Below are 57,671 nucleotides of genomic sequence, written 5' to 3' on the forward strand. Positions count from 1 at the left end.
ATCGTGAAAAAGAAGCCCTTCCAGTCAAAACCACATCAAACACTTTATAGGGAAAAGTCATCTGATGAAATTGATTGAGAAAACCCAAGCGCAACTGATTACTACTACCGATCTTAATCTTTCTACGTTCTACATCGCCGATAGTCACTTGACCATCGTAGCGTTTTTCTAAGCCTGCGATCACATTAAACAACGTTGATTTCCCACTGCCATTGCGCCCTAGGATGATCGACAATTTTCCCTTTGGAAAAGAGACGTTCACATCACGCAATACGATATCATTTCCATAAGAGAAAGATAATTGCTTTGTTGAAATAGTAGCTATCATGAGTTCCAATTCATCGCGTTTCGACGCATCAAGTAAATAAATAAGGGCGCTCCCACAATCATAGTAAACACACCGATCGGAATTTCGAAAGGCATGACAGCACGAGAAAAATCATCGATTAAAAGTAGGAAACTACCGCCGATGCTGATATTAGCCCACACCGAAATATTATTATTAGGTCCAAATATCATTCGGCTAATATGTGGAATAATCAATCCAAACAGACTGATCACCCCTACCGCAGCTACTGCAGATGCTGTAATCATCGTCGCAACTCCAATTAGAATCAATTTAATGATTCTGGGATTGACACCGATGGCTAAAGCTTCCTGATCACCGAGAGACAATAGATTCAGCTTCCATCGATAGAGCACGATCACAAATAAACCAACTGAAATTGGTCCCATAGCGCTATATACCTTAGACCAAGAAGCAGTATGTAAGTTGCCCATTGTCCATTGAACAATAGCTTGAAGTTTATAAGGATCACTTAAATACTGCAATAAAGTTAAAAGAGCAGTAAAAACCCCAGAAATCACCATCCCAGCCAATACCATCCCTACAATAGAAGTCCTTGCTCCAGAGTAAGAAACCAAATAAGTCAGCCCCACTGCACAAACTCCAAAAATAAAAGCAGAGAGATTAACAGACATAATCGGAAACAACATTGCGAGTGCTGCTCCAAAAGCAGATCCCGAAGAGATACCTAATGTAAACGGATCTACAATTGGATTACGGAAAATAGCTTGTAGAACTCCTCCTGACGAAGCCAAAGCTGCACCGACCATAAAAGTCAATAACACCCGTGGCAATCTCACCTGCCATAAAATGGTATTTAAACTTGCATCCGAAAGCAGATGTTGATCTTGTATCAACCCTAATTGCAAACACATCCGCTGAAACAATTCGACCAGACCGACATGTTGTGTAGAACCAATAGTAAGCGACAACACAAAAAGCGACAGTGGAAATAAGATCAACAGGACGATGATTTTTATATTTTTCATGATTATAGTAAACCCTTTTTACCGTACATGACTTCAAAAGCTCCCTGCATTTCTTTTTTCAATTGCTCTTCCGAATAGCTTGGAAAGCTCCAATGACGAACTTGTTTAGCAAACAATAAAAACTTAACGGTATGTGGATCAAAAGGGAATGATGGTGACATGACAAAAACCTGTTTATTTTTCACAGCAGGAAGATCTGCTAACTCTTTCAGATCATAAACATCCGACAATTTAGAGTTCCACAAGATTATTAAATCGGGATTCCACTTATACATCGTTTCTGCACTGATATTTGGAGCTTCCATAGGTAGAGGACATGCATTTTCAGCTCCAGAAAGACGAATCGCCATATCAATAAGACTTCCTTTTCCAGAAGTAGACATGACACGGCCTTTTGACCAAGCATAATAAACAGACTTCGCATTTTCAATCGATGGAACTTGCATACGATCGAGCTCCCCATCAACATAATCAACAATTTCCTGTGCTCTTTCTTGTTTTCCAACAAGCGTTCCCATCCCCAGCAATTCCGCCATTATACTTTTGTCATCTGCCGAGGAACAGGTAAAAACAGGGATATCAAGACCTTCTAATTGTTCTATATTATCTTGATCGGTATTGAAGGTAATCACCAAATCAGGTTGTAACGCAATAATACTCTCGACATTACTGGACTGTCCACCATAAGTTGGTGTTGGCAATGTTTTGGCAGCAATCCTCGAATCAAGTTTCGATAAAAAAGCATAAGTATCTTCCATTTGATATACCTGTTGTGGAATACCAACAACCTGATCACCGGCTTGAAGCATATACACCTCATCAAGCAACGAAGGAAATAAAACGACAACCCGTTTGGCAACATCGTTCAACTTGATCACTTTTCCACGGCTATCGGTTGCGCTAATAGATTTCGATAGATCATTCTTAGCAACATGATTACACCCACTAAAAGTGGCTATAGATAAAAAAGCTACTAAGCAAAATAATTTATAACTCATTTTCATTTCTTGATTTTTTCATCAACCGCTTTACTAGTTTTTCTGACAGTAATATCCCATCTTCCAACTGTACCTGAGATTGAAATTTTGCAAGCAGCTGCTCATATAAACGACCATCATAAGGAACACGATACATCGCGCGATCGGCCTCCATAAACAATGGTAAATGCCTATTCCCCAAATAATAAGAAAAGTCAGCCGCCTGCACTGTATTAACGGGATTAAAACAAATGGTCAATGTCGGTTTAATCGCAATAGTAGCAATCAATTTTCCTTCATGGAACAGACCGTCTCCAGAGCACCATTCACGACCTTTTTCCAGCTCCATCAATAAAGTTTGCCCAGTAGTAGTAGTAGCTCTTGTCAATCTTTTTTTATTCACTTCAAACCATTCCAGCTGAAGTAGCGATACAGTATCCTGAGCAAACGCTCCCTGCGGCAGCACAGCATCAATATATACCAACTCTGCTTGCATAGCTCCTATTTTACTTCAGCTTGAAGTCTTGATTCTTTTTTTTGCTTAACCTTTTCTTTCAACCAGGTGCACCACTCATCAATACCCTCATTCTTCAATGTACTGATAGTAATCACTTCAATATTCGGATTTACTTCACGGGCATCTTTAGTTACAGCATCTACTGAAAATGGCACATACGGCAATAAATCAGATTTTGAAACTAACATCAGCTCACTCGTTAAGAACATTCGCGGATACTTTTTAGGTTTATCATCACCCTCAGTGGTTGCTAATAATGTAACACGATAATCTTCACCTAAATCAAAAGCAGAAGGACATAGTAAATTTCCCACATTCTCAATAAATAAAAGATCTGTACCTGTAATATCAATATGATCAAGTGCTTGCAAAATCATCTGCGCTTCTATATGACACATACCACCAGTTACAATCTGCAACGCGTTGATACCTACATCACGCATTCTAATCGCGTCGCGCTCCGTTTCAGGATCACCCACTAATACAGAAATATTAAGATCATTTGCAAGTAGCTTACCTGTTTCTTGCATTAAAGTTGTTTTACCTGAACCAGGAGATGAACAAACATTGATCACACAAACGTCTTTTAAACGTTCACGGATAGCATTTGCAACATAATCATTGGCTTTTAATAAATGTAATGTGGTGTTATCACACTGTACAGAACCGACGCGGTTTCCAGCACTTTTTGGACTAGATGTGTTAGTTGACATAGTTTCTTATTTTTCTTGTTTAAAAATTACTTTTGATATATATAATTCATTTCCCTGAACGATTGTGGACGAAGGTTGACCACAGGTGCATACAAAACGATGATAAAGCACCGGAAATTTTTTTTGACAATGTTCACAGTAAGCCATGATCTCGTTGACGACAACCTCAAGTTCCATATCCATATAGCCATTATTATCTAAAATAAAAGCATCAAAGGCATTTTGAATTAAGACAGGCTGCACATTTGAAAGCAGACCCGCAGTTACTTGAATCTTTTGAATATCTTCAACCTTGGCACCATAATGGCCCTCCAGAGTATCGAAGATATCTTTTACAATACTAAGCTCGTGCATAATAGTGTTTAATCTTAGATAATATAGAATTGTTTCATGTGAGTAGCAGACAGGATATACCTGACTCTACCACTTACAAAGTAAGTGAGTGGAAGGGAGATTAAAGAGGTATCTTTATCTGCTCGAAAAGGAGAAATTTACGAGATTGAACCGGTAGATCAGCATAGGATGTATAGGAATCCAGATATGCTGTTTGATTAGGATATAACAAATGAACCGTTAGATCGTAAATTGCGAATAATGTGTCCAATTTGAAATCTTTATCAAGATCTAAATCGATATCCCAAAAATACATCTGTTGAAAAAGTGAATTTCTTTTATCCGACAAATGGGAATCGCCGTTTTCGACAAGCTGATCAGCAGGATCAAATCTTCTTTGAAATGTAGATGAATTAGCACGATTCCGTACTGTAGCAAGTGAGGTTGATCCTAATGATTGAAAAGGAAAAAACCAGATTGACAGTACAAAAATAACTAGTCTCAACATCATAAATAGCGAATTTAAAAACTTATTGTTTTTAACCCAACAAATTTACTGTAAAAAAGCACTAGTAAAATAGCACAAATCTTGAATTTTATTTCACGAAATAGGGTAATTTCTTATTTCTCCATTATGCAATTACAGATCCCTAGCTATTTTATGTAGTTATTAACAACCCATAGTTACAGCTATTCGTAAAGACAACGGAAGTAACTAGATCAATATTTAATAATAAAATCCAACACACCCTCCTTATAGTAAGGGAGGATGCGTTGGATGAAGAAAATTCGAATAATTATTTTTTACTAAACGTAGACTCAACCTGAAAGTTTTGAAATTTACCCCTCAGTATCATCTTTTTTGAGGTAAGATCATAAATATCAAATACCAATGTCTGCCCTCCATTCTGTCTTATTGTTATTTTCTGACCATTATCAGAAAGCACATATGTACCAGAAATCGCAATCTTTTTAGTAACAACATCACTACCATCAAAATCAATATCGACACTAATACCTGTAAACGTTTCGTCTGCTTTAAATGTATATTCAATACCATCTGTATAAGGAACTTCCTTCATCGTATTTAATTCGATCATCTCTTGGAGAACCCAGCGCCCAGTTACACTATTAGACTCTCCCATATTGTTATCTTCCTTTGAACAGGACACAACAAACACAGTAACAAAAAGGAAAATAATGGCTACTATTTTTTTCATCTATAATTTATATTTAAAATTTAACAAAAAACTAACTGAAGATCCAATAATACAAATTTCCGTCATCAAGAAACAATAAAGTTTATCTTGTACAAAGGTATCATGTAAAGCGATAAAGTCACAAAATTAAATAAAGCATGTTCCTGCACAAATTAAACCCTGGAAATTGTGGCTTATAAGCCACCTAATGATAATTTTATGATCATGCTATCAATTAACTTATAACTATTCGTTCGCTTTCAGAAAATTATTAACCTAAAGTATTTCCAGTATCCATCTACAGTCCTATCCCATAGTGCACGATGATCAGAATCTTTCTCTACAGATAATAATATCAATAAAAAAAGCTTGTTGATATGAAAGAAAATTAGGTAATTTAAGCTCATTTTAAGCATTCAGAATAATAGAACCAATAGAGTAGAACAATGATTTTAAAAGATAAAACAGTTTTAGTAACAGGAGCCGATGGAGGTCTCGGAACAGCGCTAGTACAAGAACTCATCAGTAGAAACGTTAAGAAAGTATATGCAACAGGCTTAAAATTACAAAATTTAAAAAATCAGTTTCAGAATTATGACAACAGAGTTGAACTTTTAGAACTTGACGTAACAAGTACGGACAGTATACAAGCGGCAGCCCTAAATTGCAACGATACAGAAATACTGATTAATAATGCCGGGATAGAACTTAAAATTCCTTTTCTAAAAGAAGAAGCTGCAAAAACTGCTTTATTTGAGATGAAAGTGAACTATATAGGTGTAATCGAAATGATTAACAACTTTATCCCACATCTTCAAAAAAATAAAGACACTTGCATCGTCAATATTCTTTCAATAGGAAGTTTAGCTGTTATAAAAAGATTAGGTACCTATTGTGCCTCCAAAACTGCAGCTCATATTTTGACAGAAACAATCCGTGAAGAACTTGAAGCTTTAGGAATCAAAGTTATCGGTGCTTACATGGGGTATGTCAATACGCAAATGACAAAAGAAGAAACGAAATCACATAAGTCAGAACCTGAAGAAATAGCTTATGAGATTTGCAATGGCATTGAAAATGAAGAAGAACGTATATTTCCCGATGCTACAACGTTAAACTTTGTTAAGAAAAATCCAATCAAAACGGTCTTTTTTGATTAAATTAGGCACAATTAATAATAAATATTCTTTTACAGCTCGGTACTGTCGAAGCTAAAAGTCACCTAGCTATCCCCGGTGACCGATAAAAACTGATACAGGATCATCTACAACTTGAGTTACCATCTGTTTCTTTTATAAAGGAGAATATAATCTAACAAAAAATAATCACTAAAAATAAATATGGATAGAAAAGTAATCTTATATATTGCAACAAGCTTGGATGGTTATATTGCCAAACCAAATGATAACCTTGATTTTTTATCAATAGTAGAAAAAGAAGGAGAAGACTATGGTTATGCTTCATTTATAAAATCAGTAGATACAGTAGTTCTTGGCAGAAAAACATATGACTGGATCATTGCCCATGTTCCAGAATTTCATCATGCTGATAAAAAGACATATATTATAACCAGAACTGCTAGACCAGATGCAGGTAATATCACGTTCTACACCGAAGATTTAAAAGACCTTATTTTAAAATTGAAAAGTGAAACCGGCAAAAATATTTTCATTGATGGTGGTGCAGAAATTGTTAATGAACTTTTAAAAGAAAATTTAATTGACGAATTTGTGATTTCAATTATACCAATACTAGTAGGTGACGGAGTAAGACTTTTTAAAGATGGAAGACCGGAGCAAAAATTAACACTTATTTCAACAAAACAGTTTGAAACTGGACTGACACAACTTCATTACAAGCGAATTGATAACTGATTGACATTTCAATTCTTCTCATGCCGTATTTAACTAAAAAATAGAGTCTGATCTCTGTCCCCAAATTAAAGTAGCACGATAGCGATGGACCATTGGTAAATTCTATTTTTTAGTTAAAGCGCCATCAAATATAATTCTAAATTGCAGTACAACCCAATATCTTTTTTAGGTTAGTCAATAACATCCTATTTTTTATTTTCTGAAATATTAACCCCTTTTCCAAGGAGATAAACCACAAAAATAGAATAATTAGTTTATCGGAAATTGTTCAAGAATAGTAAAATAATCTATTACTAGTATAAGAGCATTTATCCCCGAAGCGACACAGATACTGTTCAAAATCAACACCAAACTTCTTTTTAATGGATTGAAAATATAGTTTTGAAAAGTGTAACATGAATAATATATTTGCACTGTTTATAATTAATCTAAATAAAATAAATAAACACTATGAATAAATTTATCATCTACCTTATGTTGTTGCTTCCATGCTCTCTCCAAGCTCAAGCACAACAAAAAACGGAAATATATGGGAAAATATTCTCCGCCGATGGAAAGCCTGTAGAAGGTATCACGGTCAAACTGCTTCCTCAGGACATCAGTGTTTCAACGAAAGCCAATGGTTCTTATCTCCTCAAATCCTTGAAACCAGGTCCTGCACAAATCCACATCTCAGCTATAGGAATCCAATCTCAAATCCGCGACATCCAGCTAGAAGAAAAAAGAAATATCATTTCCAATATCTATCTCACCGAAGACCAGTCCACTTTAGACGAAATTGTAATAAACGGAGCAAGCAAGAATAAGTATACTCGAAAACAAAGTTTATACGTTTCCAAAATGCCACTTCGTAATATGGAAAACTCTCAATCTTATGCTGTCGTTACCAAAGAGTTACTTAAAAGCCAGGTAAATACAAATTATGATGACGCATTGGCAAACGTTTCTGGTATAGACAAATTATGGTCATCCACTGGACGTCCTGGAGATGGAGTCTCTTATTACACATTACGAGGATTCACCACACAAGCCGCGATGGTCAATGGCGTCGTGAGTATTGCTAGCACAAGTCCAGATCCGGCCAACTTAGAAACCATCGAGGTTATCAAAGGACCTTCTGGCTCCTTATATGGTGGCGCTGCTGTTGGTTTTGGTGGATTGATAAATAATGTCACTAAAAAACCGCTTGATACCATAGGTGGACGGATCAATTATATCTTTGGCAGTTATGCACAGCACCGTGTAACAGCTGATGTCTACGGACCGCTAACAGCTAATAAAAAACTTTTAGGCCGTATCAACACAGCATATTCACATACAGGAACATTTCAGGATGCAGGATTTAACAAATCAATTTTTGTTGCTCCTTCATTACTATACAGACCGAATGACAAATTAGACATTCAATTGGATGCTGAAATTTATCAGAGCAAAGCGACCAATCCAATGATGGTATTTCTCAATCGTTCCCGTCAATTGTTTGCAAGAACGCCCGATGAATTGCAATTTGACTTTAACAAGTCGTATACCAACAATGATGTTACTTTTAAAAACCCAAGTACCAACTTACGTGGAAATGTAAATTACCGCATCAACGAGCAATGGACATCCAATACAACTGTTAGTTATAATAGACGTAAATCTGATGGTTACTTCCAATATATCATGTACTTGCAAAATGCAAATGACACATTGATCAACCGATATGCAGCACTGCAAAATTATGTAGCCAATAGCATCAATGCACAACAGAATTTTATTGGAGATTTCCACATCGGTGGTATGCGCAATAGACTACTTATAGGACTGGATCTCCTTTCCCAAAAATCGGAAACGCACAACTCTCCTTATGTACAGACAGATCAAATCAATACGTCATACGATGATCCAGATTACTATAAATTTAACGCAGCTTTCATCGATGCGGCAATTGCTGCTTCCAACGGTGCACAGACCAACAACCGTAGCCGTACACAGGTATTTGGAGCATATGTTTCCAATGTCTTAGATGTAACTTCACAATTACATTTAAACCTTGCCCTGCGCATGGATTACTTTAATAATAAAGGAACGTACAACATTGATAAAGATACCACTACTGGAAAATTCAACCAAACAGCCTTCTCACCGCGCGTAGGTCTCGTGTATGAAGCCATAAAAGATCAAGTTTCATTCTTTGCTAACTATCAGAATGGCTTTAAAAATGTTTCACCAGTAGTACAGCCTCACCCCAGTGTATCCGGCGATTTCAAACCGCAACAAGCATCACAGTGGGAAGCAGGAGTAAAATTCAATCTACTTGAAGATAAAATTGGTCTTACTGCCAGCTACTACGATATCAGTGTAGACAATATGATCCGTCCTGAAACAATAGAAATTGATGGTAAAAGCTACAATATCAGTGTACAGGATGGTACACGCCTAAGCCGTGGTCTCGATTTCGACTTAACAGCAGCCCCTATTCAAGGATTAAATATGATCTTAAGCTATAGCTTCAACGATAGTAAAACAACAAAAGCGGCCGCTAATGTGAACAACCTTCGCCCAACCGAAGCTGGACCAAAACACCTAGCCAATATCTGGGCAAATTACACTTTGCAACAAGGAACGTTAAAAGGTGTAGGTATTGGTCTTGGAATCAATCATGCTAGTGAAAATATCATTACAAATAGTATCCCGACAGGAACTTTTGTACTTCCTTCGTATACTTTACTTAATGGTAGTCTTTCTTACAGTTACAAACATATGGAGTTTGCTGTTAAGGCAAATAATCTGACTAACCAGACTTACTTTAAAGGTTGGACAACAGTTAATTCGCAAATGCCGAGAAATATCTTAGGTAGTATTGCTTACCACTTTTAAATTAAAAAAGGAAGAATCTATAAATAGATTCTTCCTTTTTTAATTGGTCACAACAGATGCTGTAACTGCATCCAGAAAATTAAACAAAACCAATTATTTCAACCATGAAGCCACTAAAGATCTATTATCTGCTACCCATTGTTTCGCTGTAGCTTCTTTATCCTTACTTTCCTGCATTTTCATCAGCAAGTTAGACATGGTGGCTACATCAAAATGAATCTGAGAAAAGAAGCGGGTCAATTCGGGTTGGTCAGCAGGAAATTCCTTTCGAGTAAAAATCTTGATCTGCTCTGCAGTTCCTAAAGATTCTCGAGGATCTTCCAGAAATTTTAATTTCATCTTACCAAACATCCAGTGTGGTTGCCAAGCTGCGACAACGATCCAGCGTTTTTCCTTAATCGCATTTTGCAATTCAGTAATCATCGCCACTGTAGATGAATTTACCTGACGATAATTTAAATCATAATCTTTTATCGCTTGATCTACAGCAGCTGTTATACCAGCTCCTTTTTCAATCCCCATAATTTGATGCTTAAATTGATCTTCGTGCACTTTTAGCTCTTCAATAGAATTAATTGGAACATAATCGGGTACAACTAAACCATTTTTGGCGTGCGCATAACTCGTACCAATATCAACAAGATTAGGAAATTTTGCAATTTTAGAACCATGAGTTAAAGGAAGCCAAACATCCATATAGAGGTCTGTATCACCATTATTCATAGAAGCTAAGATCATATCTGGTGTAGCACGTTGGATGACCAGATGATAATCCAACTCCTCCAAAACTGCTTTAGCAACATAGGTCATAGCGACCCCTTCGGCCCAACCATCGACCATACCTACATTGATATATTTTTTATTACCATCTGGTTGACAAGCGCTAAGAAATATGATAACGCAACAGATTAAAGCTATTTTAATGTTCTTCATATTATTTTTTATTCTGTACAAAACCCTGCGTTATTCTATCCAAGATAATAGCTAAGATCACAACAGATAAGCCACTTTCAAATCCAAGTCCTATATCTAGGTTATTAATTCCTTCAAGTACTTTCTCTCCTAAACCACCCGCAGCAATCATTCCGGCAATCACGACCATAGAAAGTGACAATAATATGGTCTGATTTATACCCGCCAGAATAGTTTTCATAGCTAGCGGTAGCTCAACCTTAAACAGAATCTGTCGATTAGTCGCTCCAAAGGCACGTGCAGCCTCTACAATATCTTTTGGAACTGCATCGATACCCAGAGTCGTCAAACGGACAGCTGGCGGCATCGCAAAAATAATAGTCGCAAATGCGCCAGGAACCTTACCGATACTAAAAAACAACACTGCCGGTATCAGATAAACAAAAGCAGGCATCGTCTGCATCAAGTCTAACATAGGGCGAATAATCTTCGCAGCTAGTTTATTTTTCGCCGCCCAAATACCCAAGGGAACAGAAAGTATCAAAGCTGTCGCCGTTGCAACTAAAACCAATGCTAAAGTCTCCATCGTCTCCTGCCAAAAACCCATCATGTAAATAAGGGACAGGCCTAACAAAGTTATTAGCGCAACGCCTTTACCTGACTTCCACCATGCCAGACCTGTAAAAAGTCCGATCACCACAAAAAAAGGGACTGCTAAAAATATCCACTCTAATCCAATAATGGATGAATTACCCGTATGTTTTATAAAATCAAATAAAGGCTTAAAATTTTCTGTAAGCCAATTAATTGCAACTTCAATGTATTGACCTATATCTATTATTTTACTCATTGTTACTGATTATTTGCTTTTTCTTTTAATTCGTTAATTTCCTCTTCGTTAAACTTTGTTGCTTCGATAATAAGTGAAGTTTGCGTCACAATACCTAACAATCTATTTTGATCATTGACCACAGCAATTGGCGATCGTGTTTCCGAAATCAACGGTAACATTTCTTCAACAGTAACATCCTTAGATACCGAAGGAACATTCATATGAATAATAGATTCTACAGTAGGATCTTTCCGCTTAGCAGCTTGAATAACTTCATTGATATTGACAAACCCCAAGAAGGTATCATGAATATCCACTACAGGGAGTATTTCAAGTCCCGTTGTTCTCATTTTCCGAAGCGCCCCTTCAGGACCATCTTTTTTGAACCTAACCAATGTCGGTTTCTCGGTCATCAATGATCCTGCTGTGATAATCGATTTTCTATCCACCTTGTCCACAAAAGCTTTAACATAATCACTCGCTGGATTCGTTAGAATATCTTCGGCTGTACCAATTTGCTCAATAATTCCATCTTTCATAATCACGATACGATCGCCAAGCTTAATAGCTTCATCCAAATCATGAGTAATGAAGACAATCGTTTTTTGTAAGGTATCCTGAAGCTCCAATAGCTGATCCTGCATCTCGGTTTTGATCAAGGGATCTAATGCTGAAAAAGCCTCATCCATCAACATGACTTCCGGATCATTAGCCAAAGCACGCGCCAACCCTACTCGTTGCTGCATACCCCCTGACAGCTGAATTGGAAACTGCTGTTCAAAACCATTAAGACCAACTATGTCAAGCGCTTTTTGAGCTTTCGCCTCGCGAGATGCTTTGTCCTCCCCTCTAATTTCTAAACCAAAAGCGGCATTAGTCAAAACAGTATGATGTGGTAATAATCCAAATTTCTGAAACACCATACTCATTTCAGTTCTACGCACTTCCAGAAGCTCTTTATTGTTTTTACTTGTGATATCATCATTATTGATAAAGACTTTACCCATTGTAGGTTCATTCAATCGGTTCAGGCAACGTAGTAAAGTAGATTTACCACTTCCAGAAAGTCCCATAATGACAAAAAACTCTCCTTCGTAAATTTCAAAATTAGCTTTATTGATACCGATTGTACAGCCGGTTTTTTCTAGTATTTCTTTCTTTGGGTAACCTTCATTCAGTAATTTAAGCGCCAATTTCTTTTGTTTACCGAAAACAATCGTTAAGTCCTCGACTTTTATTTTAACTTTTCTGTTTTTATCCATTTTTAATTTTTTGGTATGAAACGAATTGTCATGGCACAGATGGTATATTCAATAGAAAACACCTTCATGTTATTTTAATAACATAAAAAACAATTTCTAAAGTTGAGTTAGTTCGACCGAAGAACTCCTTCTTGTTCAATCAACTTGATATTTAACACACTTTACTCTTAGTTCGATGAAGAGCAATCATGAAAAAGAAATGAATCTTTTAAAAGACGAGATATTAATAAACACCTCTAAAATACTATAACAAGTATATCGCGAACAACTCAGAAATAGCTCAAAAAAGAGCTATAAAATAACGGAACAAACCGATGCATCCGTGTCATATGACGGTACAAAGGTACGAAAAATAAAATAAACAATATTTATTAGCGTTAACACACTGTACGACAGAGCCATCAAAACAAACCTAATAACCAATCACTTAAAAATAAAAACAGGCCATCGACTCGGTTTTTATGCCACTAAGTTTGCCTCCTCTATTAACAATAAACGTTAATGTATGATAACCGTTATGAAAAGTATTGATCACGGTCAACACTTATTTCTCCAACAAAAAAATAGGATGTGATTAATAATTTAACATCATGCAAACATGCCTAAAAAATCAAGAATCTAACCATTCTTTTAATAAAACCGATTTTTCTCTACTGACAATAATATCAAATTCAGAATTAAACAGAACAACTTTCAATTTACGATTGAAATAATGAACCAATTGACTTACAGCATCAATCTGAATAATGAACTGACGATTTGCCCTAAAAAAAATTCTTGGATCTAATTGTTTTTCTAGATCATCCATACTTTGATTAAGAACAACATCTTTTCCACTCTTGAGGCGTGCTTTTGTCAATTTTAAATCGACATAAATACAATTCACTTCATTAACTAATATGGTTTGATAACCATCACGAAAGGGGACTAAGAAGCGGGACCGATAATCTTTAGGTTTTACATAATGAAGTAATTTATCAATGGATATTTGGTTATTCATGATTGAACCGAAGCCCTCAACCTTTCGCAATGCAGTTGATAATTCCTCTTTTTCAACAGGTTTCAAAATATAGTCGACACTATTATATTTAAATGCCTGTACAGCATATTCATCATACGCCGTAGTGAAAATAATAGGACAATCGATCGTCACTTTTTCAAAAATATCAAAACTGATTCCATCAGAAAGTCGGATATCCATTAAAACTACATCTGGAATTTCTTGATTTCGAAACCAGTCTACCGTATCAGTAACACTATCCAAAACAGCTACGATCTGAGCATTTGGATAAATATCCCCAATTAAACGTTTAAGACGATCGGCATTCAATTTTTCATCTTCAACTATTACTATTTTCTCTATCATATGCTACTAATTGAATACATACCCTAAAAATATGCTGATCCTTTATAACTTCTGGCACCTTCTCTCCTAAGAGCTGAAAACGACTGATTATATTATTAAGCCCAATACCCGTCGATACAATCTCAGGATTGTCCATGGGTGATAACGTATTTTCAATCACAACTCGACCTACTTCATCATTGGAAATAGTAATCATTAAAGGTCGCTTCTTTCTTGTGGTATTATGTTTAATTGCATTTTCAATAAGCAACTGCAAAGTTAGTGATGGGATATACATACCACGACTATGGTCATTAATGTTAATTGTAAAATTAACACCGCTACCAACACGGTGCTCAATTAAAAATATATAAGCATTTAAAAATTTAATCTCCTCATCAAGCGTGATCATATTTTTTTTACTATTGACCAATAAAAAACGATAGACCTTGGCAAAATTTTCAGAATACTCAAAACCAAGCTGCTGATCTTCAAGAATTAACTCAGAAAGCACACTCAAATTATTAAAAATAAAATGAGGATCCAATTGCATCTTCAATGCATTTAACTCTGCTTCTACTGATGCTTGCCTCAATTCTGCTGCCTTTATCTTATGTTCGGACATTTCCGTAGCTGTTTCAATCCAATTATTAATCAGATAACTCATGGTATTGATAGAAATAATCATAAAAGAAATGACCAAACTAACCACAATCCACTGTAACATACCTTTTATTTCTTCAATAGATGGAACGGATTCTACCTTCGCAGATTGAGGATCTAAAATCGCGAAACAGACCATATTCATCAAAATAAGAATCATAACCGCCGAAAAATTGAGCGTAATCTCAAGAAAAAGTCTTTTAGACTTATTTTGTGGCCAAGGAACCCGCAGATTTAACCTCCTATGTATAAGTATACTTGATTCAGAAATTAAAAAGCAAAATAAAAATGATATTCCCCATTCCGTTAAAAGTTCAGAAAAGCTCCTTCCAAAATAATCTTGCCAAAATTCAGAATAAGGATCTAAGATATATGAAACCAAATAATGCAAAACAAATGCAAAAATCACCAAGAACATACGTTTAAAACGAGTCGGTAATAATCGCTTTGTTTTATCAGAAATATATTTGATTTTTTCCATCTTTAAATAAAATCTAATTCAATATTTGCCATCACGATTCTGGCCATCTTCATATAGTTCAACAGGCTTTTTTCTATCAGATATAAATTTGCAATATGACAAATAGTAATCAAATAGAATTTTTTTATCCATCTGATTATCAAACTCATTGACAGTTTGTTCAAGAATAAAAAAATAAAACACACATAATTTAAAAAACTCTTCGTCCTTACAAAGATGCCCATTTCTTTCTTCTTTTAACAAAGATCGTTTTTATGAAATACTATAAACAAGATATTCAGTCCCAACCATCATATTTTGTAACTGAATATGACGAAATGCATACTGAACCGAATAAAATAATAATCTCTTTAATCAAAGTACAAAAAAGCGTGAAGACCGAGATAATAATAGCAAAATAACCAATAAAAGAAGTTGAAGACAAGTATCCTAATAAACTGGATTTTACAAATTATATATTTATAAAAACTAGTGCAAAAAGTACCATAAAACAAGTAAGGTGCGGCAAAAGCCACACCTTATCAAGGGTTAATATTGGTAGTATGAATATCAATTCTACAATTCCTCGTCGTGTTGAGTAATATCTAAACCAAGCTCTTCCTCGACCTCATGAACACGAAGTGGTGTAATTAAATCCGTTAATTTGATCAAAAGGAAAGATCCAAAGAATGCAAAAACAGAAACTGCAATCAACGCAACAATATGTGCTACAAATAGACCTGTCTCACCAAAATATAAACCATTCGTCGTAACAACACTGTTGACACTACTATTTGCAAAAACCCCAGTAAGCACCATACCGACCATACCGCCTACACCGTGACAAGGAAATACATCTAAAGTATCGTCAATACTGGTTTTACTACGTAAGAATACAACTAAATTACTAACTAAAGCCGCTACAAGCCCTACAACGATCGAATGTGAGATCGTCACAAATCCTGCTGCCGGTGTTATAGCAACTAATCCAACAACAGCTCCGATACAAGCTCCCATAGCAGATGGTTTTTTACCTCGGATCAGGTCAACAAATATCCAGGCAATTGAAGCTACAGCTGACGCAGTAGTTGTGGTTGCAAAAGCATAAGCGGCAAGACTATTAGCCCCACCTGCAGAACCTGCATTAAATCCAAACCATCCGAACCATAAAAGAGCAGTTCCTAAAATCACGTAACTAATCCGAGCTGGCGAATGCGTAGGCTTTTTACGGCCTTTTAAATAGATAGCTGATGCCAAAGCAGCCCATCCTGCCGACATATGAACAACTGTACCACCTGCAAAATCTAAAACACCGAATTTGGCCAAGATACCTTCAGGATGCCAAGTGGCATGAGCCAGTGGCATATAGATAAAAATACTGAACAAGATAATAAATACCATAAATGAATTAAAGCGAACACGCTCTGCAAAAGCTCCTGTTATAAGAGCAGGAGTAATAATTGCAAATTTAAGCTGAAACATAGCAAATAATACCAGTGGAATTGTAGGTAGAGCTGACCAACTCACATTCCCCAACATCCCCTTCATCATATAGAACGTACGAGGATCTCCAATAATACCCCCAATATCATCGCCAAAAGCTAAGCTAAAACCGAAAATAACCCAAAGGACAGAAATAATACACATACAGATGAAACTTTGCATCATCGTGGAGATAACATTCTTCTTGCTCACCATTCCACCATAAAAGAATGCCAAACCTGGAGTCATAATCAAAACCAAAGCCGAGGAAGCGAGTAACCAAGCCGTATCTCCGGTGTCGATCTCCACACCTGCAACATTACTGACTTCTAATGAGGGTGTAACTAAGCCAATAATCGCTAAACAAACCAAAATAATAAGCGGAATGAATTTTTTCATAATATTTCAAGATTTAAGTTTAATAATTTCATAACAAAATGTGTTTATCAGTAAAAAACAATCAAAAATAACTATTATAAATTTGATTTCGATCAAATATAAGTTCAATTAATTAAAAAATCAATAAAATATTAAATAAAATCATATATTTACATCAGAATTCTAAATAAATCAACCTAAAAACACAAAAACAACTAGATTAAATGCTAATAAAACAACAAAACAAGAGGAAAAACAATAATATTTACATAAAATATTAAAAAAAACTAGATGTTTAAGTGCTTTTGAATGCTAAAAAATAAAAACAAACATTTAAAAACATGAAAAAATGAAAAAAATCATCTTAACAACACTAATTTTAATAATAGTAAGCAGCAAAATATATGCACAAACAAAAAAATATGATTTATTAGATCTAGAAATATCTGGATCAGTGGATACATATTGGAAATATGATTTCCAAAAACAACCGAATATAAACACCTATTTTACTGAAGACAATAATTCAGTATCCATAGGAATGGTTGATCTTGCTCTGAAGAAAAAAACTGGAAAAGCATCTTTTGTAGGTGAATTATCATTTGGGCCGAGAGGACAGTACCGCTCCATAATTAATGGAGACGGTCAAAATGGGGACGACAAAAACAGCTTCCACATTCAAAACCTCTACATTTCCTATGCACTGACAGAAAAATTAAGTTTAACAGCCGGTTTTATGGGGACTTTTGTAGGCTATGAAGTCATCTGTCCATCATTCAATTTCCATTACTCAACCTCATATCTTTTTGGTGCAGGACCTTTCCAGGATGCAGGACTAAAAGCACAATATGCTTTTTCTGAAAAAGTAGGGCTTATGGTCGGAATCTTTAATGATTGGAATGTCTACCAAGATTTAAACGGTGTATCACACTTTGGATCACAATTATCAGTTGCACCAAATGACAAATCAAGCTTTTTCCTTAATTTTCTGACAGGATCTTCACAAGGCGGCGCCAGCAATTATAGCTCAGGAACTTTGATCGATTTTGTAGGAAATTATTCATTCTCTCCATTATTTTCATTAGGTGCAAATGCGACCGACTACAGCAGAAAAGGAGAAGGCGGCTATTCGGGAGTAGCATTATACCCAAAAGTGAATATAAATGAAAATATTGGTATAGGAATCCGTGGTGAATATTATAAAACTAAAAACATGCCCGTAGCTGAAGTTACCAGTAATGAAATCTTTTCCACTACGTTAACAGCAAACTTCAAACATCATGGCTTTACTTTTATCCCTGAAGTTAGATTTGATAACAGTGAAACACAGATGTTTGTAAAACAAGACCTATCTCCAACAAAAAATGCCGGACAATTTTCACTCGCCTTAGTATATGCCTTTTAAAAAACAACAACTAAATTAAAATCCAGCAAAATCGATTATAAATAACAGATATTGTTCTTTATAAAAGTAATTGGATCACAGTATAAGGAAACTATTTGCAATATTAACAAAAGGGATTATTCATTTTATTGAATAATCCCTTTTGTTAATATTGAAGTATCACCATCTCAACGAAACTAATATATATTATTTACAATTAGTATATAAAAAACAGTCATAAATAATAAAACAAGCAAAGACATTAATTCTTCTTATGAAATCCCATCCGAGCCCAGTATCACACAATGATAAACCTAGGCAAAGCCTGCAAACACACAACACTGACTATACAATCACCCTACAAGCACACAAGAAATAACCTAGCCTCACACAAGAACGAGACTAGAAACACACAATCCGAATTATAGGCCAACCCTTAGCACACACAATAAACAACCTTTCTATGCACCATCTATACACAGGACAGACACAATAAAACCCATACCACCTCTATAGGTATCCTATAGGTAAGAACATCATTCTTGCAATTATTAGAAACACACTTCATATAGAACAAAATCCTGAAGCGACATATTTAATTAAACATCATAGAATTTCATATTGCTTTTTAATAAAATCATCATTACATTCATCTACATCAAATCATTCATCAGCGTACTGAAGCGATTATTAAGAATACAGATTTATGAAAGAAATAACAAAAACTAATGCTGCCCGCATCCTGGACAACTTAAGGTTTACTTATAATTTAAGAACTTACGAAGTAGTGGGTGAACACCAAAGCGCTACCGATGTTGCTGAGGCATTGGGAATTCGCGAAGAAATAATCTACAAAACCCTCGTGCTCACCGGACAAAAAGATCCTTACATTGTTGCTGTCATACCAGGAAATGCACAGGTAGATTTGAAAAAGCTAGCAATTATATCAGGTAATAAAAAATGTGAAATGCTTCCTATGAAAGATTTGCAGCACATAACCGGATATATTCGAGGGGGATGCTCTCCTATAGGAATGAAAAAAATATTTCCAACATACATAGAAGAACTCGCTTCCTTGGAAAACAAAATTGTCATTAGCGCTGGTAAAAAAGGACTTCAGATTGAAATAAATCCTCAGGATCTTATCAAAGCTACAAACGCAATCTTTGCCGATATTATCATTGGCGCATAAAGAAGCATAAGCATCTTTAAACCTCAACATTAAAAAGCATCACAACAAATAGAATAGACAAAAAAAGAACTCGATATCTGGCTATAATTAGATATTTTTTAATGAAAAGCAATTGATATACACAAAAAAAAACGATCTTGTATAAAGATAAATAGTTTGGATAACTTTCAGTAAATCATGGACAAGAATAAACCCTTAGACCAGTTTTACCATGGCACTAAAACTGATCTTAAACTAGGAGACCTGATTGAGCCAGGCCATCCTTCTAATTATGGCAAACGAAAACATGCTAAATATGTATATTTAACTGCAACTTTAGATGCCGCAATATGGGGAGCTGAATTAGCACAGGGAGATACCCCTGAAAGGATTTATTTAGTAGATCCGTCTGGCCCTATCGAAGATGATCCTAATCTCACAAATAAAAAATTCCCCGGCAATCCGACAAAATCCTACCGAACAGCATATTTTTTACGTGTTGTCGGAGAAATAAAAGATTGGCAAGGTCACTCCTTAGAGCAACTAGTAGCAATGAAATCACATCTCAAAAAACTCGAACAAGAGGGCATTGAAGCAATTGAAGACTAATCAAAGAATGAAAAATCCAACCTCATTAAAAACATCAAGTAGCACAACATCACAGTCCCTTATTTTGATCACAGCTTTGTTTTCAAAAAAATCACACTATGACACACAATGTTGATTTCCATTAAAAACCTAAATTCACATTACCGAAATATTACATTATAAAAAACAGTCCCTGAACAATAAAATATGATAAGCAATCCATTTTAATTTAACAACAAACAACACCACTAAAAAGACATTAACAAGCTACACCACAAAACAATACCCCAAACAAATCAACTGGAGACCGTACCATACAAATACCTAAACACGAGGACGCTTCAAAATAAATCAGTTATTAATTCCTATTTTCGTAATATATTTTTTTATCGGGTCGACATTTTTAGAACAGACTAAAGGAGCAACAACGTATCAAAATCAACTTTACTGATGACATTTTTTTTTCTCAACAGATTAAACTCCATACAGATGTCAAGAATATGAATCATTCCAGATAATTAAATATATACTTTTCTTCAATGCAAAGAACAAAATGGATCATCTATTGACTTCTTTTTTAAAGAATGGAGATGATAAATTATTTTATAAATGAAATAAACGTATTATCCTAAGGATAACACATCATATACTAAAACAAATCCAATGAAAAAAATTACTGAGAATCTTCTCTTTAAAGTAATCGTCGCTATCATATCAGGTATTCTACTCGGCCTATATCTCCCTGAGTCATTAGGAAGAATCTTAACCACATATAATTTTCTTTTTGATCAATTCTTAAAATTTTTGATTCCCCTAATTATCGTTGGATTAATCATTCCATCAATTGCTCAACTAGGAAAGACTGCAGGAAAATTATTATTGACAACTGTATTGATCGCCTACGCTTCAACCTTATTTGCTGGACTTTTTTCGTACACGATCAGCATGAGTATATTCCCGGCTTTACTTCAAAACCAGATCAATACAGATCTAATTACCGAAACCACCAAAACACTGAGTCCCTATTTCAAAATTGAGTTCCCACCCCTATTCGACGTCATGTCCGCCTTAGTGCTTGCATTCTGTATCGGTATTGGCTTGTCAAAATTAGAAAATTCGACATTAGAAAAGGTATTTATCGATTTTGAAAAAGTAATCAGTTTTATCATCGAAAAAATGATTATCCCCTTATTACCGTTTTTCATCCTAGGAATCTTCTACGATATGACATACACAGGTAAGGTTTTCACAATACTCCATGTCTTCATAAAAATTATCGGGATTATCTTTGTCATCCATATCCTTTTGCTTGTAATTCAATTTATCATCGCAGGGATAGCCTCTAAAAAAAATCCATTCAAATTATTAATGGGTATGTTACCTGCTTATTTTACAGCCTTAGGAACACAGTCCTCTGCAGCAACGATCCCCGTAACACTAAAGCAAGCTAAAAAACTCGGTGTTGATGAAGACATCGCTAATTTCAGCATCCCATTATGTGCAACAATACATCTTGCAGGAAGTACTCTGAAAATCGTTGCATGTGTACTTGCACTTATGATGATGCAAGGTATACCAATAGACTTTGTACAAATGATGGGATTTATCTGCATGTTAGGGGTAACAATGATCGCAGCACCAGGAGTACCTGGCGGAGCAATTATGGCAGCAATAGGTATAATCGGTAGTATGCTCGGTTTCAACGTCGAGAATCAAGCTTTAATGATTGCTTTATACATCGCAATGGATAGCTTCGGAACAGCATGTAATGTAACAGGTGATGGTGCTATAGCAATTCTATTAAATGCTATTTTTAAAAAACAAGAAAAGAATAAAGAAGAAAAAGCTAATGCTTAAGGAGAATTAATCGTGATAAACAATTTAGAATGAGAATTTCCACCCATTCTTTACCCCTTAATAGAAAGTTGTACAAGTGGGCTGGTTAAATTTTCCAGCCCATCTTGTAAATAATAAAGCATAAAACCAAGTTATCGCACAGAGCTGACTACTTCCAACTCAATTCTTAAATACAGATCAGCACTAAAGATAACAGACGGCTATTCAAACACAAACAGATAAACTAAAAATTATTAGCATATACTAACAAAAATGTTAGAAATATATTTGTTAGTTCAATCTAACTTATTACTTTTGTTGCATACCATCTAAGATTAGACTTGCTTAACTTCTAACGAATCATATTTTAAAACACACAGCCACATTAATGGTAGATGATCCATCCAATCCTGAAATATTAAGTGTGGATATCGCAAAAATATGAGCACATTTCAAAGATGAATAAATAATGAAATAATATCAAAACTATGATTGAATCAGTTATTACATACCTAGAAAGCATCGACCCTATTTTAGCCGCTCTGTATGCAACATTATTTACATGGCTAGTCACTGCTTTGGGCGCTTCATTTGTATTCCTATTTAAAAAAATGAATAAAAATGTCATGGACGGCATGTTGGGATTCACGGGCGGGGTAATGGTAGCCGCAAGTGTCTGGAGTCTCCTCATACCCGCCATCGACATGAGCGAAGGCACTGGTTTTGCACAAGTCGTCCCAGCTGTGGTCGGATTTTTAATTGGCGCGGCATTCCTATTTAGTATAGACAAAGTTTTACCTCATCTACATATCAATTTTAAAAAAGTGGAAGGAGTAAAGACCCCATGGCAAAAAACAACTTTAATGATTTTAGCCATTACACTTCATAATATCCCTGAAGGACTTGCGGTAGGTGTTCTTTTCGGGAGTGTTGCTGCAGGGATTCCAGAGGCGACAATTGCCGGGGCTGTTATCTTGGCGATTGGAATAGGTTTACAAAATTTTCCTGAAGGTATTGCAGTCGCAATGCCACTAAGAAGAATGGGCATGAGCAGACGAAAAAGTTTTTTCTACGGACAAGCATCCGCAATTGTAGAACCAATTGCCGGTGTTTTGGGAGCAATGGCAGTAGTTACTTTTACACCCATACTTCCTTATGCACTAGCATTTGCGGCCGGAGCCATGATCTTTGTAGTCGTAGAAGAAGTTATACCTGAAGCGCAACAAAATAAAAATTCAGACATCGCAACAATCGGATTTATAGGAGGTTTCATTTTAATGATGACTTTAGATGTGGCCCTAGGATAAAATTCAGTTAAGCATAAAAAAGGATCAAAATAATTAATTTTGATCCTTTTTTATTGTAGCACCGGAAATCTCAATGAAAATAGGATAAAATAACCCACAGCTAAGCTAAAGATCATAGGTTATAATTAAATAATCGAATTTTGAATAAAATCAACGGTAAAAGAATTCACAGTTAAACATGACTCTCAATTATTATACAAAAGCACTAAAACCTGTAATGCTACGTCCTACAATCAATGAATTAATTTCTTTAGTCCCCTCATATGAGTAGATAGCTTCCGCATCTGCTAAAAATCGAGCAACATTATATTCAAGTAAAATTCCATTCCCCCCCATCACCTCTCTAGCTTTAGATACAATATCACGTGTTCTTAATGAGCAAAAAACTTTTGCAAGTGATGCGTGCTCATCTTTTAAGTCGCCGTTATCCTGCATTTCAGATAAACGATAAACCAACGTCTGCATAGCCGTTAAATTAGATAGCATTTCAACCAAATGATTTTGAATCAACTGAAAAGATGCAATAGGTTTTCCAAATTGCTCTCGCTTTCGGGTATAATCAAGCGCATTTTCATAAGCTCCTCGTGCACAACCTACCGCCATCCAGGCAACTCCAGCACGTGTCATCTGCAACACTTTAGCAGTATCTTTGAAACTATTAGCATGCTGCAATCGGTCCGATTCAGGAACGACACAATCCGTCAATGTAATCAAACCATTCTGAACGATTCGCAAAGCCATCTTTCCTTTTATTTTTTCGACAGCAAAACCTGGATTTTCCCTTCGCACGATAAAGCCCTTCACTTGTCCATCATCCAGATCTCTAGCCCAAATTATCGTAATATCTGAAAAAGTACTATTTCCTATCCATTTCTTTTGACCATTCAAAACCCAGCCAGATTCAGTTTTTTTACAAGTACAAGTCAATCCCCCCGCAGCTCCGGATCCTACTTCAGGTTCGGTCAGTCCAAAAGCTCCGATCACCTTCATCTGCTGCATACGTGGCAACCACTCCTGCTTTTGCTCATCAGATCCACATATATATATTGACCCCATTGCCAATCCACTCTGTACCCCATAAAATGTCGCAATTGACGCATCGACCCGGGCAATCTCTGCTGCAATAACGCCCTCCATCAAAGAACTTCCTCCAGCACAGCCATATCCATCATAAGTATATCCGCATATATTTAAAGCTGCAAACTTTTCAATAATTTCAAAAGGAAACTCATCCCGTAACCAATAGTTATTAACAATAGGACTGATCTCCTTCTCCATAAAATCACGAACTTTCAATTGCGTAATCTTATCAGCGGTCGATAATTTTTCTTCAATATGATAAAAATCTCCATTGATCGGAGGCAACTCCTTTTTCTTGCTTGTTGCCGTCAGTAATTTCATAGCACCCTTCAATTGATTATCATCCATTTTCGAAACAGCATTCAATACCTGACCCAAGTCAATTTTTTGAGAAATCTTTTGCAATTGTTCTAAATCAACAGCTTTTAGCAGATCTAGTATATTTTTCATTTTATCAAACATAGCATCATTCTTTTAGTAACAGTTGTCTACAATTTGTCTTTTCAATATACACTATTTAAAACAGAATGTTCTATAACATCGAAAAAGACCAAATAATAATTAAAAATAAAAAACTGATTTACAAGTCATTACATAATTTTAAAAAAATAATATTTTTTTCAGGTTACCTTTTAACTTTCTAAGTATTAATGTTTAAATAACAATTTTGTTTCCATTAATTTAGAAAAATCAAAATGAAAAATTCATTCAAATTCGCTTTCTTAGGATTAGCTTTAACTGTAGCTTTCGCTTCTTGTGGTGGTGCTGAAACTAAAACTAATGCTACTGCTGACTCAGCTGCTGCTTTAGTTGATTCTGCAGCTACTGTTTTAGATTCTGCAGCTAACAAAGTTGACTCTGCTGCTGCAAAAGTTGATTCTGCTGCTGCGAAAGTTGATTCTGCTGTTACTAAAAAATAATTTTAGTACTGTCCGAAGACATAAAAGCTTGCATTTTAACGATGTAAGCTTTCTTTTAAAAAAAAGATAAAATAAACGGGTTACCTTTTCAATTTTAAGGTATAAACCTTTAAATAAAGAAATTTTAATAAAATTTAATAAAATCAAAATGAAAAATTCATTCAAATTCGCTTTCTTAGGATTAGCTTTAACTGTAGCTTTCGCTTCTTGTAATGGTACTGCAAACAAATCAGAAACTGCTTCTGATTCAACTGCTATCGATTCAGCTAACACAGTTATCGATTCAGCTAACACAGCTATTGATTCAGCTAAAACTGTAGTTGATTCAGCTAAAGTTGCTATTGATTCAGCAAAAGCTGCTCACTAATTTCAGGGAACTGATTTTAAAAATATTAAAAGCCCCACATGTTGGGGCTTTTTTTGTTATATACCTCGCATTTAAATTGATAAGCTCCTCTCATTTTTTTACCTTTGCACAAACAAAAATGTATTATGGCCTTATCATCACTTACCGCCGTATCTCCAGTAGACGGTCGCTATCATAACGCAACGCAAGAATTAGGCGCTTATTTTTCAGAATTTGCCTTAATTAAATATCGGGTTTTAGTAGAAGTTGAATATTTCATCGCTCTTTCTCAATCAGGAATTGAACAATTAAGTCATTTTGACGGCTCGTTGAATGAAAAATTACGTGATCTATATAGAAACTTTACTGAAGAAGACGCTATTTGGATAAAGAATACTGAAAAAGTAACGAACCATGATGTCAAAGCAGTTGAATACTTTTTAAAGGATCAATTTGAAAAACTTGGCCTACATGACTCTTTAGAATTTATTCATTTTGGCTTAACCTCTCAAGATATAAACAACACGGCTATTCCATACTCATGGAAAGATGCGATCGCAGCTGTCTATACACCAGCGATAGAAGAGTTGATCCAAGAATTAACAACATTATCTAGTGATTGGTCCAATGTATCCATGTTAGCACGTACACACGGCCAACCCGCGTCCCCAACACGTTTAGGAAAAGAAATCAAAGTTTTCGTGGAACGTATCCAACGCCAATTTGATCAATTAAAAGCGGTGCCTTACTCCGCAAAATTTGGTGGAGCTACTGGTAATTTCAATGCACATCATGTTGCATACCCACAGACAGACTGGGTAGCCTTTGGAAATAAATTTGTTAATGAATCTCTGGGCCTAAGTCGTTCACAAACAACCACCCAAATTGAACATTACGACAATTTTGCAGCAAGCTGTGATGCTTTCAAACGCATTAACACGATATTAATTGATTTGTGCCGCGACATCTGGACTTATGTGTCAATGGAATATTTCAAACAAAAAATTACTGCTGGTCAAATAGGATCCTCAGCAATGCCACATAAAGTAAATCCGATTGATTTTGAAAATGCAGAAGGAAATTTAGGAATTGCAAATGCATTATTTGAACACTTAGCAGCAAAATTACCTATTTCTCGTTTACAGAGGGATTTAACAGATTCAACAGTATTGCGTAATATCGGCGTTCCTTTTGCGCATACACTAATTGCAATCAAATCTACTTTAAGAGGTTTACGAAAATTGATATTAAATGAGCAGGCATTGCAAGCAGATCTAAATAATAACTGGGCAGTTGTTGCAGAGGCAATTCAAACAGTATTAAGAAGAGAGGGCTACCCTAAACCATACGAAGCTCTAAAAGATTTAACACGTACAAACACGCATGTAACGGAAGAAACAATTGCTGAATTTGTGGACAATTTAAATGTTACAGATAAAGTTAAGGCTGAACTAAAATCAATAAGCCCTTCTAGTTACACAGGTGTAAGTCTATAAGCTTTTACGCTTTAATGACTAACATCACCTGATTTTTAACTTATATTTGTCATTCGAAATAGACAAAGATTAATATGGCAACAATTAACGTATATACTGAATCCACTCCGAATCCATCGACGATGAAATTTTTGGTCAATAAGTTATTGATCAACGGCAGCTTGGATTATGCGGATAAGGATAAAGCACAAGAATCAGCTTTTGCAAAAGAATTATTCAAATTTAATTTTGTAAACGGTGTATTTTTCGCAAGCAACTTTGTTACAGTAACCAAGAGTGAAGATGCTGAGTGGACTGATATTGAAGCATTATTAAAAGACTTTATAAAAGGTGCAGTAGAGTCTGAACTTGCAGTAAAACCTATTGAACATACCGAAGATGTAGCTTTTGAAGGTTCTGATATTGAAATTAAAATTCAACAGGTATTACATGACTATGTACGTCCTGCCGTTGAACAAGATGGTGGTGCTATCGCTTATAAATCATTTAGTGATGGCGTTGTAACTGTTGAGTTACGCGGATCTTGCAGTGGCTGTCCGTCATCAAGTATCACCTTAAAATCTGGTATCGAAGGCTTACTAAAACGTATGGTTCCTGAAGTCGAAGAAGTTGTAGCTGAATCTATGTAAAAGATACAGTTATATCAAGTAAAAAGCCGTTCATAATAGAACGGCTTTTTTTTTGAATTCTTAATTTATAAACGTGATATTCATATCCATAAAATATGCATGCGATATAATTCTTGCTTATAAAAAAATGAACCATAGCCACCATACAATCAAGCTGATAACTATTATAACACACATACATAATTGGATAAGTTCATTATTTATGACTCATGAGTTAAATAAAAAACACATCTTCTAAATAGAACAAACTAGAAGACAATTTTGAATCGTTATTTTGTCCCTAAAATTTACAATTTATAACCCCTACTCTATTAAAAATGACTAACTTTACGGCTAATTGTGAAATCAATATATTAAAATGAGTGCAGATATCAATAAACTAGAACAAATTGCATCACAAGTAAGACGTGACATCGTACGTATGGTACATGCTTGCCAATCTGGCCACCCAGGTGGATCATTAGGTTGTACGGACTACTTAGTTGCTCTTTATTTCAATGCAATGAAACGTAATCCATCTTTCGATATGGATGGCATCGGTGAAGATTTATTTTTCTTATCAAATGGCCACATTTCGCCAGTTTTCTACAGTACACTTGCACGAGCAGGATACTTTGAAGTAAGCGAATTAGCTACTTTCAGAAAAATCAATTCTCGTCTTCAAGGACACCCGACTACACACGAAGGTCTTCCTGGAATTCGTATTGCATCTGGTTCACTAGGCCAAGGACTTTCTGCTGCAATTGGTGCTGCTCAAGCTAAAAAATTAAACAAAGACACAAATTTAGTCTATGTTTTAATGGGTGATGGTGAATTGCAAGAAGGTCAAGTTTGGGAAGCAGCAATGTATGCTCCTCATAATAAAGTAGACAATCTGATTGCAGCGGTTGATTATAACCGTGCTCAAATTGATGGTTCTACAGATCAAGTTCTTTCATTAGGCGATCTTCGCGCTAAATGGGAAGCTTTTGGATGGGATGTTTTAGAAGTAGCAAAAGGTAATGATATGACCTCCGTAGTTGCTGGACTTGAAGAAGCAAAATCTCATACAGGTAAAGGTAAACCAGTAATTATATTATTACATACTGAAATGGGGAATGGTGTTGATTTCATGATGGGATCTCACAAATGGCACGGTGTTGCTCCAAATAATGATCAATTAGCTTCGGCTTTAGGTCAGTTAACAGAAACTTTGGGCGATTATTAATTATATTAGATATTAGTATTTAAGACATTAGTATTTAGAAATTGACCCACAAACGTCATTTGAAGAAATCTAAGTACGAGCTATTCTATACTAACTACTCCATACTAGTAAAAAATGAAAAAATATACTTTCACAGAATCAAAAGATACCCGTTCAGGATTTGGTGCTGGATTATTAGAAGCAGGTAAACAAGACGAAAATGTTGTTGCTTTATGTGCTGATTTAATCGGATCATTAAAAATGAATGATTTTATAAATGAATTTCCAGAACGTTTCTTCCAAATTGGTATTGCTGAAGCAAATATGATGGGAATCGCAGCTGGTTTGACAATTGGTGGTAAAATTCCTTTTACAGGAACATTTGCGAACTTCTCAACGGGTCGTGTTTACGATCAAATTCGCCAATCTATCGCCTATTCTGACAAAAATGTTAAAATTGCTGCTTCACACGCTGGATTAACATTAGGTGAAGATGGTGCTACACACCAAATCTTAGAAGATATTGGTTTGATGAAAATGTTACCTGGAATGACAGTTATCAATCCTTGTGATTTCAATCAAACTAAAGCTGCAACAATTGCTGCAGCAAAATTTGAAGGTCCTGTTTACTTACGTTTTGGACGTCCGGTAGTTCCTAACTTCACTCCTGCTGACCAAGAATTTGTAATTGGAAAAGCAGTAACACTAAACGAAGGAACTGATGTAACAATTATCGCAACAGGACATTTGGTATGGGAGGCTATCCAGGCTGGTGAGCAATTAGCAGCGTTGGGCATTGATGCTGAAATCATCAACATCCACACCATTAAACCTTTAGACGAAGAAGCTATTTTAAAATCAGTTGCTAAAACAAAATGTGTAGTAACTGCAGAAGAACACAATCGTTTAGGCGGTTTGGGAGATAGTGTTGCTCAAGTTTTAGCGAAAAACTTACCAACTCCTCAAGAATTTGTAGCAGTAGATGATAGCTTCGGGGAATCAGGTACTCCTGCTCAATTAATGGAAAAATATGGTTTGAATGCGGCGGCAATTGTTGCGGCAGCACAACGTGTTATTAATAGAAAATAAAAAAACAAACATCACAACGTCAATATATGGAAGATGCTTTAATTATTTCAAAATTTGCTAACGAAAGTACGCGCGAAGAAGCATTTAATCAGCTGCTGACCAAATATCAGCAAAAAATATATTGGCATGTGAGAAGAATGGTCATTGATCATGATGATGCAGATGATGTTGTCCAAGACATATTCATTAAAGTATGGCGAAATCTGGCGAACTTCCGTGAGGATTCCCAATTATATACTTGGCTGTACCGCATCGCGACCAATGAATGTATCACATTCTTGAATAAGAAAAAACTTAAGCAGAACGTATCGTTGGATGACGATAGTTCTGCTTATTTAGCAGACTCTTTATCAAGTGGTAGTTACTTTAGTGGTGATAAAGCACAAATGAAATTACAACAAGCTTTATTAACACTTCCAGAAAAACAAAAACTTGTTTTTAACATGAAATACTTCGATGATATGAAATATGATGAAATCTCAGAAGTACTAGGAACAAGTGTTGGTGCCTTAAAAGCATCATATCATTTAGCTGTAAAAAAAATAGAAGCTTTTTTTCATAACAACGATTAAACCTTTTTTGATTTAGGCACTCTAATGATTTATAATGAAGGAAAATAACACATATCATGAGGGAATGGAAGCTAATAATCTACCCGATTCACTGCGTGTAAATCCTTTTGACGTGCCCAAAGATTACTTCAAAGATTTAAATGAATCTTTGATTGCTCAAGTCAAATTGGAATCATCACCAAAAGAAATCCGAGATGTACCCGTTGGCTATTTTGAAAAACTTCAACAAAATATCTTAGGCAAAGTAGCTGAAGAAAAGCTAAAAGATCAGATTAAAACCGATGGCTTTAGTCATCCAGATGGTTACTTTTCGTCTTTACAAAATAATATATTACTAAAAGTAACGGAAGATAATTTAAAATCTAAAGTGACTCAAGATGGATTTGAAACCCCGTCTTTATATTTCAATGAATTTAATGAGCAGATAGCCGCAAAAATAATTACGGACAATTTAAAACAAGTAGTTACTACAGATGGTTTTGAAGCTCCTAATAAATATTTTGAATCATTAACGGCTAAAATTACTAAATCGATTCATGCAGGCTTGCCATCAGATCTTCCAGCTGAAGTTCCTATTCATTCTATTAAAAGGAAAATTCCTTGGAATAAATATGCAGTAGCAGCATCTCTAGTGGCCATTTTGGGTATTGGAAGTTATTTTGGGTTCCAAAATAGCACTCAAGAACAGAAGAATCTTACACATGTGTCAGACCAGGAAATCATTAATTACCTAGCACAAACAGGAAATAGTGATGATTTATTATATGTTGCAAAATATATCGATGATGAAGACATAGTAGGAACAAATGGTAAAATTAAGGACAAAGATATTGAGGATTATCTTAAATACACGTTATAATGATGTCAAAGATTAAGAATATAATTATCATATTTTGTTTCTGTATTGTAGGTTTATCAACCACTTATGCACAGGACAATGAACGTTTTCAAATCATTGAAAATGAAAAAATTGCTTTTATTACAAGAGAATTAAATCTATCACGAAAAGAAGCTCAAGATTTTTTTCCTATTTACAATGAATATTCAAAGGAAATGTGGAATGTTAAAAAAGCTAAAACAGGAAATAGTCCTTCGAGAAATAATCTCCGTGGAAATTCTCGCGATGTCATCGCTTATGATGCAAAAGAACTAGAGATCAAGAAAAATTATCGTGAGAAATTTTCCAAAGTTATTGGAACTTCACGCTCCTCTCAATTTTTTCAAGTCGAACAGGAGTTTCGAGAATACTTGATTAAATCGCTCAATAATCGAAAAAACAATAATTAATACGCATATAAGAAGAAGTCCAAAAGACTTCTTCTTTTTTTTAAACAACTAATAAGATGCTAAATAATCGGGAACTTTTTCTGCTAAATACAGCTCAAACATCAAATTCACCAAGGATGATTGAAATAGCAAAAGCAGAAGGAGTCTATTTATATGGACCAGATGGTGAAGAATATATGGATTTGGTTTCAGGATTCAATGTCAGTAATATTGGGCATAGAAATCCAAAAGTTATCCAGGCAATCAAAGATCAGCTTGAAAAATACTTACATGTTACTGTATATGGTGAATTTGTACAAGCTCCACAAGTTGAATTTGCAACTGACTTATTAGCTGTACTTCCAAAACAATTTGAATCAGTCTATTTTACCAATTCAGGCGCAGAGGCCGTCGAAGGAAGTATGAAGGTAGCAAAGCGATATACTGGAAGAAGACAGATTATAGCAGCGAAAAAAGCATATCACGGCAGTACACAGGGAGCATTAAGCCTGATCGGAAATGAAGAATATCATACTGCATACGCACCATTACTCCCCGAAATAGAATTCATAACATTCAATAATAGTGATGACTTATCACTGATCACAGAAAAGACTGCTGCTGTAATTATTGAAGCTATACAAGGAGAAGCTGGAGTACGTGTTCCTGATATTTCATATATGCAGGCCCTCCGTAAACGTTGTAATGAAACAGGAACATTGCTAGTCTTTGATGAGATTCAAACAGGTTTTGGTAGAACTGGAAAGTTATTTGCATTCGAACATTATGATATCGTACCTGATATTCTCATGCTTGCCAAAGGTATTGGTGGCGGTATGCCTTTAGGAGCATTCATTGCATCGAAGCAAGTGATGGATGTAATCAAAGACAATCCGATGCTCGGACATATCACGACTTTTGGCGGACATCCTGTTAGTTGTGCGGCTGCAAAAGCATCTTTAGAAGTCATCAGAGAAAATCAATTGGTAGAACAAGTTGCTGAAAAAGAACAACTATTCAGAACATTATTACAACATCCTAAAATTAAAGAAATTAGAGGAAAAGGATTGATGATGTGTCTACAGCTTGAAACTTTTGAACAGGTTTATAATGTGAGTAATTATTGCGCACAACACGGAATCATGATTGATTGGTATTTACATTGTGAAACAGCATTGCGTGTAGCTCCTCCTTTGACCATCACAAACGGTGAAATTGAAAAAGCTTGTAAAATTATCCTTGAAGGTATAGAAAAATATACTTAGTTTTTTTATATTTAGTCTATCAACGTATAACTAAATATGAAAACGAATCGCAGATCATTTATTACAAAAAGTATTATTGGCGCTAGTTTATTAACTAACGCCAATTTATTTTCTGCTCAGGCTGAAAGTCTGGACAACCTAAATAAATCAAAAAGAATAAGTATACGCAAAGACGATGTAATCTTATTTCAAGGAGACTCAATCACGGATAATGGTCGGGATAGAAAAAATAAAAATGCAAATGACAACTGGGCATTAGGTTCTGGTTATGCTAATCTAGCCGCCGCAGTACTGTTAGAAAAATATGCCGATAAAAATCTCAAGATATACAATCGCGGTATCAGTGGAAATCGAATACCAGATTTACAAAATAGATGGCAAGAAGATACCATCGATATTCAACCCACTATTCTAAGTATTCTGATCGGTGTAAACGATTTTTGGAGAACAAAAGATAGTGGTGCAACAAATACACCAGAACAGTTTAAGAAACAATACCAGACTCTATTACAGCAGACCCTATCGAAATTACCGAACGTAAAGCTGATTATAGGAGAGCCATTCGGCGTTAAAAATGTACAACATGTTACAGAGGACTGGTTTCCCGACTTCGCAGGTTACCAACAAGCTTGTGTTGATATCTCAAAAGAATTTAATGCTTCATTAATTCCATATCAATCAATATTTGATCATGCCGCGCAAAAGGCCTCAGGCTCTTATTGGACAACAGATGGAGTTCACACTTCGTTAGCAGGAGCCAGTTTAATGGCAAAAGGTTGGCTCGATATTATAAAATAAATAAAGCGCTCCATGGAGCGCTTTATTTATTTTATGTACTGCAAAGAAGATTTATATAACATCTTTATAAGGTGTTTTTTGTAGATTCGGCAAGAAATATGCAACGACGCCAATAAGCGGTAGATAAGAACATACATGATAAATAAACTCAATCGATGTATGGTCTGCCTGCCAGCCTAATAACGCTGATCCCAAACCGCCCATACCAAATGCGAAGCCATAGAATAATCCAGAAACCATACCTAATTTTTTAGGCAACAGCTCCTGTGCATAAACAATGATCGCTGGGAATGCCGATGATAAGATTAAACCTATAATAACCACTAATACACCAGTCATGGTATAATCTGCATAGGGCAATAATAAAGAAAAAGGCGCGACTCCCAAAACTGAAAACCAAATCACATACTTCCTTCCGAAACGGTCACCAAAAATTCCACCTAACAATGTGCCAGCCGCAACAGCAATTAAGAAGTAAAAGAGATACACTTGCGCCTGAATTTCCGTTAAACCAAACTTCTCCATGGTATAAAACTGAAAATAATTAGTAATACTAGCGATGTAAAAGTACTTCGAGATAATTAATAGCATCAGGACAACAACTGTTAGCACCACACGAGCTTCCGATAGATCCGGTATACGCATACCGGCACTTGCATTTTTAGCTCTATTTTTAAGCTTTTCACTATACCAACTGCCAATATAATAAGAAACAATCTGCCCTATGATTCCAATCACACAAAACCAGGCGATAGAAGATTGTCCTTTCGGTAAAACAAGATATGCGACGATAATTGGAGCCAGAGCAGTACCTGCATTACCTCCGATCTGAAAAATAGATTGTGCCATACTTCGTTTTCCGCCTGATGCCATATAAGCAACTCGGGAAGATTCAGGATGAAATATCGAAGAACCTATCCCAACCAAAAATACAGCACACAAAATCAAAGCATAACTTGGCGCATAAGCAAAAAGTGCCATGCCCGAAATCGAAAAAGTCATACCGATAATCTGCGAATAAGGCATTGGTCGCTTATCTGTAAACGAACCTACAACAGGTTGAAAAATAGATGCCGCGATCTGATATACAAGCGTTATAATTCCAATCTGAGAAAAACTCAAATGATGTTCTTCTTTTAATAAAGGATAAACTGACGGAATAACACCCTGAATCATATCATTTAATAAATGAGCGAAACTAACTGCGAGTAAAATAGAAAACTCGGGTCTAATTTTATTATTTTGTACTTCCATAACGTAAAAAAGAGGTTCCCCACATTTAGAAACCTCTTTTATTTTTTTAAATAACTCTTACTAATAATCCTTTTAAATATTCCCCTTCTGGGAATGATGCTCTTACCGGATGGTCATCTGGTTGATGAAATTGTCTGATAAACTGTATTTCTTTGCCGGCATCCAATGCTGCCCATGCCAATACTTGCTTAAAAGTGTCAATGTCCATAGCAGAAGAACATGAAAAAGTAGCCAATAAACCTCCCGATTCCAAAAGCAATAATCCTCTTCTATTCAGATCCTTATATGCACGTGAAGCACGTTCTAACGAAGATCTTGAAGGAGCATACTTTGGTGGATCTAATACAATGACATCGAATTTTTGCTGCTCTTCAGCAAATACCTTCAATTGCTTATTCACATCAGATTGGATAGCAACATGTGCTTCTTCACTATATCCATTTAACAGAATATTACGTCTCAACGTTTCAATTGCTAAAGCAGAACTGTCCACAGAAGTAACGCTCGCCGCCCCTTCATGGAAAGCATTTAAAGTAAAACCGCCAGAATAACAAAAGCAATCCAGCACCTTTTTACCCTTCACATATTGAGCTGTTAAAGCTCTATTCTCTCTTTGATCACAATAAAAGCCTGATTTTTGGCCATCTATAATATTCACCTGATAACGAATACCATTTTCAATAATCTCAACAAACTCAGGTGGAAGTTCTCCAAAAAGTAAACCGTTTGTATCCGGCAATCCCTCATGCTCGCGTGATTTAAGATCTGAACGCTCATAAATCCCCTTAGGACTTAATAATTTGTTCAGCTCATCAATAACTACATCCTTGATTCTTTCAACCCCTGCAGCATGAACTTGTATTGAGATATAATCAGCATACTTATCCACAATCAATCCAGGAACAAAATCTGCCTCAGCAAAAATCAACCTAGCAGTATCATTCTTTCCTTCAATCAATAAATGACGGCGTGCTTCAACAGCCTTTTGAATACGCTTTCGCCACCATTGTTCGTTGATCTGTTGATCAGGATGCCATTCTAATAAACGAACAGCTACACGAGATGAATCGTGAAAAAGTCCGAAAGCAATAAACTCATTTTCTGCATTAAAAACAGTAACAACATCCCCGTTATCGGGTGCACCATCTATACGCTTTATTGCACCAGAAAAGACCCAAGGATGAAGTTGCCAAGCTGCCTTATCTTTTCCTTTATTCAGAATAATTTTTTTCATCGGAACAAAAGTACAGGTTTTCAACTTATTTGAAACATCTTGCCACCTAAATTTATCATAAGTTTAAATATCGCTGTTTATCTAAAACTCTTCAAAAAAAGAATATAAATTAAATAGGCCCATTTAAATGAGCCTATTCAACTATTTATGCGTGATTAAGTAATTTTTAAAAACAGCATAATCAACAGGAAAAGCTTCTACAAGCTTATCTTTATTGTGTAATTGTTCAACACCTAAAGGCAATTTAATTTTACTGAATACCTGCTCCGAAATAGCATCCGGAAATTTACAAGGATGTGCTGTAGATAAAAATACAGATCCATAAGAACCGGGATGTTCACCACGGTAAGCCTGTGATCCCAACCAAGCAATAGCCGTATGCGGACAAGCCACATAATGATAAGTATGGTGCAACTGTTCCATCGCTGCCCGAGTTTCCTTATCTGTATACGTGTAAGTCGTGATCATACCCTTTAAATCATCAAGATTATAATCAAATAAATCTTGAATACGAACCCAGTTACTCGGATCCCCGACATCCATCGCATTTGCTAAAGTTTGTACAGATGGCTTGGGTTCATATTTTCCAGATTTAATAAAACGTGGAACAGTATCATTTGCATTAGTAGCCGCAACAAACTGCTCTACAGGCAATCCCATTTTGAAAGCCAATAAGCCGGCACCGATATTACCAAAATTACCACTTGGCACCGTAAACACAACTCTGTCCGAGCCCTGTGCTTTCAGTTGTGCATAAGCATAGAAATAATAAAATGTCTGCGGGATCAGACGTGCAATATTAATGGAATTTGCCGATGTTAATCTCAGTTGTTCATTAAGCTCCGGATCATTGAAAGCTCGTTTAACCAATGCTTGACAATCATCAAAAGTTCCATCAATTTCAATGGCTCTTATATTTTGTCCATTAGTAGTTAATTGTAATTCTTGAATATCAGACACTTTTCCTTTTGGATACAAAATGGTAACACGTGTACCTGCAACACCCAAGAAACCCAAAGCAACTGCTCCTCCAGTATCTCCAGATGTCGCGACCAGTACATCCAATAACTTATCATCTGCACCCGAAAAATACGCCATAACCCGACTCATAAAGCGTGCACCAAAATCTTTAAAGGCATAAGAAGGCCCATGAAATAATTCCAATACCGCAGTATCAGAACTCAAAAACTTAACAGGAGCATCAAAATTAATAGCATCAGCTATAATATTTCTAAGCACATCAGCAGGGATATCATCTTCAATAAAAGCTTGAGCTATTGTAAATGCAATTTCTTGAAGCGAATATTGTTGTATATTTTTTATAAAATAGGGATCCAATTGCGGAATCTCCAGAGGCATATAAAGTCCTTTATCTGCAGGTAGTGAATTAAAAACTGCATCTTTGAAAGAAACTCGTAATGCTTTATTATTGGTACTGTAAAATTTCATAATAATCTTAATTTAATACTTTAGGTCCATCAACATTAACACCCGATACATATCCATAACTTTCAATCTCTGATTCAGCTAGATGAGCCTTGATCTGTTCAACGATCTGCTTCGCCATAGCCTTATCTCTTGTGATTGCCACAACAGAAGGGCCTGAGCCAGAAATGCCAAAACTCAATGCACCATTTTCTAATGCAATTTGCTTCATTTCATAAAACTGAGGAATCAAAATGGCCCGAGTCGGTTCGATCAATACATCCTGCATACTTCGCGATATGAGATCATAATCATTTTTAAAGAGCCCTGCTACAAGTCCTGCAATATTTCCCCATTGAATTACCGCATCTTTTAACAGCACCTTTTCTTTAATCAATTGACGTGCGTCACGGGTAGGAACATCAACCTGTGGAAATACCACAGCAGCAACTAATTCTTCCGGTACAGGCAAAGGAATGAGATCCAGAGGATCATGTCCTCTAATCAAGGTAATACCGCCAAATAAAGAAGGAGCAACATTATCAGCATGACCATGTCCACATGCTAATCGTTCGCCTTCCACACAAAAAGGTAATAGTTCTTCTTTAGAAAGAGGATCGCCCAGCATTTTATTAATAGCAAATAGACCTGCCACAGTACTCGCAGCACTTGATCCCAAACCTGATCCAATAGGCATATGCTTATGTAATTCAATTTCGACCCCCACTCGATCTTCTAACTCCAGATGCTGCAATAGAAACTGTACACAAGCGGACACCGTATTTTTGTCGGCATTCATCGGAAGACGTCCATCATCACCTGTGATTTTAGTAATCACAACTCCTGGTACACTCGTTTTTCGCATGATTACTTCATCTCCTGGTTCTTCTAAAGCAAAGCCCAAAATATCAAAACCACAAATCATATTCGCGACTGTCGCCGGAGCGAAAACATGAACGTGATCCAACATATTATCCAGATTTATCTTTTTCTTCGATAGAGAAGTTTTCATATTTAATATTTATTACTGTTATCCAATGCAATAACAGGTCTAGTGAAACTTTTGATTATGCGCCAACATTTACTAAATCTGCAAATACTCCTGCAGCTGTTACTTCAGCTCCGGCACCAGGTCCTTTGACGACCAGTGGTCTTTCCTTATAACGTTCTGTCGTGAATGAGATAATATTATCACTTCCAGACAGTGCATAAAAAGGATGCTTGTCGTCTACAATCTGTACAGAAATAGAAACAATTCCATCTTCTAATTTTCCAATATAACGGATCACTTTATTTTCAAGACGAGCCTTTTCTTTAAGTGCTTCAAAATAACTGTTCTCATTTTTAAGCTCTTCATAGAAAGACTCCACTGAATCTGCTTTCAAGCATGGTTCAGGTAATATTGCGCCTAAATTGACATCCTCAGCTTCAATTGGATAACCTGCATCACGTGCTAAAATCAACATTTTACGCATAAAATCAACTCCTCCTAGATCATCACGAGGATCCGGCTCAGTATAACCTAGAGCCTGCGCTTGTTTTACCACATCATAAAAAGATGCCTCATCTTTAAAATTATTAAAGATATAAGAGATTGTTCCCGAAAGTATCGCTTCGATTTTAACAATACGGTCACCACTTAACATCAGGTCTTTCAAAACACGCACAATCGGAAGACCGGCACCAACGTTTGTCTCATAGAAGAAATCAACACCATGCTTATGAGCCGTCTCCCGTAATGTTTTGTATTGTTCGTATTTTCCTGAATTTGCAATTTTATTACATGTAACAATTGAAATATTAGATTGGAAAATACCCTCATAATAACTAGAAGGCAATCGACTAGCAGTATTATCTATAAATACACAATTAGGAAGATTGAAACCTTTCATACGTTCCACAAATACCGCTAAATCCGCATCCTCACCCTCTTCCAAAAGTTCACTGTCCCAATTTGCCAAATCAATACCATCTAGATTAAACAACATTTTCTTGCTGTTTGAAATACCAACCACCTTGATCTCAAGATCATTTTTACTAAGCAAGAAATCGTATTGACTCTCCAATTGCTTGAATAAAGTGGAACCAATATTTCCAGTTCCCAGATTAAAAACATAAAGTGTCTTCTTAAGTTCAGCAAAAAAAGCATCGTGAACAGCATTCAGGGCTTTTGATAAATCATTCTTCGAAATAATAACAGATATATTATATTCCGAAGATCCTTGTGCAATTGCACGCACATTAATTCCATTTCGGCCCAATGAAGAAAATAACCTTCCTGACATACCAGGAGTTTTCTTCATATTCTCACCAACAATAGCCAATACAGACAGGTCATTTTCAATTTCCGGATTGATTAATTTATTAGCCTGTATTTCCAGTTCAAATTCATTTTCAATTAAACTCTTAGCACGTAATGCATCTTCTGGATTGACCGCAAAAGTGATACTATGTTCGGAAGAAGATTGGGTGATTAAGACCACATTAATCTGCTCTCTCGCTAATAAAGTAAACAACCTGCCACTAAATCCAGATTTACCGATCATTCCTGAACCGCTTAGGTTAATAACAGATATTTCACCTATCGAAGAAATACCTTTAATTGGTAAAGTTGTTTTTCCACTTTCAAACTGAATAAAAGTACCTGCGAAATCTGGCTCAAACGTATTACGGATCACAATAGGTATCTTCTTTAGAAAAGCAGGAATCATAGTTGGAGGATAGATGACCTTAGCACCGAAATAAGACAGCTCCATAGCTTCTGTATAAGAAAGAACAGGCAATGAAAATGCTTTTTTTACAATCCGTGGATCCGCAGTCAGCATACCATTAACATCTGTCCATATCTCGATTGCAGTAGCATTCAAAATAGAACCAAAAATAGCAGCAGTATAATCGGATCCTCCCCTACCTAAGGTTGTCATACGTCCGTTCTCATTAGAAGCTATAAATCCAGTGACGAACATAAGTTTATCATTGTTTGTTAAATACAATGACTTAACAAGTTGTTCTGTCAGCTGATCGTTAACATGGGCATGTCCAAAATGAGAATCTGTTTTAATATAATGAGATGCATCAACAAATAAAGATGCTTCTAAATCCTGTTCCGAAATTTTAGATACCATGAAGGTAGAGCAACGTTCACCATAACTTACAATCAAATCTTTACTTTGCTCACTGAGCTCTCTTAATGCATAGATGCCCTGCAATAATTCTTCGATCTCGTTGAAAAACAATTTGAGTTTAGTAAAAACAGGATTTTGGTGTCGCACGACTATTAATGCCTTAATAACATCGAAATGCTTAGTTTCTATCAAAGCTAAATCTTCTTGGAAAGACTTACCTTCAGAAGCATCAATAGCCATTTTACAAAGTAAATTAGTAACTCCTGACATAGCAGACAAGACGACCAACGGTTGCTCTCCAGAGTTGTACGATTTCTTCACAATGCTAAGTACTGCTTTGATACTAGCTGCAGAGCCCACCGACGTTCCTCCAAATTTTAAAATCTTCATAATATATACTGTTTGTTTGTTTGTTTTAAGCATAAAAAAAAACGCCTTCACTCTGAGAGGAAGGCGTTTATGAAATATCTTGTCTACATTTCTATACAACGAAACTACCTCCTCCTAAGTTTTATCCCGGTGGTAATAATAATCGATGTAATAATTATAGAATTTTTCATTGCTGTTGCTTTACTTTCGTAAATATAATGCATTATTTATCAACTATCAAAATAAAATCTCATTTTTTTGATATAAATTTAATAAAACACCTTCTTATATATGAATAACACATTATTACAGCAAATCTAAACCCATATCATTTATTATCACTGTAGTTTAAAGTTTACAATTTCCTCATCGGAGTTAAATTGCATCTCAATAAATAAAGTGTTAAAAACGTTAAAAATTCGTTAAATACATGTCATTTTTTTTGCAAAGTAAGATGAGTTGTATTATATTCGCAACAGTGATGTCCAAAATAGTTAACATCCAACAACAAAAAAGAATAAGTTTAAAGTTGTACAAAAAAGCGATTTAATGAAAACAAAGAAAATATTAGCAACAATGCTATTTATAGGCTTATGTCTAGTGTCGCAGGCACAATCAACCAAAACCCAATCTAAACCGGAATCAGACCCGGACAATCTAGCTAAAGAATACTTCTCCCAAATAATGGGTGTTGCGGTTTCAGCAACTACAAATACAAAATTATATCAGTTTGTTTATGAATGGTTAGGAACTCCCTACCGATTAGGAGGTGACTCCAAAAGAGGAATCGATTGTTCTAAATTCTCATTTGAATTATACGAAAAAGTATTCAATACAACATTAGGATATAACAGCCGCAACCAATACTCTCAAATTAAACCTGTTAAGAAAGATGATCTAAAAGCAGGAGATTTAGTATTCTTTAAAATCCGAAGTAAAAGTATTACGCATGTTGGAGTTTATATTGGTGATAACAAATTCGCACATGCTTCTTCGAGCAAAGGTGTAATGATAAGTAATTTAGGAGAAGCATATTGGAGACGTTATTACTATGATGGTGGTAGACTACCTGATGACAACAAATCGCTTACAGCCGAAATTATTAATGCTGAGAAATCTGAAAAATTTAATTAATAAATTTTTCTAAATAATATTTTCAAGAGTCCGAATGTCATGACATTCGGACTTTTTTTTGCAAAGAATTTAGTACTTTTACCCGTATATAAATTTAGTACCATTATGTCGTCAAAGAAAACGCTCATATTAGATAAAGAACAGATTAAACAAAAATCGATACGTATCGCTTATCAGATTTTAGAAGATAATTTTGAAGAAAATACGCTTGTATTGGTCGGTATTGCTGATAGAGGTTATGTTTTTGCGCAGAGACTGCAAAAGATTCTAGAGGAAATATCGGATAAAAATATTGAGTTACTTAAAGTGACGATGAGCAAAACAAGCCGTTCCCTAAAAGCTGAAACAGATCACCCCATCGATAATGTTAAAAATAAAACGTTAATACTAGTTGATGACGTACTGAACAGCGGAAGAACGCTTGCATATGGTTTAGGCGTATTTTTGAATGTCCCTATTAAAAAGATGAGAACTGCAGTTCTTATTGATAGAAGTCATCCAAAATTTCCCATTGTAAGCGATTATTATGGGCTAAAATTATCAACGATATTAAAAGAACATGTGGAAGTTAATTTACTAGGCTATGAAGCAGAAGATGATGCTGCATGGCTGGTATAACATCATAAAGCTATAAAAAATAAGCGTCCAACTTTTTATAGAGTTGGACGCTTTATTTTTACGGATACATAGGTCAAGATTTATCCCCGATTAATCTTTAATTTCATACCAGGCTTTAACCTCGAATGTGATAAATTATTATCAGCCTTCAACTTAGATAATGACACCCCCTTGTTATTTGCGATCTCTGATAGCGTATCTCCTTTTTTTACAGTATAAAAAGCAAAATTCGACTTTCTCTGAGTTTCAGCACTTGTTTTTTGAGCTAAACGCGTATTGACACCACTACTGCTAACAATTAATGAAGCACCAGTCTTTACAGAAGATCCCTTTACGTTATTCCATGCTTTTAAATTTTGAACACTCACATCATATTTCTTCGCTATAACAGCTAACGTTTCACCTCTTCTAACACGATGTGTACTTGCTTGAGCGCTTCGTTTATTACTCACACGCACATCATCATTCGCTAAAGCCATTACTTGGCTAGGAGTTTCTACTGCTGTATTTAAAGCGAGATAAAGTTGGTCCTTATTAATATCAGCTGCTAAAGCAGGAATGATCAAACGACGATGTATCTCATCAGAGCCATTAACGATCCCTTTTTTATATGCTGGATTTAACACTTTTAAACTCTCCTCAGAAACGTTTATCGCTTTAGCAACCTCAGCTATCGAAATGAATTTATCAATCTCTAATACCTGCGTATTTAAGGCAATGTCTCCATCCTTAGCTTCAATACCGTGATCTTGTGCATATCCTAAAGTATAAGTCATAGCGATATATGCAGGAATATAATTTCTGGTCTCTTTTGGCAGAAAAGGAGCAACTTCCCAAAATGAAGGTTGAATTTTGCCAGATCTTAAAATAGCTCGTTTCACACCACCTTTTCCACAATTATAAGAAGCTATCGCCAACAACCAATCCCCAAATTCAGCATACGCTTCCTTCATATATTTTGCGGCGGCATAGCTTGAAGCAATTGGATCTTTACGTTCATCAACATAATTGTCCATTGTTAAATTATAGATCTTTGCTGTCCCATACATAAATTGCCAAGGCCCTGTAGCACCAACGCGAGAAACATCATGTGGATTTAATGCAGACTCAATAATAGAGAGGTATTTAATTTCTTTTGGAACTCCTACTTCAGCAAGAATACGTTCATAAAGAGGAAAATAATACTGCGCCAACCCTAACATGCGGGACATATGCCCCGCATAATTCTTAGAATTATAAAGATCAATATATTTTCGAACATGTTGGTTATAGTCTAGAGGGACTTCACGTTCTAAGGAATTTAATTTTCGAACGACAGTTACATCTTCGATATCAAATAAAATTCCTTCTACTTCTTTTTCACCGGCATTTACAAATTTGATACTATCAAGCTGCTGCAGAATAGATGCATTTTCACGATCTATACTCGCTAACATGATTGCTTGAGTAGAATTTCTCATCTCTTCAATAGACTTTTCTTGTGCAAACAGACAACATGTCGTAAATGCTAAGCCAATCGTCAATAGAGTCTTCTTGCTTTCAATCATCTTTTTTAATTATGGTTGATAAATAGAACCTAAGTAGTCCTTATTACAAAGCATGTATTTTACTACATACCCTCATTAACAATACTGGAAACTGTACAAAATGAAATAAGATTTTACAGCTGTAAAATCTTATCCCTCAAAAACAACATAAATTACTTATTATCAGTTGTTTTCTCTTTAGTATCATCTGTAGAATCCTCTTTCTGTCCGTCTTTGAATTCTTTTACACCTTTACCTAATCCACGCATCAATTCAGGAATCTTTTTACCGCCAAATAATAATAATAATATTACAACGATTATAATTAATTCCTGACCTCCAATACCCATTATTAATAACCCTGATGTCAACATAACTTATAATTTACTGTTTTTCAATATTCACTTTAAGTATATACACTTATACCCTAAAAACAAATGTACATAATAATTTTTATTTCTATATTTTTTTAATTCGCTAACCATGATTGCGGATTCATCGGGATTTGTCCTTGCCAAACCTGGAAATCTAAAACTGGCGCATCTAAATCCGGATCATTAGCTACTGTTCCAATAGCCTGACCTGCTGACACTTTCTGTCCTTTAGACACACTAAAACTAGCTAAATTACTATACACCGAGAAGAATTCACCATGTGAAATAATAATCACCTTCAATCCATTTAAAGTTAACGTACTTGTTACAGTTCCAGAAAACACTGCCTTAACAGTTGCGCCACTAGAAGTTTGTAATTTTAATGACTCATGACTAACTGAGACGTTCCGACCTGTTCTATCCGTACCAAAACTTTGTAATATTTTAGCATTGGAAACTGGCCACGGAAGTCGACCACGGTTGGATCTAAAATCTGCCGAAAGTCGAGCGGCCTCTGGAGTAGCACGTAATACCTCTGAATCCGATTTACGTGATGTAGATTTAGAAGTTTCCTTATCATCAACTTTAGTGTCATTTTTCTTCGCGCTCCTTGCTGCAGCAGCTTCCGCAGCTCTACGAGCAGCTTCTTGTCTTCTACGCTCTGCTTCAATTTCTCTCTTAATGATAGCCTGAATTGCAGATCTCAACTTACGTTCTTCTTTTTGCTTTTGTGTAATATCGCGTTTTACACCTCGTTCAGTCGTAATTAATGAACTCAATTCATTAGAGAACACAGCACGTTGTTGTGCAATAGTTTTCTTCTCTTGCTCTTGCTCATTCAATAACTGCTTATGCTTATTACGATCAGCCTGTAACTGTGCTATTTTTTGCTCAATCTGCTTTTTAGTTCCCTCAATCTCACTTGCTTTCAATTTTCGAGAATCATTGAATTGCTGCAAATATTTTACACGACGAAAACCTTGATTAAAATCCTTTGAAGCAAAAATAAACATCAACTTATTATAGGCATTGCGGTTACGAAAAGCGAACATAATCATCTTTTCATAATCATTACGCATTTTCTCCAACTCCGCTTTCAATTTATCTACAGCGCTGGTATTCGTATTAATCTGGCGATTAATCAAGCTTAATTCAGAACTTATCGTTGTAATTTTCTCTTCACGAAGATTAATCTGACTACTTAAAGCACTGACCTGCTTCTGCGTCAAAATCTTTTCTGTAGTCGTTTCTTTTAGCGTTTTTTGCAATTCCGCTATTTCACGATTTATTTTTTCACGTTTTTTTTCAAGCTCTGCACGAGTCTGCGAAAAACCGATTCCCAGCATCAAAAAAAACGCAGTTAGACTTAGTGTTATTTTCTTTAAATTCATCTATAGTAATCTTTTACTAGCAGTTGAGTCTGAATATAATATGTTCAATTAAATATAGTCTCAAATGCGAAAGTAATAAATCTTAAGGATTATCGTACTAACATTAATTAATTACTTTGTATTTATTGGAGATAGTAAAAGGCATTTCAATAGCTTCATTAAATGAAATTCTGCTGTAATTGAAGTTTGCTTTAATATTCATATCGCCTCCTGAAATCAGTAATTCTAGACCCATCGGGAACAATTGTCCACCTCCATTTGAATAATCGGCATAACTAGCCTCCAATTTCTGTCCTTTTTCAGGCTGCTCCAAACGAAATGAATCTAATCTATTCTGTTGATTAACTAAATATAAGTAAGTCAATGCATTCTTTTGACCACGCAACTGAATTGGTATACTCGTTTGATCAACCTCAAAGTCGGTTGTATTTAACAAATTCGTTGAAAAATTGGCTAAAAACAAATCTTGAACATTTGAAAAAGTTAAATCCTCACTTGCATATTGATACAAGTAACTAAAGGGTTTTGCTATATATTCCCCCTGAAATTTATTTAATATCTGAACACTATCTGGAGTAATCAAAACCCGGCCTATTTCTATACCCAATAATGCCGTAATAGAAATCCAGATTTTTTTATCTTTTTCAATCCTAATATTAGCTGTCACATCGTATGATGACTTTCCTAAATCTATTTTGCTTTTAGCTTTGCCAGAGAACGTAGTAAAGTCCAGATTTGACAACAAAAATTTCTGAACTACCGCATTTTTAGAATCTTCCTTACTGATCGTTTCAACTACCTCAGGCTTACTCTCTACTTTACTCATTTTTTTCTTAGTACTGCAGGAAGCCAATACAACAAGCAATAAAAGTGTAACAACAGATTTATTCCACATACGATTTCTTATTTATTTTCTCTCTCAACTTCTCCATATTGGTTTCAGAAGATCCGCCCCTAGCCAAAGCACTTTTCCATTGCTTCATCGCTTCGGTTATTTTTTTATTTTTAATCAAAATATCACCATAATGTTCCAATAGAACTGTTGAAGGTGATTTTGAATTTTTTATTGCCTTTTCAATCCAAAGCAATGCATCAGCATATTTACCCTGTTTAAACAAAACCCATGCATATGTATCTTCCAATGTTGCATCATTAGGTCGTAACTTATTTGCTGTCTCTGCAAAATGAGCCGCATCATCTAAATCCTGATTTCTTAACGCTAAATAATACGCTAAATTGTTCATCGCACTTACATTTGTACTATCTAAGTTAATAGCCTCTCTATACGCAACATCTGATGCTGCTTCCATTTTAAGCGAATGATAAATATCGCCCAGACCACTATAAATATTTGATTGAAAAATGGCATTCTCATTTTGACCATTATTCAAAGCTGCCTCCATCAAATTTCTAGCTAAATCATAATTTCCTTTCAATGTATATGCGATTGAACTGAAGTACAAAATAACAGGATTATTGGGAATATTGTGTAAAGCTTCACCGCCATGTTCTATAGCTTGATCATATTGCTCCAACGCCAAATCAACATTCATGAGCATACGCCATGCATCAATTTGATAAGGATTAATACCTACTGCAATAGAAAAGGACGACTGTGCCCCAACTAAATCATTGCGCATCCAATTCACCTGCCCCTTAGCCACATGACTTTCTGCTACGCGAGGATGTACATCAACCAATATATTAGCTAATTCTTGTGCCTGGTCGAATGAAAACCCACTATTGGGAGCTAATAAGGATAAGATAATTCTGTTTTTTTCCGAGAAATCAACACTTTTAGATAAAAAGGCCTGTTTTAAGTAATCATACGAAAGTTTAGCCTTTCCTGACAAACGGTATTCATCAGCCAGATCTAAAAATAAGTAATCGTCTTTCGCATTCGCAACACCGGTATTTAATATTGCAATAGCTTTTTTAGGATCTTTAATTCCGCGATAAGCCTGTGCCAATTGACTGTACACCTGTGCCAAAGGAGATTTTTTAATTGCCCAAGGTTCAAGAACCTGGATTACAGCAGGAAAATCATCTTTTGACAATAGCAGAGTAGCTCCTATAACGTCAAGCGTATCGGTAGCTCCCGCTCGCTCTCTAACATCTTTATATAAAGCAAAAGCCTCATCTTTTTTGTCACTGTTAAACAACAACATAATCTTCTCACGATTCAAGGCCGCAATATTGACCTTCTCCTTTGTCATCAGCAGATCCAATGAACGGATCGCACTAGGGAGATCACCTTTTCCTTTATTAACATCGATATTGAAACTTAAATATTCATTTTTAGGATTAATTTCCAAAGCTTTATTTACTTCCTCTAAAGCACGATCAGCATTACGCATCTGTCCAAATAAAACGGCTTTAGTAAAATAAGCATCATCAGCATTAGGATATCGGGTAGTAATGGCATCCAAAGAATCCATGGCCTGCTTGAAATCACCGTTCCTCAAAAAAACTTCAATATTTTTTAATTGTTGCGAATAAGGTTTTTCTTGCTTGCTCTCCTGTGCTGAAACCCTTTGTCCAACCGTAGTTAACAATGTTACCAATAGCGCGTATTTCAAATATTTCTTAAACATAAATAATCCTTCTCGTTCAACAATTACTGTATTAATATGTTGCAATATACTAATAATGGACAACTGTTAAATAGTGCTATTACATTTCAATAGGTTATTTTTTGAGGATTATAACATTACGCCGGATTTAAATTAATCTTAAGTGCTTCAGATTAAAATGAAACTGCTTAAAATAAAGTAAAATAGATTTTCGTAATCAAGAAATTAAAAGTACCTTTGCAGACCCTTGAGACACAGGGAAAAGAAGTGAATAAAATTTTATTAATTATTTAATTAAAAGCAAGTGAATACGTTAAGTTACAAAACTGTCTCTGCCAACAAGAACACCATCAACAAAGAATGGATCGTTGTTGATGCTGAAGGCGAGATTTTGGGGCGCTTGGCAAGCGAAATTGCGAAAGTAATTCGCGGAAAGCACAAGCCATCGTTTACCCCTCACGTAGATTGCGGAGATAATGTTATCGTTATCAATGCAGAAAAAATTAGATTGACAGGTAATAAATTGGGTGACAAAACTTACGTTCGCTACACGGGATACCCGGGTGGTCAACGTTTCATCACTCCAAAAGAATTATTGGCAAAACACCCTGAGCGCGTTATTGAAAAAGCTGTTCGTGGTATGCTTCCTAAAAACCGTTTAGGTCGTCAATTGTTTAAAAACCTTTATGTTTATGCTGGAACTGAGCACAAACAAGAGGCTCAAAATCCAAAACCAGTTAAATTTTAAGGAGAATCGACATGTCAACAACTAATACTTCAGGAAGAAGAAAAACTGCTGTTGCCCGCATTTACTTAACTGCTGGTAGCGGAGTCCTTACAATCAATGGTAAAGACTACAAAGAATATTTCCCAACATTGCCTTTGCAATACATTGTTACTCAATCATTAGAAGTAGCAGGTCAAGCAGGGAATTTTGATGCGAAAGTGAACGTTAATGGAGGTGGTGTAAAAGGACAAGCTGAGGCTGTACGTTTAGCTATTGCGAAAGCATTAGTTGAATTAGACCCAGAAGTTAAACCAGCTTTACGTGCTAAAGGTTTAGTTACACGTGATGACCGTATGGTTGAGCGTAAGAAACCAGGACGCAAGAAAGCTCGTAAGAGATTCCAATTCAGTAAACGTTAATCAAAGGAGGATCAAAAAATGGCAAGAACAACTTATCAAGACTTATTGGATGCAGGTGTGCACTTTGGTCACCTTACACGTAAATGGGATCCGAAAATGGCTAAGTACATTTTCATGGAACGTAACGGTATCCACATCATTGACTTGAACAAAACGCTTACGAAATTGGAAGAAGCTGCTTCAGCTATCAAACAAATCGTAAAATCAGGTCGTAAGGTTTTATTCGTAGCAACGAAAAAACAAGCAAAAGAAATCATCGCTCAACAAGCGAAAGCAGTTAACATGCCTTTCGTTACAGAAAGATGGTTAGGTGGTATGCTTACAAACTTCACAACAGTTCGTAAGTCCATCAAAAAAATGTCTACTATTGACAAAATGCAAAAAGATGGTACATACGATGTATTATCTAAAAAAGAGAAGTTGATGATTCAACGTGAGCGTATCAAATTAGAGTCTCTATTAGGAGGTATCGCTGATTTGAACCGTTTACCGGCTGCTTTATTCATCATCGATGTGAAAAAAGAACACATCGCTGTTACTGAAGCAATCAAATTGAGCATCCCTACTTTTGCAATGGTTGATACAAACTCTGACCCTTCAAACATTGATTTCCCAATCCCTGCAAATGATGACGCTAGTAAATCTATTAGCTTAATCGCTGGTATCATTGGTCAAGCAATCCAAGAAGGTTTGGACGAGCGCAAACGTGATAAAGAAGACGAAGCAGAAAAAGAAGCAGCTGCAGCTAAGGCTAAAGTTGATACTACTGAAGCTTCAGAAGCTAAACGTCCTCGTAAAGCGAAAGACGGAGAATAATATTTTTTATTCCAAACCGGATAGCGTAGCGTTGGTTTCTGGAAAAGAATTCTTTTCTTGGGCTAACCTATCTGTCCGGTTTTTTGGTTTATCATTTCTCGAATAAGAAATGATAAACTTTATATTAGCTTAACAATAGTTATGCTAATATTGTCAAGAAAATAATAAGTCAAAAATTTAAAAAGAATATATCATGTCAGTACAAATTTCTGCATCAGATGTAAACAAATTGCGTCAACAAACAGGCGCAGGTATGATGGATTGTAAAAAAGCGTTAGTTGAAGCAAACGGTGATTTCGAAGCTGCTGTTGATTACTTACGTAAAAAAGGAGCTAAAGTTGCTGCTAGCCGTCAAGACCGCGATTCTAACGAAGGTGTTATCATTGCTAAAGCTACAGCTGATGGCAAATCAGGTATCGTAGTTGAAGTTAACTGTGAAACTGATTTCGTAGCTAAAAATGCTGATTTCGTAGCTTTCGCTGAGTCAGTTGCTGAAGTTGCTTTAGCAAACAAACCTGCTACTTTAGAAGACCTAAAAGCATTAGAAATTGGCGGTACTAAAATTGCTGATTTATTAATCGATCAAACTGGTAAAATCGGTGAGAAAATTGACGTTTCTAAATACGAAACTGTTTCTGCTGAGAAAGTTGTTGCTTATATCCACGCAAACTACCGTCTAGGTGTGTTAGTTGGTTTATCTGCAAATGTTGATGGTGTTGAAGAAGCTGGTAAAGATGTGGCTATGCAAATCGCTGCAATGAACCCTATTGCTATTGATAAAGATGGTGTTGATGCGCATACAATAGAGCGTGAAATTGCTATCGCTAAAGAACAAATCATGGCTGAAGGAAAACCTGCTGAAATGGCAGAAAAAATCGCTGCTGGTAAATTGAACAAATTCTTCAAAGAAACGACTTTGTTGAACCAAGAATTCGTGAAAGATAATTCTAAATCTATCGCTCAATTCTTAGATTCAGTTTCTAAAGGTTTAACTGTTACTGCATTCAAACGTGTTCAATTAGGAGCATAAATGCAATAGAACATGAGTTAGCTCATGCGTCTTAAACATATAATCACAAAAGGCCTGTCTCAATGAGACAGGCCTTTTGTTCTTTAAATAACCTACTCCCCCTCCAGTATTTCCAACCACCAGGAACAAAGTTTATCAAATACATTAAAAAGCATATCATAAATAACTCGAAAAGGAAGATTATTTTTTTGTAAATTGGATGATATAATTGATTACAAACACTAAATAATATCACATGAGTACAACACAAGGAATGCTTCGTGAGGATGCACTAATGGGAAAAAACATATTGATTACCGGAGGTGGAACAGGTCTTGGTAAAGCTATGACCCGATACTTTTTACAATTAGGGGCGCAATGCATCATCACGAGTCGAAAAGACGATGTTATCCAGCAAACTGCAGCAGAGCTTAGTAAGGAAACTAATGGTAAATGTATAGCAATTGCCTGTGATGTTCGCGATTATGACCAAGTAGAGAAAGTCATTAATTATGGTATTAAACAGCTTGGCTCAATTGACATATTAGTGAATAACGCCGCCGGAAATTTCATCTCGCCGACAGAAAGATTAAGCCACCGTGCATTTGAATCTGTTTTAGGAATTGTACTTCAGGGTACCATAAACTGCACACTGGCACTTGGAAAAATTTGGATTGCAAACAAGGATAAAGATAAAACAGTACTTAATATTGTAACGACCTACGCAAGTACCGGTTCAGGTTATGTCGTACCCTCTGCTTGTGCTAAATCTGGAGTATTAGCGATGACAAGATCGTTAGCAGTTGAGTGGGGACGCAAAGGAATTCGATTAAATGCAATTGCTCCCGGCCCTTTTCATACAACTGGCGCTTTCGACCGCCTCTTTCCAAGTAACCTAAGTGACACCCTCAACCCTGTCAACAGGATACCTCTTGGAAGAACTGGTAACTTACAAGAATTAGCCAATTTGGCTGCATACCTCGTTTCCGACTATTCAGCATACATCAATGGTGATGTGATCACAATCGATGGCGGAGAATGGTTAAAAGGTGCTGGAGAATTTAATGGACTCGATGCCGTTTCAGAGGAACAATGGGACACGGTTGAAAAATTGACCAGAGGAGCAAAAAGTACTTAATACATCCCTTAAAAATTACTGTATTTCTTATATTAAGACTATACAATTGCTGTTTTATTTAGATATTTGAATATAATCTCACAAATGAATGAAAAAAATAGCTTGTATAGCTCTTCTATTTTTTAGCAGCACTTCTTTATTTGCACAGCATATACAAGAAAGTGTCGTAGACTCCATTGTCCAGAAAACATTATTAACCTTTAATGTGCCGGGAATAGCCGTGGGTATCGTAAAAGATAACCAGGTAATATTAGCCAAAGGATATGGTATTGCCGACTTAAATAGAATGAATAAAGTTCATGCTTCAACGAACTTTGGAATTGCCTCCAATTCAAAGGCCTTTACAACCACTGCCCTGGCTATTTTAGTAGATGAAGGTAAATTAAACTGGGATGAACACGTACAAAAATACATCCCGGAATTCAAGATGTATAATGATTATGTAACTAAAAACTTCACGATTCGTGATCTGCTAACTCACAGAAGTGGTTTGGGACTAGGTGCCGGAGATTTAATGATATGGCCCGATGGACATGACTTTACTCCCGATGACATTATCCATAACATCCAGTATTTAAAACCTACATCCGATTTTCGCACAAAATATGATTATGATAATCTGCTATATATTATAGCTGGAAAAGTTTTAGAAAAAGTATCAGGTCAAAGTTGGCAGACATTTATTCAGGAAAGGATATTTAAACCGTTGGCAATGGATCATTCTGCACCAAACTGGAACATGTTGCAAGATCGCCAAGATGTGATCGCTCCACATGTACCTCTAGATGGTATAAATCATGTCAGTACGCGCTATACCAATACCATTTTAGATGCAGCTGGAGGCATATACTCCAATGTGGACGATCTCAACAAATGGATGATTTTTCACCTCAACAATGGCGAGAATAATGGACATCAGCTGATCTCCAAGAAGCAATTAAAAGAATTGATCACACCACAGACAATCATGCCTGTTAGTACTGTTCCCCCTTATAATTCATTATTCAGAGCATATGGCCTTGGCTTTCGACTGACAGATATTGCAGGTAAATTAGAGGTATCCCACACGGGGGGATTAGAAGGAATTGTCACACAAATCGTTATGCTTCCACAATTAAAACTGGGTATTGCAGTGCTCACCAATCAGCAAGAAGGTGCAGCATTCAGTGCCATCAGTAATACTATAAAAGATTTTTATTTAGGTATTAACGATCAACACTGGATTACCACCTATCAAACTTCAATTGCAAAAAACAATGCCGAAGCTGATCTCATAACACAGAAAACGTGGCAAATCGTAGAAGCGAATAAAAACATTCAAGATCAATACCGACAAACAATACCAGGTAAATATCTCGACAATTGGCTTGGAGAAGTATCAATTAAAGCTGAAAATGGACGATTAACATTCGCTTCAAAACGTTCTCCCCAACTCAGTGGTGAGCTTTACTATTATCAAGACAGCACGTATGTTGTCAAATGGTACAATCGCTTGATGTATGCAGATGCATTTGTACACTTCACTATTCAAGACAAAGACATAGCGGGCTTTACAATGAATCCCATATCACCACAGACAGATTTTAGTTTCGACTTTCAAGATCTAAATTTTAAAAAACACTCAAACAATGGAACAAAAAAATAATCCACTTCACGGAAAAAGACTGGATACAATACTAGAATATCTAATTGCTTATTTTGAAGGTTGGGAAGGATTAGGAGAACGGATCAATATTCGCTGTTTCAACGAAAATCCCAGTATTAAATCATCGCTAGCTTTTTTAAGAAAAACACCATGGGCAAGAAAAAAGGTCGAGGAATTATATCTTAAAATTTACGAATACGAAAACAAGTAGTTATCATTAAAGATGATTATTTCTAAGCCTATTCAATTCATTTATAAAAAAGGTTATTTACAAAACTCTTCCGTTAACGAAGCCGTAAATAACCTTTTCTTGTAATCACGCTTATCAAACAAATAATCACCTCTAAAAGTAAAAACCATCTTAAAAAATAGTTGTTATACCTGTTATAAACTTAATACATATGCATCATAAAAATATAGGTTGGATCGGATTGGGAAACATGGGATTTCCAATGGCAAAAAATCTAGAAAATGCAGGATTTCCCCTTTCCGTCTTCAATCGAACCCCAAGTAAATCAGAACCATTCACAGATCTTTCAGAAGTTTATATAAGTGCCATCGAATTAGTCAAAAACTGTGATATTATCTTCACCATGGTTTCGAACGATGCGGCAATAATAGATCTTTATGAAGATATATTTCATCTTGAAGATATATCAGGAAAGATATTTATCGATATGAGTACGATTTCCAAAGACCTTACTTTAACGATAGCACAAAAAATTCAAGAAAAGCAAGCTCGGTTTATGGATGCACCTGTAGCAGGGAGTACTGTGCCTGCTAAAGAAGGAACATTGATTATCATGGCTGGTGGAGAAGAAAAAGACCTGCAAGAAGTATTACCCTATTTAAATAAATTAGGCAAGGCAGTAAAGCATGTTGGACCGGTAGGAAGTGGCATTTCAGCTAAACTGGCTATAAATTATTTTCTCTCTATCATCTATCAGGGCCTTGCCGAAACAGTTTTATTTGCTGAAAAAAGTGGAATTAAAACAGAAGACATGTTAGAAATAATCAATGAAAGTGCCTGTGGAAGTGGAGCCACTAAAGTAAAAACTCCACTCCTATTACAGCAAGATTATCCACCCGCATTTGCATTGGACTTCATGTTAAAAGATCTAAACCTCGCAAAAAAAGAAGGTGTTAACACCCCAATGAATACAGTGCTACTGGAAACGTATCAAAAAGCACATGATGCAGGATTAGGAAAACAGGATGTTATCAGTATTATTAATTATTTAAAACAGATTCAGTAATACCCGTTATGAAAAATCAAATATCTGTAGAAGCTCAAATGTTAATTAGAAAACCTGTTGAACAGGTGTTTCAAGCATTTATAGATCCTGCAATTACTGTGCATTTTTGGTTTACCAAAAGCTCCGGAAAACTAGAAATAGGAAAAACAGTTATTTGGGAATGGGAAATGTATGATGTAAAAAGTACTGCTACAGTACAGGATATCATCACCAATGAAAAAATTACAGTACTATGGGGACCACCCGAAACTTTAGTAGAGTTCAAATTTAAATCACTGTCTCCAGATCGTACGTATGTCACAATCCATCAAAAAGGTTTCCAGCAAACAGGAGATGAATTATTGCAGGTATTAATAGATTCTACCGGAGGATTTACAACAGTACTGGATGGTTGCAAAGCATACCTTGAACATGGTATAAATTTAAATTTAATTGCAGACAAATTTCCCAAAGAAGCGATGTTATAAACTACTAAAACTACCAATATGAAAATTCTAAAGAAAATAGTTATTGTATTGCTTCTCATAGTGGCAGTACTTTTAATAACAGCTCTATTTCTTAAAAAAGATTATGCTGTTAAAAGAGAAATCACCATTAACAAACCAAAACAAGAAGTATTTGATTATATCAAATACCTACGCAATCAAAATAACTTCAGTAAATGGGCAATGATGGATCCTTTGATGACAAAAACATATCAAGGTACAGATGGAACTGTTGGATTTATTTCAGCTTGGGACAGTAAAGCAGATAGTGTAGGAAAAGGGGAGCAGGAAATTGTTAAAATCGAAGACGGTAAAAGAATTGATTTTGAAATTCGATTTATTAAACCATTTGAATCCAAAGATAAGGCTTACATGATCACTGATTCAATATCTCCAACTGCAACAAGAGTAATCTGGGGATTTGATGGACACATGACCTACCCGATGAATCTCATGCTGCTCTGCATGGATTTTGATAAAATGTTAGGCGGTGATTTAGCCATAGGCTTAGAAAGGTTAAAAACAAAACTAGAAACGGAGTAAATAAAAATACCATGACAACGATCAATCCTTATTTAACATTTGAAGGCAACTGCGAAGAGGCATTTAACTTCTATAAAAATGTTTTCAAGAAAGAATTCCAGTACATGGGTAGATTTGGTGAGATGCCTACAGCTGAGGGACAAACACCGCTATCACCCGAACAGAAAGATAAAATCATGCATGTTTCATTACCCATTCACGGAGATAGTATTTTAATGGGTAGCGATAGTATAGATGGTAATTGTGGAAATTATATAAAAGGAACGAATATTACACTATCAATTAACAGTACAGATAAAGAAGAAGCAGATCGGATCTATAATATGCTTTCAGTCAATGGAATACAGTCCATGAGAATGACTCAAACATTCTGGGGAGCATATTTTGGCATGTTAACAGATCAATTTGGCATCAATTGGATGATCAATGTTGATAATAATACCCCTGAATAGAAAATTATTATATTAATTTTAGAAAGCTGAATGATCAATTCAGCTTTCTAAATACGTTAATATGGCAAAAGAACATCAATA

Annotated in this window: 58 protein-coding genes (2 of these 58 only partly in view); 33 read left to right on the forward strand and 25 right to left on the reverse strand. The window is 35.7% G+C overall.

Annotated features, from left to right (window positions below; translation table 11 throughout):
* The 8 genes from EDF66_RS12110 to EDF66_RS12145 all read right to left on the reverse strand — a co-directional run.
* A protein-coding gene (locus tag EDF66_RS12110) for an ABC transporter ATP-binding protein (RefSeq protein ID WP_132842907.1) crosses the window boundary here: on the reverse strand, positions 1–328 show its start. It extends 452 nt beyond the left edge of the window; the window shows 328 of its 780 coding nt (coding positions 1–328); it begins with the start codon at positions 326–328; the stop codon falls past the left edge of the window.
* A complete protein-coding gene (locus tag EDF66_RS12115) occupies positions 325–1,335 on the reverse strand; it encodes a FecCD family ABC transporter permease (RefSeq protein WP_132770929.1) in 1,011 nt (336 codons plus the stop codon). The genes EDF66_RS12110 and EDF66_RS12115 overlap by 4 nt, the downstream gene beginning before the upstream one ends.
* A gap of 2 nt (positions 1,336–1,337) precedes the next feature.
* Positions 1,338–2,333 carry an ABC transporter substrate-binding protein gene (locus EDF66_RS12120; RefSeq protein WP_207898620.1) on the reverse strand — a complete coding sequence of 332 codons (996 nt, stop codon included), beginning with the start codon at positions 2,331–2,333 and terminating at the stop codon, positions 1,338–1,340.
* Entirely contained in the window at positions 2,323–2,808 is a 486-nt protein-coding gene (locus EDF66_RS12125; protein ID WP_132842911.1) for an urease accessory protein UreE, read from the reverse strand. Before EDF66_RS12125 ends, EDF66_RS12120 begins: the two co-directional genes overlap by 11 nt.
* 5 nt (positions 2,809–2,813) lie before the next feature.
* Positions 2,814–3,542, reverse strand: coding sequence for a hydrogenase nickel incorporation protein HypB (gene hypB, locus EDF66_RS12130; RefSeq protein ID WP_132770932.1), 729 nt, complete (start codon positions 3,540–3,542; stop codon positions 2,814–2,816).
* A gap of 6 nt (positions 3,543–3,548) precedes the next feature.
* Positions 3,549–3,896, reverse strand: a complete 348-nt coding sequence (locus EDF66_RS12135; RefSeq protein WP_132842912.1) for a hydrogenase maturation nickel metallochaperone HypA — start codon at positions 3,894–3,896, stop codon at positions 3,549–3,551.
* A gap of 100 nt (positions 3,897–3,996) precedes the next feature.
* Positions 3,997–4,386 (reverse strand): hypothetical protein, encoded by a 390-nt coding sequence (locus EDF66_RS12140; protein ID WP_132770934.1) that lies wholly within the window; start codon positions 4,384–4,386, stop codon positions 3,997–3,999.
* A gap of 286 nt (positions 4,387–4,672) precedes the next feature.
* The gene (locus tag EDF66_RS12145; RefSeq protein WP_021192460.1) at positions 4,673–5,095 is read right to left on the reverse strand and encodes a lipocalin family protein; all 423 of its coding nucleotides are present in this window, start codon (positions 5,093–5,095) and stop codon (positions 4,673–4,675) included.
* 425 nt (positions 5,096–5,520) lie between these two features.
* Here EDF66_RS12145 and EDF66_RS12150 point away from each other — a divergent pair, with 425 nt between their 5' ends.
* The 3 genes from EDF66_RS12150 to EDF66_RS12160 all read left to right on the forward strand — a co-directional run bounded on the left by EDF66_RS12150 (position 5,521) and on the right by EDF66_RS12160 (position 9,810).
* On the forward strand, positions 5,521–6,234 hold the full coding sequence (locus EDF66_RS12150) for an SDR family NAD(P)-dependent oxidoreductase (RefSeq protein WP_132842914.1): 714 nt from the start codon (positions 5,521–5,523) through the stop codon (positions 6,232–6,234).
* A gap of 180 nt (positions 6,235–6,414) precedes the next feature.
* The gene (locus EDF66_RS12155) at positions 6,415–6,948 is read left to right on the forward strand and encodes a dihydrofolate reductase family protein (RefSeq protein ID WP_132842915.1); all 534 of its coding nucleotides are present in this window, start codon (positions 6,415–6,417) and stop codon (positions 6,946–6,948) included.
* Between the two features lie 450 nt (positions 6,949–7,398).
* Complete coding sequence (locus tag EDF66_RS12160; RefSeq protein WP_132842917.1) at positions 7,399–9,810, forward strand: TonB-dependent receptor; 2,412 nt, start codon at positions 7,399–7,401, stop codon at positions 9,808–9,810.
* Positions 9,811–9,903: 93 nt separating this feature from the next.
* On the opposite strand, the gene EDF66_RS12165 is transcribed toward EDF66_RS12160, so the two are convergent.
* The 6 genes from EDF66_RS12165 to EDF66_RS12190 form a co-directional block, all read right to left on the reverse strand.
* A complete protein-coding gene (locus tag EDF66_RS12165) occupies positions 9,904–10,743 on the reverse strand; it encodes a glycine betaine ABC transporter substrate-binding protein (RefSeq protein ID WP_132842918.1) in 840 nt (279 codons plus the stop codon).
* A gap of 1 nt (position 10,744) precedes the next feature.
* Entirely contained in the window at positions 10,745–11,572 is an 828-nt protein-coding gene (locus tag EDF66_RS12170; RefSeq protein WP_132842919.1) for an ABC transporter permease, read from the reverse strand.
* A gap of 2 nt (positions 11,573–11,574) precedes the next feature.
* Positions 11,575–12,816 carry a glycine betaine/L-proline ABC transporter ATP-binding protein gene (locus tag EDF66_RS12175; RefSeq protein ID WP_132770940.1) on the reverse strand — a complete coding sequence of 414 codons (1,242 nt, stop codon included), beginning with the start codon at positions 12,814–12,816 and terminating at the stop codon, positions 11,575–11,577.
* A 610-nt stretch (positions 12,817–13,426) separates the two neighbouring features.
* On the reverse strand, positions 13,427–14,182 hold the full coding sequence (locus EDF66_RS12180) for a LytR/AlgR family response regulator transcription factor (protein WP_132842921.1): 756 nt from the start codon (positions 14,180–14,182) through the stop codon (positions 13,427–13,429).
* Positions 14,157–15,305: a sensor histidine kinase gene (locus tag EDF66_RS12185; protein ID WP_132842922.1), complete on the reverse strand. Its 1,149-nt coding sequence runs from the start codon at positions 15,303–15,305 to the stop codon at positions 14,157–14,159. Before EDF66_RS12185 ends, EDF66_RS12180 begins: the two co-directional genes overlap by 26 nt.
* A 555-nt stretch (positions 15,306–15,860) precedes the next feature.
* Positions 15,861–17,165 carry an ammonium transporter gene (locus tag EDF66_RS12190; RefSeq protein ID WP_132842923.1) on the reverse strand — a complete coding sequence of 435 codons (1,305 nt, stop codon included), beginning with the start codon at positions 17,163–17,165 and terminating at the stop codon, positions 15,861–15,863.
* Positions 17,166–17,493: 328 nt separating this feature from the next.
* Here EDF66_RS12190 and EDF66_RS12195 point away from each other — a divergent pair, with 328 nt between their 5' ends.
* The 5 genes from EDF66_RS12195 (at position 17,494) to EDF66_RS12215 (ending at position 23,430) form a co-directional block, all read left to right on the forward strand.
* Positions 17,494–18,549 carry an outer membrane beta-barrel protein gene (locus tag EDF66_RS12195; RefSeq protein WP_132770944.1) on the forward strand — a complete coding sequence of 352 codons (1,056 nt, stop codon included), beginning with the start codon at positions 17,494–17,496 and terminating at the stop codon, positions 18,547–18,549.
* A 685-nt stretch (positions 18,550–19,234) separates the two neighbouring features.
* Complete coding sequence (gene ybaK / locus EDF66_RS12200; RefSeq protein WP_132842925.1) at positions 19,235–19,720, forward strand: Cys-tRNA(Pro) deacylase; 486 nt, start codon at positions 19,235–19,237, stop codon at positions 19,718–19,720.
* 177 nt (positions 19,721–19,897) lie between these two features.
* A complete protein-coding gene (arr, locus tag EDF66_RS12205; protein WP_132842926.1) occupies positions 19,898–20,308 on the forward strand; it encodes an NAD(+)--rifampin ADP-ribosyltransferase in 411 nt (136 codons plus the stop codon).
* Positions 20,309–20,950: 642 nt separating this feature from the next.
* A complete protein-coding gene (locus tag EDF66_RS12210; protein WP_132842928.1) occupies positions 20,951–22,144 on the forward strand; it encodes a dicarboxylate/amino acid:cation symporter in 1,194 nt (397 codons plus the stop codon).
* A 467-nt stretch (positions 22,145–22,611) separates the two neighbouring features.
* Positions 22,612–23,430 carry a ZIP family metal transporter gene (locus EDF66_RS12215; protein ID WP_132842930.1) on the forward strand — a complete coding sequence of 273 codons (819 nt, stop codon included), beginning with the start codon at positions 22,612–22,614 and terminating at the stop codon, positions 23,428–23,430.
* A gap of 192 nt (positions 23,431–23,622) precedes the next feature.
* Here the strand turns inward: EDF66_RS12215 and EDF66_RS12220 are convergent, their stop codons facing one another.
* Entirely contained in the window at positions 23,623–24,972 is a 1,350-nt protein-coding gene (locus tag EDF66_RS12220) for an acyl-CoA dehydrogenase family protein (RefSeq protein WP_132842932.1), read from the reverse strand.
* A gap of 233 nt (positions 24,973–25,205) precedes the next feature.
* On the opposite strand from EDF66_RS12220, the gene EDF66_RS12225 reads away from it, so the two are divergent.
* The 11 genes from EDF66_RS12225 (at position 25,206) to EDF66_RS12275 (ending at position 34,077) form a co-directional block, all read left to right on the forward strand.
* Positions 25,206–25,430 (forward strand): hypothetical protein, encoded by a 225-nt coding sequence (locus EDF66_RS12225; RefSeq protein WP_021192479.1) that lies wholly within the window; start codon positions 25,206–25,208, stop codon positions 25,428–25,430.
* 148 nt (positions 25,431–25,578) lie between these two features.
* The gene (locus EDF66_RS12230; RefSeq protein WP_021192480.1) at positions 25,579–25,797 is read left to right on the forward strand and encodes a hypothetical protein; all 219 of its coding nucleotides are present in this window, start codon (positions 25,579–25,581) and stop codon (positions 25,795–25,797) included.
* 125 nt (positions 25,798–25,922) lie between these two features.
* Positions 25,923–27,272: an adenylosuccinate lyase gene (gene purB, locus EDF66_RS12235; RefSeq protein ID WP_132770950.1), complete on the forward strand. Its 1,350-nt coding sequence runs from the start codon at positions 25,923–25,925 to the stop codon at positions 27,270–27,272.
* Positions 27,273–27,346: 74 nt separating this feature from the next.
* The gene (locus EDF66_RS12240; RefSeq protein WP_021192484.1) at positions 27,347–27,901 is read left to right on the forward strand and encodes a NifU family protein; all 555 of its coding nucleotides are present in this window, start codon (positions 27,347–27,349) and stop codon (positions 27,899–27,901) included.
* 358 nt (positions 27,902–28,259) lie between these two features.
* Positions 28,260–29,108: a transketolase gene (locus EDF66_RS12245; RefSeq protein WP_021192485.1), complete on the forward strand. Its 849-nt coding sequence runs from the start codon at positions 28,260–28,262 to the stop codon at positions 29,106–29,108.
* 114 nt (positions 29,109–29,222) lie between these two features.
* Positions 29,223–30,176 (forward strand): transketolase family protein, encoded by a 954-nt coding sequence (locus tag EDF66_RS12250; protein WP_132770951.1) that lies wholly within the window; start codon positions 29,223–29,225, stop codon positions 30,174–30,176.
* 26 nt (positions 30,177–30,202) lie between these two features.
* Positions 30,203–30,748, forward strand: coding sequence for an RNA polymerase sigma factor (locus tag EDF66_RS12255; protein WP_021192487.1), 546 nt, complete (start codon positions 30,203–30,205; stop codon positions 30,746–30,748).
* A gap of 34 nt (positions 30,749–30,782) precedes the next feature.
* Positions 30,783–31,607 carry a hypothetical protein gene (locus EDF66_RS12260; protein WP_132842934.1) on the forward strand — a complete coding sequence of 275 codons (825 nt, stop codon included), beginning with the start codon at positions 30,783–30,785 and terminating at the stop codon, positions 31,605–31,607.
* Entirely contained in the window at positions 31,607–32,035 is a 429-nt protein-coding gene (locus tag EDF66_RS12265; RefSeq protein WP_021192489.1) for a hypothetical protein, read from the forward strand. The genes EDF66_RS12260 and EDF66_RS12265 overlap by 1 nt, the downstream gene beginning before the upstream one ends.
* Positions 32,036–32,091: 56 nt before the next feature.
* Positions 32,092–33,279 carry an aspartate aminotransferase family protein gene (locus EDF66_RS12270; protein ID WP_132842936.1) on the forward strand — a complete coding sequence of 396 codons (1,188 nt, stop codon included), beginning with the start codon at positions 32,092–32,094 and terminating at the stop codon, positions 33,277–33,279.
* A gap of 36 nt (positions 33,280–33,315) precedes the next feature.
* Positions 33,316–34,077, forward strand: a complete 762-nt coding sequence (locus EDF66_RS12275; RefSeq protein ID WP_132842938.1) for an SGNH/GDSL hydrolase family protein — start codon at positions 33,316–33,318, stop codon at positions 34,075–34,077.
* A 51-nt stretch (positions 34,078–34,128) separates the two neighbouring features.
* Here EDF66_RS12275 and EDF66_RS12280 read toward each other — a convergent pair whose 3' ends face one another.
* The 5 genes from EDF66_RS12280 to thrA all read right to left on the reverse strand — a co-directional run bounded on the left by EDF66_RS12280 (position 34,129) and on the right by thrA (position 41,505).
* Positions 34,129–35,331 carry an MFS transporter gene (locus EDF66_RS12280; RefSeq protein ID WP_132842939.1) on the reverse strand — a complete coding sequence of 401 codons (1,203 nt, stop codon included), beginning with the start codon at positions 35,329–35,331 and terminating at the stop codon, positions 34,129–34,131.
* 46 nt (positions 35,332–35,377) lie between these two features.
* Complete coding sequence (locus EDF66_RS12285) at positions 35,378–36,565, reverse strand: class I SAM-dependent rRNA methyltransferase (protein ID WP_132770955.1); 1,188 nt, start codon at positions 36,563–36,565, stop codon at positions 35,378–35,380.
* 141 nt (positions 36,566–36,706) lie between these two features.
* Positions 36,707–38,014, reverse strand: a complete 1,308-nt coding sequence (gene thrC / locus EDF66_RS12290; RefSeq protein ID WP_132842941.1) for a threonine synthase — start codon at positions 38,012–38,014, stop codon at positions 36,707–36,709.
* Positions 38,015–38,021: 7 nt separating this feature from the next.
* Positions 38,022–39,002 (reverse strand): homoserine kinase, encoded by a 981-nt coding sequence (locus EDF66_RS12295; RefSeq protein ID WP_132842943.1) that lies wholly within the window; start codon positions 39,000–39,002, stop codon positions 38,022–38,024.
* 55 nt (positions 39,003–39,057) lie between these two features.
* A complete protein-coding gene (thrA, locus tag EDF66_RS12300; protein WP_132842945.1) occupies positions 39,058–41,505 on the reverse strand; it encodes a bifunctional aspartate kinase/homoserine dehydrogenase I in 2,448 nt (815 codons plus the stop codon).
* Positions 41,506–42,033: 528 nt separating this feature from the next.
* Between thrA and EDF66_RS12305 the strand changes: the two genes are divergently transcribed.
* Together EDF66_RS12305 and EDF66_RS12310 are read left to right on the forward strand one after the other, a co-directional pair.
* Positions 42,034–42,618, forward strand: coding sequence for a C40 family peptidase (locus EDF66_RS12305; protein ID WP_021188582.1), 585 nt, complete (start codon positions 42,034–42,036; stop codon positions 42,616–42,618).
* A 105-nt stretch (positions 42,619–42,723) separates the two neighbouring features.
* Positions 42,724–43,236 carry a phosphoribosyltransferase family protein gene (locus EDF66_RS12310; RefSeq protein ID WP_132842947.1) on the forward strand — a complete coding sequence of 171 codons (513 nt, stop codon included), beginning with the start codon at positions 42,724–42,726 and terminating at the stop codon, positions 43,234–43,236.
* Positions 43,237–43,316: 80 nt separating this feature from the next.
* On the opposite strand, the gene EDF66_RS12315 is transcribed toward EDF66_RS12310, so the two are convergent.
* From EDF66_RS12315 to EDF66_RS12335, 5 genes are all read right to left on the reverse strand, one after another.
* Positions 43,317–44,783, reverse strand: a complete 1,467-nt coding sequence (locus tag EDF66_RS12315; RefSeq protein ID WP_132842949.1) for a lytic transglycosylase domain-containing protein — start codon at positions 44,781–44,783, stop codon at positions 43,317–43,319.
* Between the two features lie 152 nt (positions 44,784–44,935).
* Positions 44,936–45,136, reverse strand: coding sequence for a twin-arginine translocase TatA/TatE family subunit (locus tag EDF66_RS12320; RefSeq protein WP_031287456.1), 201 nt, complete (start codon positions 45,134–45,136; stop codon positions 44,936–44,938).
* A gap of 95 nt (positions 45,137–45,231) precedes the next feature.
* Positions 45,232–46,527 carry a murein hydrolase activator EnvC family protein gene (locus EDF66_RS12325; protein WP_132842951.1) on the reverse strand — a complete coding sequence of 432 codons (1,296 nt, stop codon included), beginning with the start codon at positions 46,525–46,527 and terminating at the stop codon, positions 45,232–45,234.
* A gap of 103 nt (positions 46,528–46,630) precedes the next feature.
* Positions 46,631–47,422, reverse strand: a complete 792-nt coding sequence (locus tag EDF66_RS12330; protein ID WP_132842953.1) for a DUF4292 domain-containing protein — start codon at positions 47,420–47,422, stop codon at positions 46,631–46,633.
* Complete coding sequence (locus EDF66_RS12335; RefSeq protein WP_132842955.1) at positions 47,412–49,121, reverse strand: tetratricopeptide repeat protein; 1,710 nt, start codon at positions 49,119–49,121, stop codon at positions 47,412–47,414. Before EDF66_RS12335 ends, EDF66_RS12330 begins: the two co-directional genes overlap by 11 nt.
* A gap of 283 nt (positions 49,122–49,404) precedes the next feature.
* On the opposite strand from EDF66_RS12335, the gene rplM reads away from it, so the two are divergent.
* The 12 genes from rplM to EDF66_RS12395 all read left to right on the forward strand — a co-directional run.
* Positions 49,405–49,848 carry a 50S ribosomal protein L13 gene (gene rplM / locus EDF66_RS12340; RefSeq protein ID WP_021188576.1) on the forward strand — a complete coding sequence of 148 codons (444 nt, stop codon included), beginning with the start codon at positions 49,405–49,407 and terminating at the stop codon, positions 49,846–49,848.
* An 11-nt stretch (positions 49,849–49,859) separates the two neighbouring features.
* Positions 49,860–50,246, forward strand: a complete 387-nt coding sequence (gene rpsI, locus EDF66_RS12345; protein WP_021188575.1) for a 30S ribosomal protein S9 — start codon at positions 49,860–49,862, stop codon at positions 50,244–50,246.
* Between the two features lie 18 nt (positions 50,247–50,264).
* Positions 50,265–51,062 carry a 30S ribosomal protein S2 gene (gene rpsB / locus EDF66_RS12350; protein ID WP_021188574.1) on the forward strand — a complete coding sequence of 266 codons (798 nt, stop codon included), beginning with the start codon at positions 50,265–50,267 and terminating at the stop codon, positions 51,060–51,062.
* 193 nt (positions 51,063–51,255) lie between these two features.
* Positions 51,256–52,092 (forward strand): translation elongation factor Ts, encoded by an 837-nt coding sequence (gene tsf / locus EDF66_RS12355; protein WP_132842957.1) that lies wholly within the window; start codon positions 51,256–51,258, stop codon positions 52,090–52,092.
* A gap of 235 nt (positions 52,093–52,327) precedes the next feature.
* Positions 52,328–53,209, forward strand: a complete 882-nt coding sequence (locus EDF66_RS12360; protein ID WP_021188572.1) for an SDR family oxidoreductase — start codon at positions 52,328–52,330, stop codon at positions 53,207–53,209.
* Positions 53,210–53,297: 88 nt separating this feature from the next.
* On the forward strand, positions 53,298–54,854 hold the full coding sequence (locus tag EDF66_RS12365; protein ID WP_132842959.1) for a serine hydrolase: 1,557 nt from the start codon (positions 53,298–53,300) through the stop codon (positions 54,852–54,854).
* Positions 54,838–55,065, forward strand: a complete 228-nt coding sequence (locus EDF66_RS12370) for a VF530 family DNA-binding protein (RefSeq protein WP_021188570.1) — start codon at positions 54,838–54,840, stop codon at positions 55,063–55,065. Before EDF66_RS12365 ends, EDF66_RS12370 begins: the two co-directional genes overlap by 17 nt.
* Before the next feature lie 190 nt (positions 55,066–55,255).
* Complete coding sequence (locus EDF66_RS12375; RefSeq protein WP_132842961.1) at positions 55,256–56,110, forward strand: NAD(P)-dependent oxidoreductase; 855 nt, start codon at positions 55,256–55,258, stop codon at positions 56,108–56,110.
* A gap of 8 nt (positions 56,111–56,118) precedes the next feature.
* Complete coding sequence (locus EDF66_RS12380; protein ID WP_132842963.1) at positions 56,119–56,577, forward strand: SRPBCC family protein; 459 nt, start codon at positions 56,119–56,121, stop codon at positions 56,575–56,577.
* An 18-nt stretch (positions 56,578–56,595) separates the two neighbouring features.
* A complete protein-coding gene (locus EDF66_RS12385) occupies positions 56,596–57,138 on the forward strand; it encodes an SRPBCC family protein (protein WP_132842965.1) in 543 nt (180 codons plus the stop codon).
* A gap of 11 nt (positions 57,139–57,149) precedes the next feature.
* Positions 57,150–57,590, forward strand: a complete 441-nt coding sequence (locus EDF66_RS12390; RefSeq protein WP_132842967.1) for a VOC family protein — start codon at positions 57,150–57,152, stop codon at positions 57,588–57,590.
* 61 nt (positions 57,591–57,651) lie between these two features.
* Positions 57,652–57,671, forward strand: the 5' end (the start) of a protein-coding gene (locus EDF66_RS12395; protein WP_132842969.1) for an OsmC family protein. It continues 454 nt past the right edge of the window; only the first 20 of its 474 coding nucleotides appear in the window; it begins with the start codon at positions 57,652–57,654; its stop codon lies off the right edge, out of view.

This window comes from Sphingobacterium sp. JUb20 (assembly GCF_004342035.1).
GTDB lineage: Bacteria > Bacteroidota > Bacteroidia > Sphingobacteriales > Sphingobacteriaceae > Sphingobacterium > Sphingobacterium anhuiense.

Bases quoted from the DNA above. Each gene is read 5' to 3' on its own strand.
- EDF66_RS12385 (WP_132842965.1), top strand. From the start codon at position 56,596: ATGAAAATTCTAAAGAAAATAGTTATTGTATTGCTTCTCATAGTGGCA.
- thrA (WP_132842945.1), bottom strand. From the start codon at position 41,505: ATGAAGATTTTAAAATTTGGAGGAACGTCGGTGGGCTCTGCAGCTAGT.
- EDF66_RS12225 (WP_021192479.1), top strand. From the start codon at position 25,206: ATGAAAAATTCATTCAAATTCGCTTTCTTAGGATTAGCTTTAACTGTA.
- EDF66_RS12330 (WP_132842953.1), bottom strand. From the start codon at position 47,422: ATGTGGAATAAATCTGTTGTTACACTTTTATTGCTTGTTGTATTGGCT.
- EDF66_RS12170 (WP_132842919.1), bottom strand. From the start codon at position 11,572: ATGAGTAAAATAATAGATATAGGTCAATACATTGAAGTTGCAATTAAT.
- rpsB (WP_021188574.1), top strand. From the start codon at position 50,265: ATGGCAAGAACAACTTATCAAGACTTATTGGATGCAGGTGTGCACTTT.
- EDF66_RS12310 (WP_132842947.1), top strand. From the start codon at position 42,724: ATGTCGTCAAAGAAAACGCTCATATTAGATAAAGAACAGATTAAACAA.
- EDF66_RS12325 (WP_132842951.1), bottom strand. From the start codon at position 46,527: ATGAATTTAAAGAAAATAACACTAAGTCTAACTGCGTTTTTTTTGATG.
- EDF66_RS12195 (WP_132770944.1), top strand. From the start codon at position 17,494: ATGAAAAAAATCATCTTAACAACACTAATTTTAATAATAGTAAGCAGC.
- EDF66_RS12145 (WP_021192460.1), bottom strand. From the start codon at position 5,095: ATGAAAAAAATAGTAGCCATTATTTTCCTTTTTGTTACTGTGTTTGTT.
- arr (WP_132842926.1), top strand. From the start codon at position 19,898: ATGGACAAGAATAAACCCTTAGACCAGTTTTACCATGGCACTAAAACT.
- EDF66_RS12160 (WP_132842917.1), top strand. From the start codon at position 7,399: ATGAATAAATTTATCATCTACCTTATGTTGTTGCTTCCATGCTCTCTC.
- EDF66_RS12380 (WP_132842963.1), top strand. From the start codon at position 56,119: ATGAAAAATCAAATATCTGTAGAAGCTCAAATGTTAATTAGAAAACCT.
- EDF66_RS12245 (WP_021192485.1), top strand. From the start codon at position 28,260: ATGAGTGCAGATATCAATAAACTAGAACAAATTGCATCACAAGTAAGA.
- purB (WP_132770950.1), top strand. From the start codon at position 25,923: ATGGCCTTATCATCACTTACCGCCGTATCTCCAGTAGACGGTCGCTAT.
- EDF66_RS12240 (WP_021192484.1), top strand. From the start codon at position 27,347: ATGGCAACAATTAACGTATATACTGAATCCACTCCGAATCCATCGACG.
- EDF66_RS12165 (WP_132842918.1), bottom strand. From the start codon at position 10,743: ATGAAGAACATTAAAATAGCTTTAATCTGTTGCGTTATCATATTTCTT.
- ybaK (WP_132842925.1), top strand. From the start codon at position 19,235: ATGAAAGAAATAACAAAAACTAATGCTGCCCGCATCCTGGACAACTTA.
- EDF66_RS12190 (WP_132842923.1), bottom strand. From the start codon at position 17,165: ATGAAAAAATTCATTCCGCTTATTATTTTGGTTTGTTTAGCGATTATT.
- EDF66_RS12135 (WP_132842912.1), bottom strand. From the start codon at position 3,896: ATGCACGAGCTTAGTATTGTAAAAGATATCTTCGATACTCTGGAGGGC.
- EDF66_RS12280 (WP_132842939.1), bottom strand. From the start codon at position 35,331: ATGGAAGTACAAAATAATAAAATTAGACCCGAGTTTTCTATTTTACTC.
- EDF66_RS12140 (WP_132770934.1), bottom strand. From the start codon at position 4,386: ATGATGTTGAGACTAGTTATTTTTGTACTGTCAATCTGGTTTTTTCCT.
- EDF66_RS12375 (WP_132842961.1), top strand. From the start codon at position 55,256: ATGCATCATAAAAATATAGGTTGGATCGGATTGGGAAACATGGGATTT.
- EDF66_RS12230 (WP_021192480.1), top strand. From the start codon at position 25,579: ATGAAAAATTCATTCAAATTCGCTTTCTTAGGATTAGCTTTAACTGTA.
- EDF66_RS12120 (WP_207898620.1), bottom strand. From the start codon at position 2,333: ATGAGTTATAAATTATTTTGCTTAGTAGCTTTTTTATCTATAGCCACT.
- EDF66_RS12320 (WP_031287456.1), bottom strand. From the start codon at position 45,136: ATGTTGACATCAGGGTTATTAATAATGGGTATTGGAGGTCAGGAATTA.
- EDF66_RS12155 (WP_132842915.1), top strand. From the start codon at position 6,415: ATGGATAGAAAAGTAATCTTATATATTGCAACAAGCTTGGATGGTTAT.
- EDF66_RS12215 (WP_132842930.1), top strand. From the start codon at position 22,612: ATGATTGAATCAGTTATTACATACCTAGAAAGCATCGACCCTATTTTA.
- EDF66_RS12365 (WP_132842959.1), top strand. From the start codon at position 53,298: ATGAAAAAAATAGCTTGTATAGCTCTTCTATTTTTTAGCAGCACTTCT.
- EDF66_RS12210 (WP_132842928.1), top strand. From the start codon at position 20,951: ATGAAAAAAATTACTGAGAATCTTCTCTTTAAAGTAATCGTCGCTATC.
- EDF66_RS12275 (WP_132842938.1), top strand. From the start codon at position 33,316: ATGAAAACGAATCGCAGATCATTTATTACAAAAAGTATTATTGGCGCT.
- EDF66_RS12295 (WP_132842943.1), bottom strand. From the start codon at position 39,002: ATGAAAACTTCTCTATCGAAGAAAAAGATAAATCTGGATAATATGTTG.
- EDF66_RS12250 (WP_132770951.1), top strand. From the start codon at position 29,223: ATGAAAAAATATACTTTCACAGAATCAAAAGATACCCGTTCAGGATTT.
- EDF66_RS12390 (WP_132842967.1), top strand. From the start codon at position 57,150: ATGACAACGATCAATCCTTATTTAACATTTGAAGGCAACTGCGAAGAG.
- EDF66_RS12180 (WP_132842921.1), bottom strand. From the start codon at position 14,182: ATGATAGAGAAAATAGTAATAGTTGAAGATGAAAAATTGAATGCCGAT.
- thrC (WP_132842941.1), bottom strand. From the start codon at position 38,014: ATGAAATTTTACAGTACCAATAATAAAGCATTACGAGTTTCTTTCAAA.
- EDF66_RS12265 (WP_021192489.1), top strand. From the start codon at position 31,607: ATGATGTCAAAGATTAAGAATATAATTATCATATTTTGTTTCTGTATT.
- EDF66_RS12255 (WP_021192487.1), top strand. From the start codon at position 30,203: ATGGAAGATGCTTTAATTATTTCAAAATTTGCTAACGAAAGTACGCGC.
- EDF66_RS12260 (WP_132842934.1), top strand. From the start codon at position 30,783: ATGAAGGAAAATAACACATATCATGAGGGAATGGAAGCTAATAATCTA.
- EDF66_RS12125 (WP_132842911.1), bottom strand. From the start codon at position 2,808: ATGCAAGCAGAGTTGGTATATATTGATGCTGTGCTGCCGCAGGGAGCG.
- EDF66_RS12370 (WP_021188570.1), top strand. From the start codon at position 54,838: ATGGAACAAAAAAATAATCCACTTCACGGAAAAAGACTGGATACAATA.
- tsf (WP_132842957.1), top strand. From the start codon at position 51,256: ATGTCAGTACAAATTTCTGCATCAGATGTAAACAAATTGCGTCAACAA.
- EDF66_RS12360 (WP_021188572.1), top strand. From the start codon at position 52,328: ATGAGTACAACACAAGGAATGCTTCGTGAGGATGCACTAATGGGAAAA.
- EDF66_RS12175 (WP_132770940.1), bottom strand. From the start codon at position 12,816: ATGGATAAAAACAGAAAAGTTAAAATAAAAGTCGAGGACTTAACGATT.
- EDF66_RS12315 (WP_132842949.1), bottom strand. From the start codon at position 44,783: ATGATTGAAAGCAAGAAGACTCTATTGACGATTGGCTTAGCATTTACG.
- EDF66_RS12305 (WP_021188582.1), top strand. From the start codon at position 42,034: ATGAAAACAAAGAAAATATTAGCAACAATGCTATTTATAGGCTTATGT.
- EDF66_RS12270 (WP_132842936.1), top strand. From the start codon at position 32,092: ATGCTAAATAATCGGGAACTTTTTCTGCTAAATACAGCTCAAACATCA.
- EDF66_RS12335 (WP_132842955.1), bottom strand. From the start codon at position 49,121: ATGTTTAAGAAATATTTGAAATACGCGCTATTGGTAACATTGTTAACT.
- rpsI (WP_021188575.1), top strand. From the start codon at position 49,860: ATGTCAACAACTAATACTTCAGGAAGAAGAAAAACTGCTGTTGCCCGC.
- hypB (WP_132770932.1), bottom strand. From the start codon at position 3,542: ATGTCAACTAACACATCTAGTCCAAAAAGTGCTGGAAACCGCGTCGGT.
- EDF66_RS12150 (WP_132842914.1), top strand. From the start codon at position 5,521: ATGATTTTAAAAGATAAAACAGTTTTAGTAACAGGAGCCGATGGAGGT.
- EDF66_RS12285 (WP_132770955.1), bottom strand. From the start codon at position 36,565: ATGAAAAAAATTATTCTGAATAAAGGAAAAGATAAGGCAGCTTGGCAA.
- EDF66_RS12220 (WP_132842932.1), bottom strand. From the start codon at position 24,972: ATGTTTGATAAAATGAAAAATATACTAGATCTGCTAAAAGCTGTTGAT.
- EDF66_RS12185 (WP_132842922.1), bottom strand. From the start codon at position 15,305: ATGGAAAAAATCAAATATATTTCTGATAAAACAAAGCGATTATTACCG.
- EDF66_RS12115 (WP_132770929.1), bottom strand. From the start codon at position 1,335: ATGAAAAATATAAAAATCATCGTCCTGTTGATCTTATTTCCACTGTCG.